The organism is Bacillus sp. NH11B, from assembly GCF_001884205.1.
Classification (GTDB): Bacteria; Bacillota; Bacilli; order Bacillales; family Bacillaceae_G; genus Bacillus_A; species Bacillus_A proteolyticus.
The window spans coordinates 1-56,638 of the sequence record NZ_MAOG01000053.1; the positions used below are offsets into that span (position 1 = coordinate 1).

Annotated in this window: 72 protein-coding genes and 2 other annotated features (1 of these 74 cut by a window edge); of the genes, 71 read left to right on the forward strand and 1 reads right to left on the reverse strand. The window is 39.1% G+C overall.

Annotated features, from left to right (window positions below; translation table 11 throughout):
• Positions 1-275: 275 nt before the first annotated feature.
• The 70 genes from ctsR to BAU27_RS08900 all read left to right on the forward strand — a co-directional run bounded on the left by ctsR (position 276) and on the right by BAU27_RS08900 (position 55,446).
• Positions 276-737 carry a transcriptional regulator CtsR gene (gene ctsR, locus BAU27_RS08550; protein WP_001244553.1) on the forward strand — a complete coding sequence of 154 codons (462 nt, stop codon included), beginning with the start codon at positions 276-278 and terminating at the stop codon, positions 735-737.
• A 168-nt stretch (positions 738-905) separates the two neighbouring features.
• Positions 906-1,454, forward strand: a complete 549-nt coding sequence (mcsA, locus tag BAU27_RS08555; RefSeq protein WP_071770660.1) for a protein-arginine kinase activator protein McsA — start codon at positions 906-908, stop codon at positions 1,452-1,454.
• A 4-nt stretch (positions 1,455-1,458) separates the two neighbouring features.
• Positions 1,459-2,523, forward strand: a complete 1,065-nt coding sequence (mcsB, locus tag BAU27_RS08560; protein WP_071770661.1) for a protein-arginine kinase McsB — start codon at positions 1,459-1,461, stop codon at positions 2,521-2,523.
• A gap of 22 nt (positions 2,524-2,545) precedes the next feature.
• Positions 2,546-4,981 carry an ATP-dependent protease ATP-binding subunit ClpC gene (clpC, locus tag BAU27_RS08565; RefSeq protein ID WP_071747352.1) on the forward strand — a complete coding sequence of 812 codons (2,436 nt, stop codon included), beginning with the start codon at positions 2,546-2,548 and terminating at the stop codon, positions 4,979-4,981.
• 95 nt (positions 4,982-5,076) lie between these two features.
• Positions 5,077-6,453 (forward strand): DNA repair protein RadA, encoded by a 1,377-nt coding sequence (radA, locus tag BAU27_RS08570; protein WP_071747351.1) that lies wholly within the window; start codon positions 5,077-5,079, stop codon positions 6,451-6,453.
• A gap of 3 nt (positions 6,454-6,456) precedes the next feature.
• The gene (gene disA / locus BAU27_RS08575; RefSeq protein WP_071747350.1) at positions 6,457-7,530 is read left to right on the forward strand and encodes a DNA integrity scanning diadenylate cyclase DisA; all 1,074 of its coding nucleotides are present in this window, start codon (positions 6,457-6,459) and stop codon (positions 7,528-7,530) included.
• A gap of 160 nt (positions 7,531-7,690) precedes the next feature.
• A complete protein-coding gene (locus BAU27_RS08580; protein ID WP_071747349.1) occupies positions 7,691-8,794 on the forward strand; it encodes a PIN/TRAM domain-containing protein in 1,104 nt (367 codons plus the stop codon).
• Between the two features lie 16 nt (positions 8,795-8,810).
• Positions 8,811-9,491 carry a 2-C-methyl-D-erythritol 4-phosphate cytidylyltransferase gene (gene ispD, locus BAU27_RS08585; RefSeq protein ID WP_071747348.1) on the forward strand — a complete coding sequence of 227 codons (681 nt, stop codon included), beginning with the start codon at positions 8,811-8,813 and terminating at the stop codon, positions 9,489-9,491.
• A 113-nt stretch (positions 9,492-9,604) separates the two neighbouring features.
• Entirely contained in the window at positions 9,605-10,081 is a 477-nt protein-coding gene (ispF, locus tag BAU27_RS08590; RefSeq protein ID WP_071747347.1) for a 2-C-methyl-D-erythritol 2,4-cyclodiphosphate synthase, read from the forward strand.
• A gap of 89 nt (positions 10,082-10,170) precedes the next feature.
• A complete protein-coding gene (gene gltX / locus BAU27_RS08595) occupies positions 10,171-11,628 on the forward strand; it encodes a glutamate--tRNA ligase (protein WP_071770662.1) in 1,458 nt (485 codons plus the stop codon).
• A 47-nt stretch (positions 11,629-11,675) separates the two neighbouring features.
• Positions 11,676-11,921: a binding site (T-box leader), on the forward strand.
• 147 nt (positions 11,922-12,068) lie between these two features.
• Positions 12,069-12,734 carry a serine O-acetyltransferase gene (gene cysE / locus BAU27_RS08600; protein WP_002113299.1) on the forward strand — a complete coding sequence of 222 codons (666 nt, stop codon included), beginning with the start codon at positions 12,069-12,071 and terminating at the stop codon, positions 12,732-12,734.
• Entirely contained in the window at positions 12,715-14,112 is a 1,398-nt protein-coding gene (cysS, locus tag BAU27_RS08605; RefSeq protein WP_071770663.1) for a cysteine--tRNA ligase, read from the forward strand. Before cysE ends, cysS begins: the two co-directional genes overlap by 20 nt.
• A 2-nt stretch (positions 14,113-14,114) precedes the next feature.
• The gene (locus BAU27_RS08610) at positions 14,115-14,522 is read left to right on the forward strand and encodes a Mini-ribonuclease 3 (protein WP_000564269.1); all 408 of its coding nucleotides are present in this window, start codon (positions 14,115-14,117) and stop codon (positions 14,520-14,522) included.
• Positions 14,519-15,262: a 23S rRNA (guanosine(2251)-2'-O)-methyltransferase RlmB gene (gene rlmB, locus BAU27_RS08615; protein WP_071747344.1), complete on the forward strand. Its 744-nt coding sequence runs from the start codon at positions 14,519-14,521 to the stop codon at positions 15,260-15,262. Before BAU27_RS08610 ends, rlmB begins: the two co-directional genes overlap by 4 nt.
• A gap of 3 nt (positions 15,263-15,265) precedes the next feature.
• Entirely contained in the window at positions 15,266-15,778 is a 513-nt protein-coding gene (locus tag BAU27_RS08620; RefSeq protein ID WP_071747343.1) for an NYN domain-containing protein, read from the forward strand.
• Between the two features lie 67 nt (positions 15,779-15,845).
• Entirely contained in the window at positions 15,846-16,505 is a 660-nt protein-coding gene (locus tag BAU27_RS08625) for an RNA polymerase factor sigma-70 (protein WP_000387197.1), read from the forward strand.
• 130 nt (positions 16,506-16,635) lie between these two features.
• Positions 16,636-16,782, forward strand: coding sequence for a 50S ribosomal protein L33 (gene rpmG, locus BAU27_RS08630; RefSeq protein ID WP_012260172.1), 147 nt, complete (start codon positions 16,636-16,638; stop codon positions 16,780-16,782).
• Between the two features lie 32 nt (positions 16,783-16,814).
• Positions 16,815-16,994 carry a preprotein translocase subunit SecE gene (secE, locus tag BAU27_RS08635; protein ID WP_001241321.1) on the forward strand — a complete coding sequence of 60 codons (180 nt, stop codon included), beginning with the start codon at positions 16,815-16,817 and terminating at the stop codon, positions 16,992-16,994.
• A gap of 131 nt (positions 16,995-17,125) precedes the next feature.
• On the forward strand, positions 17,126-17,659 hold the full coding sequence (gene nusG / locus BAU27_RS08640; RefSeq protein WP_000415796.1) for a transcription termination/antitermination protein NusG: 534 nt from the start codon (positions 17,126-17,128) through the stop codon (positions 17,657-17,659).
• A gap of 167 nt (positions 17,660-17,826) precedes the next feature.
• Positions 17,827-18,252: a 50S ribosomal protein L11 gene (gene rplK / locus BAU27_RS08645; protein ID WP_001085872.1), complete on the forward strand. Its 426-nt coding sequence runs from the start codon at positions 17,827-17,829 to the stop codon at positions 18,250-18,252.
• A gap of 179 nt (positions 18,253-18,431) precedes the next feature.
• Complete coding sequence (gene rplA, locus BAU27_RS08650; protein ID WP_002074134.1) at positions 18,432-19,124, forward strand: 50S ribosomal protein L1; 693 nt, start codon at positions 18,432-18,434, stop codon at positions 19,122-19,124.
• A gap of 49 nt (positions 19,125-19,173) precedes the next feature.
• Positions 19,174-19,318: a sequence feature (ribosomal protein L10 leader region), on the forward strand.
• Positions 19,319-19,357: 39 nt separating this feature from the next.
• Entirely contained in the window at positions 19,358-19,858 is a 501-nt protein-coding gene (gene rplJ / locus BAU27_RS08655) for a 50S ribosomal protein L10 (RefSeq protein WP_000048724.1), read from the forward strand.
• A gap of 67 nt (positions 19,859-19,925) precedes the next feature.
• Entirely contained in the window at positions 19,926-20,285 is a 360-nt protein-coding gene (rplL, locus tag BAU27_RS08660; protein ID WP_000159737.1) for a 50S ribosomal protein L7/L12, read from the forward strand.
• Between the two features lie 76 nt (positions 20,286-20,361).
• Positions 20,362-20,961, forward strand: coding sequence for a class I SAM-dependent methyltransferase (locus tag BAU27_RS08665; RefSeq protein ID WP_071747342.1), 600 nt, complete (start codon positions 20,362-20,364; stop codon positions 20,959-20,961).
• Between the two features lie 290 nt (positions 20,962-21,251).
• The gene (gene rpoB, locus BAU27_RS08670; protein WP_071747341.1) at positions 21,252-24,785 is read left to right on the forward strand and encodes a DNA-directed RNA polymerase subunit beta; all 3,534 of its coding nucleotides are present in this window, start codon (positions 21,252-21,254) and stop codon (positions 24,783-24,785) included.
• 37 nt (positions 24,786-24,822) lie between these two features.
• Positions 24,823-28,434, forward strand: coding sequence for a DNA-directed RNA polymerase subunit beta' (rpoC, locus tag BAU27_RS08675; RefSeq protein ID WP_000567946.1), 3,612 nt, complete (start codon positions 24,823-24,825; stop codon positions 28,432-28,434).
• Positions 28,435-28,547: 113 nt separating this feature from the next.
• Complete coding sequence (locus tag BAU27_RS08680; RefSeq protein WP_000121833.1) at positions 28,548-28,796, forward strand: 50S ribosomal protein L7ae-like protein; 249 nt, start codon at positions 28,548-28,550, stop codon at positions 28,794-28,796.
• Positions 28,797-28,910: 114 nt separating this feature from the next.
• Complete coding sequence (gene rpsL / locus BAU27_RS08685) at positions 28,911-29,333, forward strand: 30S ribosomal protein S12 (protein ID WP_001142341.1); 423 nt, start codon at positions 28,911-28,913, stop codon at positions 29,331-29,333.
• Between the two features lie 29 nt (positions 29,334-29,362).
• A complete protein-coding gene (gene rpsG, locus BAU27_RS08690) occupies positions 29,363-29,833 on the forward strand; it encodes a 30S ribosomal protein S7 (RefSeq protein WP_001137492.1) in 471 nt (156 codons plus the stop codon).
• Between the two features lie 206 nt (positions 29,834-30,039).
• Positions 30,040-32,118 (forward strand): elongation factor G, encoded by a 2,079-nt coding sequence (gene fusA, locus BAU27_RS08695; RefSeq protein WP_000196380.1) that lies wholly within the window; start codon positions 30,040-30,042, stop codon positions 32,116-32,118.
• A gap of 117 nt (positions 32,119-32,235) precedes the next feature.
• Positions 32,236-33,423 carry an elongation factor Tu gene (gene tuf / locus BAU27_RS08700; RefSeq protein ID WP_048374300.1) on the forward strand — a complete coding sequence of 396 codons (1,188 nt, stop codon included), beginning with the start codon at positions 32,236-32,238 and terminating at the stop codon, positions 33,421-33,423.
• 400 nt (positions 33,424-33,823) lie between these two features.
• Positions 33,824-34,132, forward strand: a complete 309-nt coding sequence (rpsJ, locus tag BAU27_RS08710) for a 30S ribosomal protein S10 (protein WP_001040595.1) — start codon at positions 33,824-33,826, stop codon at positions 34,130-34,132.
• Between the two features lie 34 nt (positions 34,133-34,166).
• Positions 34,167-34,799, forward strand: coding sequence for a 50S ribosomal protein L3 (rplC, locus tag BAU27_RS08715; RefSeq protein WP_000160209.1), 633 nt, complete (start codon positions 34,167-34,169; stop codon positions 34,797-34,799).
• A gap of 25 nt (positions 34,800-34,824) precedes the next feature.
• Positions 34,825-35,448 carry a 50S ribosomal protein L4 gene (gene rplD / locus BAU27_RS08720; RefSeq protein ID WP_001127261.1) on the forward strand — a complete coding sequence of 208 codons (624 nt, stop codon included), beginning with the start codon at positions 34,825-34,827 and terminating at the stop codon, positions 35,446-35,448.
• A complete protein-coding gene (gene rplW, locus BAU27_RS08725; protein WP_001205557.1) occupies positions 35,448-35,738 on the forward strand; it encodes a 50S ribosomal protein L23 in 291 nt (96 codons plus the stop codon). Before rplD ends, rplW begins: the two co-directional genes overlap by 1 nt.
• Positions 35,739-35,766: 28 nt before the next feature.
• On the forward strand, positions 35,767-36,597 hold the full coding sequence (gene rplB, locus BAU27_RS08730) for a 50S ribosomal protein L2 (RefSeq protein WP_000511584.1): 831 nt from the start codon (positions 35,767-35,769) through the stop codon (positions 36,595-36,597).
• Positions 36,598-36,657: 60 nt separating this feature from the next.
• Positions 36,658-36,936, forward strand: a complete 279-nt coding sequence (rpsS, locus tag BAU27_RS08735; RefSeq protein ID WP_000124454.1) for a 30S ribosomal protein S19 — start codon at positions 36,658-36,660, stop codon at positions 36,934-36,936.
• Positions 36,937-36,953: 17 nt separating this feature from the next.
• The gene (gene rplV / locus BAU27_RS08740) at positions 36,954-37,295 is read left to right on the forward strand and encodes a 50S ribosomal protein L22 (RefSeq protein WP_001148024.1); all 342 of its coding nucleotides are present in this window, start codon (positions 36,954-36,956) and stop codon (positions 37,293-37,295) included.
• 3 nt (positions 37,296-37,298) lie between these two features.
• Positions 37,299-37,958 carry a 30S ribosomal protein S3 gene (gene rpsC / locus BAU27_RS08745; protein ID WP_000529958.1) on the forward strand — a complete coding sequence of 220 codons (660 nt, stop codon included), beginning with the start codon at positions 37,299-37,301 and terminating at the stop codon, positions 37,956-37,958.
• Position 37,959: 1 nt separating this feature from the next.
• The gene (rplP, locus tag BAU27_RS08750) at positions 37,960-38,394 is read left to right on the forward strand and encodes a 50S ribosomal protein L16 (protein ID WP_000928969.1); all 435 of its coding nucleotides are present in this window, start codon (positions 37,960-37,962) and stop codon (positions 38,392-38,394) included.
• Positions 38,384-38,584, forward strand: a complete 201-nt coding sequence (gene rpmC, locus BAU27_RS08755; protein WP_000855718.1) for a 50S ribosomal protein L29 — start codon at positions 38,384-38,386, stop codon at positions 38,582-38,584. Before rplP ends, rpmC begins: the two co-directional genes overlap by 11 nt.
• A gap of 20 nt (positions 38,585-38,604) precedes the next feature.
• Positions 38,605-38,868: a 30S ribosomal protein S17 gene (rpsQ, locus tag BAU27_RS08760; protein ID WP_000004106.1), complete on the forward strand. Its 264-nt coding sequence runs from the start codon at positions 38,605-38,607 to the stop codon at positions 38,866-38,868.
• A gap of 43 nt (positions 38,869-38,911) precedes the next feature.
• Positions 38,912-39,280, forward strand: a complete 369-nt coding sequence (rplN, locus tag BAU27_RS08765) for a 50S ribosomal protein L14 (protein WP_000615912.1) — start codon at positions 38,912-38,914, stop codon at positions 39,278-39,280.
• A 38-nt stretch (positions 39,281-39,318) separates the two neighbouring features.
• On the forward strand, positions 39,319-39,630 hold the full coding sequence (gene rplX, locus BAU27_RS08770) for a 50S ribosomal protein L24 (RefSeq protein ID WP_000558200.1): 312 nt from the start codon (positions 39,319-39,321) through the stop codon (positions 39,628-39,630).
• A 26-nt stretch (positions 39,631-39,656) separates the two neighbouring features.
• Positions 39,657-40,196 (forward strand): 50S ribosomal protein L5, encoded by a 540-nt coding sequence (gene rplE / locus BAU27_RS08775; RefSeq protein WP_071747340.1) that lies wholly within the window; start codon positions 39,657-39,659, stop codon positions 40,194-40,196.
• Between the two features lie 33 nt (positions 40,197-40,229).
• Complete coding sequence (rpsN, locus tag BAU27_RS08780) at positions 40,230-40,415, forward strand: 30S ribosomal protein S14 (RefSeq protein ID WP_001085700.1); 186 nt, start codon at positions 40,230-40,232, stop codon at positions 40,413-40,415.
• 29 nt (positions 40,416-40,444) lie between these two features.
• Positions 40,445-40,843 (forward strand): 30S ribosomal protein S8, encoded by a 399-nt coding sequence (gene rpsH, locus BAU27_RS08785; RefSeq protein WP_000245511.1) that lies wholly within the window; start codon positions 40,445-40,447, stop codon positions 40,841-40,843.
• 32 nt (positions 40,844-40,875) lie between these two features.
• Entirely contained in the window at positions 40,876-41,415 is a 540-nt protein-coding gene (rplF, locus tag BAU27_RS08790; RefSeq protein WP_000086551.1) for a 50S ribosomal protein L6, read from the forward strand.
• 31 nt (positions 41,416-41,446) lie between these two features.
• Complete coding sequence (rplR, locus tag BAU27_RS08795) at positions 41,447-41,809, forward strand: 50S ribosomal protein L18 (RefSeq protein WP_000628818.1); 363 nt, start codon at positions 41,447-41,449, stop codon at positions 41,807-41,809.
• A gap of 21 nt (positions 41,810-41,830) precedes the next feature.
• Positions 41,831-42,331, forward strand: a complete 501-nt coding sequence (rpsE, locus tag BAU27_RS08800) for a 30S ribosomal protein S5 (RefSeq protein WP_000554646.1) — start codon at positions 41,831-41,833, stop codon at positions 42,329-42,331.
• A 13-nt stretch (positions 42,332-42,344) separates the two neighbouring features.
• Positions 42,345-42,527 (forward strand): 50S ribosomal protein L30, encoded by a 183-nt coding sequence (rpmD, locus tag BAU27_RS08805; protein WP_001085231.1) that lies wholly within the window; start codon positions 42,345-42,347, stop codon positions 42,525-42,527.
• Positions 42,528-42,560: 33 nt separating this feature from the next.
• Positions 42,561-43,001, forward strand: a complete 441-nt coding sequence (gene rplO, locus BAU27_RS08810) for a 50S ribosomal protein L15 (RefSeq protein WP_000766083.1) — start codon at positions 42,561-42,563, stop codon at positions 42,999-43,001.
• Positions 43,001-44,302, forward strand: coding sequence for a preprotein translocase subunit SecY (gene secY, locus BAU27_RS08815; protein WP_000490151.1), 1,302 nt, complete (start codon positions 43,001-43,003; stop codon positions 44,300-44,302). The genes rplO and secY overlap by 1 nt, the downstream gene beginning before the upstream one ends.
• A 56-nt stretch (positions 44,303-44,358) precedes the next feature.
• Positions 44,359-45,009, forward strand: a complete 651-nt coding sequence (locus tag BAU27_RS08820) for an adenylate kinase (RefSeq protein WP_001048996.1) — start codon at positions 44,359-44,361, stop codon at positions 45,007-45,009.
• A complete protein-coding gene (map, locus tag BAU27_RS08825; RefSeq protein WP_000582542.1) occupies positions 45,009-45,755 on the forward strand; it encodes a type I methionyl aminopeptidase in 747 nt (248 codons plus the stop codon). Before BAU27_RS08820 ends, map begins: the two co-directional genes overlap by 1 nt.
• Before the next feature lie 68 nt (positions 45,756-45,823).
• Positions 45,824-46,042 (forward strand): translation initiation factor IF-1, encoded by a 219-nt coding sequence (infA, locus tag BAU27_RS08830; protein WP_001029884.1) that lies wholly within the window; start codon positions 45,824-45,826, stop codon positions 46,040-46,042.
• Positions 46,043-46,077: 35 nt separating this feature from the next.
• Positions 46,078-46,191 (forward strand): 50S ribosomal protein L36, encoded by a 114-nt coding sequence (gene rpmJ, locus BAU27_RS08835; RefSeq protein ID WP_000868344.1) that lies wholly within the window; start codon positions 46,078-46,080, stop codon positions 46,189-46,191.
• 21 nt (positions 46,192-46,212) lie between these two features.
• Positions 46,213-46,578 (forward strand): 30S ribosomal protein S13, encoded by a 366-nt coding sequence (gene rpsM / locus BAU27_RS08840; RefSeq protein ID WP_000090790.1) that lies wholly within the window; start codon positions 46,213-46,215, stop codon positions 46,576-46,578.
• A gap of 24 nt (positions 46,579-46,602) precedes the next feature.
• Positions 46,603-46,992, forward strand: coding sequence for a 30S ribosomal protein S11 (rpsK, locus tag BAU27_RS08845; RefSeq protein WP_000101797.1), 390 nt, complete (start codon positions 46,603-46,605; stop codon positions 46,990-46,992).
• Between the two features lie 180 nt (positions 46,993-47,172).
• A complete protein-coding gene (locus BAU27_RS08850; protein ID WP_000569644.1) occupies positions 47,173-48,117 on the forward strand; it encodes a DNA-directed RNA polymerase subunit alpha in 945 nt (314 codons plus the stop codon).
• A 35-nt stretch (positions 48,118-48,152) separates the two neighbouring features.
• Positions 48,153-48,515, forward strand: a complete 363-nt coding sequence (rplQ, locus tag BAU27_RS08855) for a 50S ribosomal protein L17 (RefSeq protein WP_000331490.1) — start codon at positions 48,153-48,155, stop codon at positions 48,513-48,515.
• A 105-nt stretch (positions 48,516-48,620) separates the two neighbouring features.
• Positions 48,621-49,463, forward strand: coding sequence for an energy-coupling factor ABC transporter ATP-binding protein (locus BAU27_RS08860; protein WP_071747339.1), 843 nt, complete (start codon positions 48,621-48,623; stop codon positions 49,461-49,463).
• Positions 49,439-50,320, forward strand: a complete 882-nt coding sequence (locus tag BAU27_RS08865) for an energy-coupling factor ABC transporter ATP-binding protein (RefSeq protein ID WP_071747338.1) — start codon at positions 49,439-49,441, stop codon at positions 50,318-50,320. Before BAU27_RS08860 ends, BAU27_RS08865 begins: the two co-directional genes overlap by 25 nt.
• Entirely contained in the window at positions 50,308-51,102 is a 795-nt protein-coding gene (locus BAU27_RS08870) for an energy-coupling factor transporter transmembrane component T family protein (protein ID WP_071770664.1), read from the forward strand. Before BAU27_RS08865 ends, BAU27_RS08870 begins: the two co-directional genes overlap by 13 nt.
• A gap of 14 nt (positions 51,103-51,116) precedes the next feature.
• Positions 51,117-51,860, forward strand: a complete 744-nt coding sequence (truA, locus tag BAU27_RS08875; protein ID WP_071770668.1) for a tRNA pseudouridine(38-40) synthase TruA — start codon at positions 51,117-51,119, stop codon at positions 51,858-51,860.
• 152 nt (positions 51,861-52,012) lie between these two features.
• Positions 52,013-52,450, forward strand: coding sequence for a 50S ribosomal protein L13 (rplM, locus tag BAU27_RS08880; RefSeq protein WP_001260795.1), 438 nt, complete (start codon positions 52,013-52,015; stop codon positions 52,448-52,450).
• Between the two features lie 21 nt (positions 52,451-52,471).
• Positions 52,472-52,864: a 30S ribosomal protein S9 gene (gene rpsI / locus BAU27_RS08885; RefSeq protein ID WP_000079986.1), complete on the forward strand. Its 393-nt coding sequence runs from the start codon at positions 52,472-52,474 to the stop codon at positions 52,862-52,864.
• A gap of 162 nt (positions 52,865-53,026) precedes the next feature.
• Positions 53,027-53,455, forward strand: a complete 429-nt coding sequence (locus BAU27_RS08890) for a YbaK family protein (RefSeq protein WP_001101006.1) — start codon at positions 53,027-53,029, stop codon at positions 53,453-53,455.
• Between the two features lie 66 nt (positions 53,456-53,521).
• Entirely contained in the window at positions 53,522-54,235 is a 714-nt protein-coding gene (gene cwlD, locus BAU27_RS08895; RefSeq protein ID WP_071747336.1) for an N-acetylmuramoyl-L-alanine amidase CwlD, read from the forward strand.
• A gap of 143 nt (positions 54,236-54,378) precedes the next feature.
• A complete protein-coding gene (locus BAU27_RS08900) occupies positions 54,379-55,446 on the forward strand; it encodes an Mrp/NBP35 family ATP-binding protein (protein WP_071770665.1) in 1,068 nt (355 codons plus the stop codon).
• A gap of 50 nt (positions 55,447-55,496) precedes the next feature.
• Here the strand turns inward: BAU27_RS08900 and gerD are convergent, their stop codons facing one another.
• The gene (gerD, locus tag BAU27_RS08905; RefSeq protein ID WP_071770666.1) at positions 55,497-56,114 is read right to left on the reverse strand and encodes a spore germination lipoprotein GerD; all 618 of its coding nucleotides are present in this window, start codon (positions 56,112-56,114) and stop codon (positions 55,497-55,499) included.
• A 139-nt stretch (positions 56,115-56,253) separates the two neighbouring features.
• Between gerD and kbaA the strand changes: the two genes are divergently transcribed.
• Positions 56,254-56,638, forward strand: partial view of a KinB signaling pathway activation protein KbaA gene (gene kbaA, locus BAU27_RS08910; protein ID WP_071770667.1) — the 5' portion only. 227 nt of this gene lie beyond the right edge of the window; 385 of the gene's 612 nt are visible here — the first part of the coding sequence; its start codon is at positions 56,254-56,256; its stop codon lies beyond the right edge, outside the window.

A 56,638-nucleotide genomic window follows, 5' to 3' on the forward strand; every position in this document is an offset into this window, starting at 1 on the left:
TTAAGCTCTCTAGCGCCGATGGTAGTTGGGACCTTGTCCCTGTGAGAGTAGGACGTCGCCAAGCAACTAAAACACGAGTCATTTGACTCGTGTTTTTTCGTGTTTTCTTTTATAATTCATAGTAATTTAAAAAATCTTTACTTAAAGAATCGTCCTTTTGATTAAAGATTGTGAAATGTGGCTAGGATAGTGAATAAGCAAAAGAGTTGCAAATTTTTTTAATACGTATATAATTAAAGTCAAAGATAGTCAAAGTCAATAAAGGTGGCGGATAAATGAGAAATATATCTGATATCATTGAGAAATATCTAAAGCAAGTTATTGACTTAAGTAATAATAATGTGATTGAAATCAAGAGGAATGAGATCGCGGATCGATTCGATTGTGTTCCGTCTCAAATCAACTATGTAATCAATACCCGTTTTACGTTAGAAAGAGGATTCGTAGTAGAAAGTAAACGAGGTGGAGGAGGTTACATTCGCATTATAAAAGTCAAACTGCATGACGATATAGACATTATTGATCAAATGCTTCATATGATTGATCATAGCGTTGCACAAGGAAATGCAGAAAGTATGGTTATACGTTTAATAGAAGAGGGCATCATAACAAATCGTGAAGCTAAACTTATGTTAAGTGTACTAGATCGTTCTGTATTATTAATGGATGTTCCTTCTCGAGATGAACTTAGGGCTCGAATATTATGCGCAATGTTAAGAACACTGAAATATAAATAAATATAACTTTTGTAAAAAATGATAACTAAGATAATGCAGTTTAATATTGTAGAGATTTTGAAAGGCAACATGTGCTTTTATTAAATGGATTAAGGCAAGAGAACAATCTAGTAATGTATGAAAAGTATCATGAGATAGATCGTTCCTGTTGTAAAGGTGGGGATAGCGATGACTTGTCAAAATTGTAATATAAGACCAGCAACTTTACATTATACAAAAGTAATCAACGAAAAAAAGGCGGAAGTTCATCTTTGTGAGCAATGTGCAGAACAAAGTGGCTATACGTCTTTCTTTCAATCACAGCAGTCTAATTTTTCATTCAATGAACTATTAGCTGGATTATTACATGGTGAATCAGCAATGTTTGAAGAAGGACAAAATACATTTTCAAATACAAATATACTAAGATGTCCAGATTGTAAGATGACATATGAACAATTTACAAAAGTGGGACGCTTTGGTTGTGCTTCTTGCTACGATACATTTAAAGAGCATTTAAAACCATTATTAAAACGTCTACACGGTGGACATACAGATCATTGTGGAAAAATTCCAGAGCGTATAGAAGGAAATATCCACTTAAAGAAAGAATTAGATGAACTAAAACTCACTCTGAAGCAATCTGTACAAAAAGAGGAGTTTGAGAAAGCTGCTGAAATACGAGATGAAATTCGAGGTCTTGAAAATCAGCTTAGTGAGCATAGAGAGGGGGAATAGTTCTATGTCACTGGACAGAATTATGAACGAAGCAATTAGTCCGTGGATGAAGGGAGATGGCCCTGATTCTGATATTGTTTTAAGTAGTCGAATTCGTTTGGCTCGTAATTTAAAAAAATATCAATTCTCTACTATGCAAAACGAGAAAGAAGCTAAACAGATTCATGAATTATTTAAGAAGCAGTTTGTAAATAAACCGGTAGAACCTTTTGGGAAGTTTGAGCTATTAAAAATGAATGAATTAAATCCTCTTCAAAGGAGGGTTTTAGTTGAGAAGCATTTAATTAGTCCGAATCTTGCAGGAACAGAATACGGAGCATGTTTACTATCAGAAAGTGAACATATTAGTATCATGCTTAATGAAGAGGATCACGTTAGGATTCAGTGCTTATTCTCAGGGTTACAGTTATCAAAGGCGCTTCAGAGTGCCAATCAAATAGATGATTGGATCGAGGAAGAGGTTGAATACGCTTTTGATGAATCACTTGGATATATTACGAGTTGTCCTACTAACGTTGGTACAGGATTAAGGGCCTCTGTAATGATTCATTTACCGGGACTCGTTTTAACGAAAAGGATTAACCGTATTATACAGGTAATTCAAAAATTAGGGCTAGTAGTAAGAGGAATATACGGTGAAGGTAGCGAAGCGTTAGGTAATATATTTCAAGTGTCCAATCAAATGACGCTAGGTAAAGCAGAAGAAGATATTATTGCAGATTTAAAGAGTGTCATTCAACAAATTATACAACAAGAAAAAATAGCTAGAGAATTAATCGTACAAAATTCGAGCATTGAGCTTGAAGATAAAGTATATCGTTCTTACGGTATACTCTCCAATAGTCGTTTAATCCAATCAGCGGAAGCGGCTACTTGTTTATCAGATGTACGACTTGGTATTGACCTAGGATATATAAAAGGGATATCAAGAAATATTTTGACTGAGTTAATGGTCCTTACTCAGCCAGGCATTTTGCAGCAATATGCAGGAGGGCCTTTAGGGCCAGAAGAAAGAGATTACCGAAGAGCAACCTTAATCCGTGAGCGATTACGTATTGAACAAAACTAAGCGCAAGTAGGAGGCGATTTCTATGATGTTTGGAAGATTTACAGAACGAGCACAGAAAGTATTAGCTTTATCTCAAGAGGAAGCAATTCGCATTGGGCATAATAATATTGGTACAGAACATATTTTACTTGGGCTTGTACGCGAAGGCGAAGGGATTGCAGCAAAAGCGTTAATTGCTCTTGGATTAAGTCCAGAGAAAGTTCAAAAAGAGGTAGAAGCATTAATTGGGCGTGGAACAGAAGCTTCACAAACAGTACATTACACACCTCGTGCTAAAAAGGTTATTGAGTTGTCTATGGATGAAGCGCGTAAGCTGGGCCATTCCTACGTTGGAACAGAACATGTTTTACTTGGTTTAATCCGTGAAGGTGAAGGGGTAGCGGCACGTGTTTTAAACAATTTAGGTGTAAGTCTAAACAAGGCAAGGCAACAAGTACTGCAACTCCTTGGAAGTAACGAAGCTAGTTCAGGTCACCAAGGCGGTTCGTCAACAAATGCAAATACACCTACACTTGACAGTTTAGCACGCGACTTAACAGTTGTTGCACGTGAAAATCGTTTAGATCCTGTTATTGGACGTAGTAAAGAAATTCAACGTGTAATTGAAGTGTTAAGCCGTAGAACAAAAAACAATCCAGTATTAATTGGAGAACCTGGTGTAGGTAAGACAGCAATTGCAGAAGGATTAGCACAGCAAATTGTAAATAATGAAGTTCCTGAAACTTTAAGAGATAAGCGTGTTATGACATTAGATATGGGGACAGTTGTAGCTGGAACAAAATATCGTGGTGAATTTGAAGACCGTTTAAAGAAAGTGATGGATGAAATTCGTCAAGCAGGCAATATTATTCTATTTATTGATGAGCTTCATACATTAATTGGTGCAGGTGGAGCAGAGGGTGCAATTGATGCGTCAAATATTTTAAAACCATCTTTAGCTCGTGGTGAATTGCAATGTATTGGGGCGACAACTTTAGATGAATATCGTAAATATATTGAAAAAGACGCAGCTTTAGAGAGACGTTTTCAGCCAATCCATGTTGATGAGCCGAGTTTAGAGGAATCAATTCAAATTTTGAAAGGCTTACGTGATCGTTACGAGGCGCATCACCGTGTATCTATTACAGATGATGCAATCGATGCGGCTGTAAAACTTTCAGATCGTTATATTACAGATCGTTTCTTACCTGATAAAGCAATTGATTTAATTGATGAGGCTGCATCAAAAGTACGTTTACGTTCTTACACAACACCGCCGAACTTAAAAGAGCTTGAAGTGAAGCTTGAGGAAATTAGAAAAGAAAAAGATGCAGCTGTACAAAGTCAAGAATTTGAAAAAGCTGCTTCCTTACGTGATATGGAACAACGTTTACGTGAAAAGTTAGAAGATACAAAACGCCAGTGGAAAGAGCAACAAGGAAAAGAAAATTCAGAAGTAACAGTAGAAGACATTGCAAATGTCGTTTCCACATGGACACGTATCCCAGTTTCTAAACTTGCACAAACAGAGACAGATAAATTATTAAACTTAGAATCAATTTTACATGATCGTTTAATTGGTCAAGATGAAGCAGTCGTAGCTGTGGCAAAAGCTGTTCGTCGTGCAAGAGCAGGATTAAAAGATCCGAAGCGCCCAATTGGTTCATTTATTTTCTTAGGACCAACAGGTGTAGGTAAAACGGAACTTGCAAGAGCGTTAGCGGAATCTATGTTCGGTGATGAGGATGCGATGATTCGTATCGATATGTCTGAGTACATGGAGAAGCATTCTACTTCTCGTTTAGTTGGATCTCCTCCAGGATATGTTGGATATGAAGAAGGTGGACAATTAACAGAGAAAGTTCGTCGTAAGCCATATTCAGTTGTCCTATTAGATGAGGTAGAGAAAGCTCATCCTGATGTGTTTAATATTTTACTACAAGTATTAGAAGATGGTCGTTTAACGGATTCTAAAGGGCGTACAGTTGATTTCCGTAATACAATTGTTATTATGACGTCTAACGTCGGTGCAGAAGCGTTAAAACGTAATAAACATCTTGGCTTTAACGTACAAGATGAGAGCCGCGATTATTCAGATATGAAAGGTAAAGTAATGGATGAACTGAAAAAGGCATTCCGTCCAGAATTCTTAAACCGTATTGATGAAATTATCGTGTTCCATATGCTTGAGAAAAAACATATTCAAGAGATTGTAACACTTATGGTTAATCAGTTAGTGAAGCGCTTAAAAGAACAAGAGATTGAATTACACCTAACAGAAGGAGCGATTGCAGCGATTGCTGATAAAGGATTTGATCGTGAATACGGTGCTCGTCCACTTCGTAGGGCAATTCAGAAGCATGTGGAAGATAGACTGTCAGAAGAACTGTTAAAAGGCGCTATTGAGAAAGGACAAAAAGTTATCTTTGATGTAGAAGGAGAATCATTTGTCATTCATAGTGCGGAAAAGGTAAAATAAGTATAGACAAACAAAGAGGGCTACGCGATAGCCCTCTTTCTTGTACGAGAAGGATAAACGTTTATAGATGAAAGTGAAGTGAACTATAAAAAGATATGGCTAAAAAGAAAACGAAGTTTACATGTCAAGAATGTGGTTATCAGTCACCAAAATATATGGGGAAATGTCCTGGATGTGGTCAATGGAATACACTTGTTGAAGAGATGGAACCGGTTGTATCATCAAGGCGCCTTAATTATGCCAATGCAATCCAATCAGAAGTAACAAAACCAAGACGTCTAACAGAAGTAGAAACAAAGTCAGAGGCGCGTATTGAAACGAAATTCCAAGAGTTTAACCGTGTACTCGGTGGTGGGATTGTAGATGGGTCCTTAGTACTTATTGGTGGAGACCCTGGGATTGGAAAATCAACATTGTTATTACAAATTTCATCGCAATTAGCAGATTCTTCATATGATGTACTATACATATCAGGTGAGGAGTCAGCAAAGCAGATTAAACTTCGTGCAGATCGTTTGGATGTAAAGGGTAGTAATCTATTTGTTGTAGCAGAGACTGATTTACAGCGAATTGCAGCGCACATTGAAGAGATGAATCCAGCTTTTGTTGTTATTGACTCCATTCAGACGATACATTTACCTGAAGTGACGTCAGCCCCAGGGAGTGTAGCACAAGTACGTGAATGTACAGCAGAATTAATGAAACTTGCAAAGACGAAAGGGATTCCTATTTTTATCGTCGGACATGTGACAAAAGAGGGGGCAATTGCAGGACCACGTATGCTAGAACATATGGTTGATGCAGTTCTTTACTTTGAAGGAGATCGTCACCATACATATCGTATTTTGCGAGCTGTGAAGAACCGTTTTGGTTCCACAAATGAAATGGGTATCTTTGAAATGAAGGAACTAGGTCTTGCAGAAGTACTAAATCCTTCTGAAATTTTCCTTGAGGAACGACCAGTTGGAGTTGCAGGATCCACAGTGGTCGCTTCAATGGAAGGAACAAGACCGGTTTTAGTAGAAATACAAGCATTAATCTCCCCTACTAGTTTTGGGAATCCTCGAAGAATGGCGACGGGAATTGATCATAACCGCGTTTCACTTATTATGGCAGTGCTAGAAAAAAGAACAGGTTTATTGTTGCAAAATCAAGACGCATATTTAAAAGTTGCGGGTGGCTTGAAATTAGATGAACCAGCAATCGATTTAGCTGTCGCCTTAAGTATTGCTTCAAGTTTCAGAGATAAAGCTACTGCACCAACCGATGCGGTAATAGGAGAAGTAGGCCTAACTGGAGAAATAAGAAGAGTATCAAGAATTGAACAACGTGTACAAGAAGCAGCGAAATTAGGATTTCAACGTGCTATTATTCCTAGAAAAAATTTGGGAGGATGGACAATTCCAGATGGGATTGAGGTAGTAGGTGTTTCTAATTTAGGAGAAGCGCTTCGTTTGACATTAGGAGGCTAGGCTATGGAGGAAAACAAGCAACGTGTTAAAAGTATGATTAACATTCTACAGCTTGTTGCCCCGGGAACACCACTACGCGAAGGGATAGATAACGTACTTCGTGCGCAAACTGGAGGGCTAATTGTTCTTGGGTATAATGAGCAGATTAAAAGTATTGTTGATGGAGGATTTCACATTAATTGTGCATTCTCACCGGCTAGTTTATATGAATTAGCAAAAATGGATGGAGCACTTATTTTAAATGAAACTGGGAGCAAAATTTTAATTGCAAATGCACAATTAGTTCCAGATCCATCCATTGATTCTATTGAAACAGGTATGCGTCACCGAACGGCAGAGCGTGTAGCGAAGCAGACGGCTAGCCTTGTTGTTGCTATTTCACAAAGACGTAACGTAATTACACTATATCAAGGGAATTTACGTTATACACTAAAAGATATAGGTGTAATTTTAACAAAAGCAAACCAAGCTATTCAAACGTTAGAAAAATATAAAGCTGTATGGAATGATGGGATAACGAATTTGGGCATTCTAGAATTTGAAGAGGTCGTTACAATGTCCGAAGTAGTTCACGTTTTACATAGTGTTGAAATGGTACTGCGTATTAAAAATGAAATATTGAGCTACATTCATGAGTTAGGAACGGAAGGAAGGTTAATTCGTTTACAACTTACAGAATTACTGGCCGACTTAGAAGCAGAGGCAGCGTTATTAATTAAGGATTATTATCAAGAAAAAACGCAGGATCACCATCAAATTTTGAAAAAGTTACAAGATCTTGCAAATACACAGCTTTTAGAGGATAGCGATTTAGTTAAATTGCTTGGCTATCCAGGGCAAATGAGCTTAGAAGAAAGTGTGACACCGAGGGGATACCGAATCACAAGCAAAATTTCTCGTGTTCCACCACTTATCATTGAAAATTTAATTAATCGATTTAAAACATTGCAAGGTGTTTGTCGTGCAACTATTAATGAATTGGATGATGTGGAAGGAATTGGGGAAGTTAGGGCGAAGAAAATACGAGAGGGCCTAAAAAGAATTCAAGAGCATCTCTATATGAGTAGACACAATTAAGAATATTACATTGATTCCATAATATAACGACACTAGAACATTTTTGGTATATGATATGGTATATTGGTAAATAAAACTATTTACAAAAAAACACGTCCGCTTTTGCATTCGGCGTTTTGATTAGCAAAACAATGGTTAATAATGAGTAGGAGGTGGTTGGATGTTAAAACGGATCGTACAGCTCTTCTTTTTAGTGATCGGGGGAGCGTTAGGGATTTACTTAATCCCAAAAGTTATTAATGTATTAGACATCGGTGCTGTTCCTTTATTGGAGGGATCGTATGTTCGTGCAATTATTGGTGCAATTATTTTATTTTTAACAACATTTTGGCTTGTAGATTATATTGTTCAACTTATTAAGCATATTGAAGAGGCACTTGTAAAGGCGCCTGTAGCAGATGTTTTATTTGGTACATTAGGGTTGATCTCTGGTCTTATTGTTGCATATTTAATTTTAATACCAATTCGAGAATTTACAATTCCAGTTATTAGCACAGTGTTGCAAGTATTCTTTACTCTTTTACTTGGGTATTTAGGATTCCAAGTAGGATTTAAAAAGAGGAATGAATTGCTAGGGTTATTTACATTACCCCAACGCGGAGGTAAGAAGAAAAACAATAGCGAGAACGAAGAGGCAGAGGTAGAAAAATCTACAACTCATTGGAAAATTCTCGATACGAGTGTAATTATTGATGGACGTATTGCTGATATTTGCCAAACGAAATTTTTAGAAGGAACAATTGTGATTCCACAATTCGTATTAGAAGAGCTTCAGCATATTGCCGATTCTTCCGATGCTTTAAAGCGTAATCGTGGTCGCAGAGGATTAGACATTTTAAATCGTATTCAAAAAGAGATGCCAATTCCGGTAGAAATTTATGAAGGCGATTTCGAGGATATCCAAGAAGTGGATAGCAAACTTGTAAAGTTAGCGAAAGTCACTGGTGGAACTGTAGTAACGAATGATTTCAACTTAAATAAAGTTTCTGAATTACAAGGAGTAACTGTGTTAAACATTAATGATTTAGCGAATGCAATTAAACCAGTTGTACTCCCTGGTGAAGAATTAAGTGTTTATGTTGTGAAAGACGGTAAAGAACAAAATCAAGGTGTTGCATACTTAGATGATGGCACGATGATTGTAGTAGAAGACGGTAGAGAATATGTCGGCTCGCAACTTAATGTACTTGTTACGAGTGTGTTGCAAACATCGGCTGGTCGTATGATTTTCGCCAAACGTAAATTATTAGAAAAAGCATTATAAGTAGAGGATTATTAATATGTATACATTAATTATTCCAGCAGCGGGACAAGGAAAACGGATGGGTGCTGACAAAAATAAGTTATTCTTACTTATAAATGAAGTGCCGATTATTGTGCATACATTACGTGCTTTTGAAAAAGATAGAGCATGCAAAAGTATTATTATGGCAATTAACGAAGAAGAACGCCCGTATTTTGAGGAGTTAATGCAGAAGTACCCAGTTGAAAAACAGGTGCAATTTATTCAAGGCGGGGCTGAAAGGCAAGATAGCGTATATAATGCGCTTCAGCATGTGAGCGGAGTCGAGTATGTTCTCGTACACGATGGTGCGCGCCCGTTCGTAACGAATAAAATGATACAAGATGTATTAACTACAGCAGAGAAATATGGTGCTTCCATTTGTGCGGTGCCAGTGAAGGATACCATTAAGAAAGTAGAACAGGGTGTTGTTGTTGAAACGGTAGAACGTTCTCAGCTTCAAGCGGTTCAAACACCGCAAGGATTTTCTGTTCCTCTTTTATTAGAGGCCCATAGAAGTGCAAAGCAAAGTTGTTTTCTTGGTACAGATGATGCAAGTCTCGTAGAACGTGTCGGGAAGCAAGTAGGCGTAGTACAGGGGAGTTACTATAATATTAAAGTGACGACTCCAGAGGATTTACTAATTGCTGAAAGTTTCCTTCATGTTCAGAAGAAATAGAAGTGATGGTATTATAGTAAAGAAAAGCTCGGCAGTTGCCGAGCTTTTCTTTATAGGGATAGCAATATAATATAGAATTCATAAAGTAGTTTAGACTGAGGAGGATGTAAAGAATGTTTCGAATTGGACAAGGTTTTGATGTACATGAATTTGCGGAAGGTAGACCGTTAATTATCGGCGGAATTACAATTCCTTATGAAAAAGGATTAATCGGTCACTCGGATGCAGATGTATTGTTACATACGATTGCTGACGCATGTCTAGGGGCAATTGCAGCAGGAGATATTGGAAAGCATTTTCCTGATACAGATCCTGCCTTTAAAGATGCGGATTCAGCTGTATTGTTACAAAAGGTTTGGGAATTTGTGCGTGAACAAGGTTATGAGCTAGGGAACCTAGATTGTACAATTATTGCCCAAAAGCCAAAAATGGCACCGCATATTGAATGTATGCGTAAACGCATTAGTGAACTATTAGAAACGTCTATTGATAATATTAATGTAAAGGCAACAACAACAGAAAAATTAGGATTTACAGGTAGAGAAGAAGGGATTGCTTCTCAAGCGGTTGTTTTATTACAGAAAAAATAGTGGTTTTTAATTCGTAAGATGGATAATCACGTTTTTTTGGTGTACAATTATAGAATGTGTTGACATTAAGATTGGAAGGTGTACCAATTATGGAAAAGCAAGTGAGAGTGCGCTATGCGCCAAGTCCAACAGGACACTTACATATCGGAAATGCGCGTACGGCATTATTTAATTATTTATTTGCTCGTCATCAAGATGGTAAGTTTATTATTCGTATTGAAGATACTGATGTAAAACGTAATGTTGCTGGTGGAGAAGAAAGCCAATTAAAATACTTGAAATGGCTCGGTATGGACTGGGATGAAGGTGTTGATGTTGGTGGTGAATTCGGACCATATCGTCAAACAGAGCGTTTAGATCTTTATAAAAAATTATATGTAGATTTATTAGAGCGTGGTTTAGCTTACAAATGTTATATGACAGAAGAAGAGCTAGAAGCAGAGCGTGAAGGTCAAATCGCTCGTGGTGAAACACCGCGTTATGCAGGAAATCACCGTGATTTAACTGAAGAGCAAATGAAAGAGTTTGAGGCTGAAGGCCGCATTCCAAGCATTCGCTTCCGTGTACCAACTGATCGCGATTACACGTTTAAAGATATCGTAAAAGATGAAGTTGCATTCCATTCAAATGATTTTGGCGATTTCGTTATCGTGAAAAAAGATGGAATTCCAACTTATAACTTTGCGGTAGCAGTAGATGATCACTTAATGGAAATTACACACGTACTTCGTGGTGATGATCATATTTCAAACACGCCAAAACAAATGATGATTTATGAAGCTTTCGGTTGGGATATCCCGCAATTCGGTCATATGACTTTAATTGTAAATGAAAGCCGTAAAAAGCTAAGTAAGCGTGACGAATCTATTATTCAATTTATTGAGCAATATAAAGAGCTTGGGTATCTTCCAGAAGCAATCTTTAACTTTATTGCACTATTAGGTTGGTCACCAGTAGGAGAAGAAGAAATTTTCTCTCAAGATGAGTTTATCAAAATGTTTGATGCAGCTCGTTTATCAAAATCACCTGCATTATTTGATTCTCAAAAACTAAAATGGATGAACAACCAATATATGAAAAAGCAAAATTTAGATGCGGTTGTTGAACTAAGCTTACCGCATTTAGTGAAAGCGGGCCGCGTAGGTGAAAACTTAAGCGAACAAGAACAAGTTTGGGTTCGTGATGTAATTGCTTTATATCATGACCAAATGAGTTTTGGAGCTGAAATTGTAGAGCTTTCTGAAATGTTCTTTAAAGATCATGTTGATCATGAAGAAGAAGGACAAGAAGTATTGAAAGGTGAACAAGTACCTGAAGTACTTCGTACATTTGCCAATCAATTAGAAGCTCTAGAAGCAATGGAGCCAGCAGCAGTTAAGGCGGCTATTAAAGCAGTTCAAAAGGAAACAGGACATAAAGGTAAAAACTTATTTATGCCAATCCGTGTTGCTACTACTGGACAAACACATGGTCCAGAACTTCCTAATGCGATTGCTCTTCTTGGAAAAGAAAAAGTTTTAAATCGTATTCAAAAAGTAATTGGTTAACATTTTCTAGGTTTAGCAATATAATAAGTATACCTAAAATCTAATAAGGAAAAGCGACGAGAAGGAGAAGTAGAAAATCAGGCTTTTTACAGAGAGAACCACCCTTAGGCTGGAAGTGGTTTATAAGCGGATTTTTGAAATGCCCCTTCGAGTCTTCTGTTGAACAGCGAAGCATTTCGCGGAACGTCTTAGGGCGCAAAGTAAACAGAAGCGGTTTAAACCGTTATCATGGATGAGTTTGAGGCTTCTTTAGCCTAAACAGAGTGGAACCGCGCTTATAAGGCGTCTCTGTCTATATGACAGAGGCGTCTTTTTTTTATACCATGTAAATGGGTGTGAGTATAAGTTTTATCCCCTTGTATAAAGATTTAGGAGTAAGTGGGGATTTAGGGGATTTAGTTCACTCGAAAAAAGCAGCCCATAAAGGGGAGGGAACATCGATGTTTAAGAGGCTTCGGGAAGATATTGAAGTCGTTTTTGAACAGGATCCAGCGGCACGAAGTTATTTCGAAGTCATTTTAACTTACTCTGGATTACATGCAGTTTGGGCTCATCGAATTGCACATGCTTTTTATAAAAGGAATTTTTTCTTTATGGCACGTTGGATTTCGCAGGTTAGTCGTTTTTTTACTGGTATTGAGATTCATCCAGGAGCAACTATTGGTCGTCGTTTTTTCATTGATCATGGAATGGGGGTTGTGATTGGCGAAACGTGTGAAATTGGCGAAAATGTAACAATTTATCAAGGTGTCACATTAGGTGGTACAGGTAAAGAAAAAGGAAAGAGGCACCCTACAATTCAGGATAATGTATTAATTGCAACAGGTGCTAAAGTACTAGGCTCTATCACTGTTGGAGAGAATTCTAAAATTGGAGCAGGATCTGTCGTGTTAAAGGAAGTTCCTGCGCATTCTACAGTTGTAGGTATACCTGGCCGAGTCGTTATTCAAAATGGAGTAAAGATTGGTCAAGAATTAAATCATTCTGATCTTCCGGATCCGATTTTTGATAAATTAAAGGTTATGGAAGCAGAACTTGATAAATTGAGAAAGCAACTTGAAGTGAAGGTAGAAAGGAAGGATAAAAATGACTATTCACATTTATAATACGTTAACGCGTCAAAAAGAAGAGTTTATGCCATTAGAAGAAAATAAGGTAAAGATGTATGTGTGCGGACCTACAGTGTATAACTACATTCACATTGGGAATGCAAGACCACCTATGGTATTTGATACAGTACGTCGTTACTTAGAATATAAAGGATATGAAGTGCAGTATGTATCTAACTTTACTGACGTGGATGATAAATTAATTAAGGCGGCAAACGAATTAGGTGAAGATGTACCGACAATTGCTGATCGTTTTGTTGAAGCGTACTTTGAAGATGTAACAGCGCTAGGTTGCAAACATGCGACGGTTCATCCGCGTGTAACGGAAAATATGGATATCATTATTGAATTTATTCAAGAACTTGTGAATAAAGGGTATGCATATGAATCAGAAGGTGATGTGTACTTTAGAACGAAAGAATTCGAGGGTTACGGTAAATTATCGCATCAACCAATCGCAGACTTACGTCACGGTGCACGTATTGAAGTAGGAGAAAAGAAACAAGACCCTCTTGACTTTGCTTTATGGAAGGCTGCGAAAGAAGGAGAAATCTTCTGGGAAAGCCCATGGGGGAAAGGACGCCCAGGATGGCATATTGAATGCTCAGCGATGGCGCGTAAATATTTGGGGGATACAATTGATATTCATGCTGGTGGTCAAGACTTGGCATTCCCTCATCATGAAAACGAAATCGCACAGTCTGAGGCGTTGACTGGAAAAACATTTGCACGTTACTGGATGCATAATGGATATATTAATATTGATAATGAGAAAATGTCTAAGTCACTTGGAAACTTTATTTTAGTTCACGATATTATTAAGCAATATGATCCGCAGTTAATTAGATTCTTTATGTTATCAGTACATTACCGTCATCCAATTAACTTTAGCGAAGAGTTATTACAAAGTACGAATAATGGGCTAGAAAGAATTAAAACAGCTTACGGTAATTTAAAGCATCGTATGGAGAGTAGTGCAGATTTAACAGATCATAATGAGAAATGGTTAGCTGAAATGGAAAAATTCCAGGCTGCATTTGAAGAAGCAATGGATGATGATTTCAATACGGCTAATGCGATTACTGAATTATATAATGTAGCAAATCACGCAAATCAATATTTATTAGAAGAACATACTTCTAAAGTTGTAATTGGAGCATACGTGAAACAACTTGAAACATTATTTGATATTTTAGGATTAGAATTAGCGCAAGAAGAATTACTTGATGAAGAAATTGAGGCGCTTATCCAAAAGCGTATTGAAGCTCGTAAAAATCGTGATTTCGCATTATCCGATCAAATTCGTGATGATTTAAAAGAACGTAATATTATTTTAGAAGATACCGCTCAAGGTACAAGATGGAAAAGAGGATAAAAATGATTGATGCAAAGCAATTGAACAGCTTAGCGTTAGCATATATGGGTGATGCGGTATACGAACAATATATCCGCTATCACCTTCTTCAAAAAGGAACAGTTCGCCCTAATCAATTACATCGCTTAGGGACGAGCTTTGTTTCGGCAAAAGCACAGGCGAAAGTTGTTTATCATTTATTAGAGACGGCATTTTTGACAGAGGAAGAAGAGGCAGTACTAAGAAGAGGGCGCAATGCGAATTCGGGTACTGTTCCGAAGAATACGGATGTACAAACATACCGATATAGTACAGCTTTGGAAGCTCTAATCGGTTATCATCACTTATTAAATAATCGTGAAAGATTAGACGAAATTGTATATAAGGCAATTGCTGTTTTAGAAGAAAAGGAAGGGAGCACATCATCATGAGTAGTGAATATATTATCGGACGTAACCCTGTAATTGAAGCGTTACGATCAGGGAGAGATATTAATAAAATTTGGATCGCAGAAGGTGCTGCCAAAGGGCAAGTACAGATTGTACTGGCATTAGCGAAAGAAAATAAAGTTATTTTGCAACATGCACCGAAGAAGAAATTAGATCAATTAGTTGAGGGGAATCATCAAGGTGTAATTGCTCAAGTAGCTGCATATCAATATGCTGAGCTAGAAGATTTATTTAAACTAGCAGAAAAACGTAATGAAGATCCGTTCTTCTTAATTTTAGATGAAATTGAAGATCCGCATAATCTAGGCTCTATTATGCGTACAGCTGATGCGACGGGAGCTCATGGAATTATTATTCCGAAAAGAAGAGCAGTAGGACTTACAGCGTCAGTTGCGAAAGCGTCGACTGGGGCAATTGAATATATTCCTGTTGCGCGTGTAACAAATTTATCTCGTACAATTGATGAATTAAAAGAACGTGGACTTTGGATTGCTGGTACAGATGCCAAAGGGAAAACAGATTACCGTAATTTAGATGGTAAAATGCCAATCGGATTAGTAATCGGTAGTGAAGGAAAAGGTATGAGTCGTATTATTGGTGAAAAATGTGATTTCCTAATTACTTTACCAATGGTTGGTAAAGTTACATCCTTAAATGCTTCAGTAGCCGCAAGTTTGTTAATGTATGAGGTATATCGTAAACGTCACGAAATTGGTAAATAAAAAATGAACGATATTTTAATCGTTGACGGTTACAACATTATCGGGGCTTGGGGAGACTTGAAGGAACTACGGGATGTAGATTTGCAATCATCAAGAGACGCGCTTATTGATAAGATGGCGGATTATCAAGGTTATACAGGAACGAAAGTAATGATAGTCTTTGATGCCTATACAGTCCATGGAATTGAAAAAAAGATGAAACAATCGCGGGTGGAAGTAATATTCACGCGTAAGAATCAAACTGCGGACGAAAAGATAGAGAAACTTGCAATCGAGCTTAGAAATATTAATACACAAATATATGTTGCGACTTCTGATTATACGGAACAATGGGTTATATTTGCGCAAGGTGCCCTTCGGAAATCTGCGCGTGAATTAGAGTTAGAAGTACAAGCGATGGAGCAACAAGTAAGAAGACGCACGAAAGACACGAAAGAAAATCAACCAGCCATGCGAAAGATATTTAGTAAGGATATTACAGAAAAGTTAGAAAAATTAAGAAGAGGAGAGCGTTGAAGCATTGACGCTCTTTATCTTTTTACTGTATAATATTGCTAAATAAATAGCGGTCGGAGGGATCAAGGTGGAAGCAGGCTTCGTAAGTGTAGGCGACGTTACATTTCGTGATTTAGAGGATGAGGCAATCGTTGAGTTAGTTCGAAAAGGTAATACTGACGCTCTAGAATATTTAATACACAAATATAAGAACTTTGTTCGCGCGAAATCAAGATCGTATTTCTTAGTGGGTGCCGATCGAGAAGATATTGTTCAAGAAGGTATGATTGGATTGTTTAAAGCTATTCGTGATTATAAAGAGGACAAGCTATCTTCGTTCAAAGCATTTGCTGAACTGTGTATCACTCGACAAATTATTACCGCTATTAAAACAGCAACAAGGCAAAAACATATTCCATTAAATTCGTATGTGTCTTTAGATAAGCCGATTTACGATGAGGAATCTGATCGAACACTGTTAGATGTTATTTCGGAAGCGAAAGTAACTGATCCTGAAGAAATGATTATAAGTCAGGAAGAATATACCGACATAGAATCAAAAATATCTGAATTATTAAGCGATTTAGAAAGAAAAGTACTCTCTTTATACTTAGATGGCCGTTCCTATCAAGAAATTTCAGAACAGTTAAACAGACATGTGAAATCCATTGATAATGCATTGCAGCGTGTGAAAAGGAAGTTGGAACGATATATGGAAATGAGAGAGAGTACAAATTTAAATTCATAGAAAATACCGCAGGTGTAAATTAATTCACCTGTTTTCTTTTTGTAAAGAGAGTGAGAGTCATGACATTGACATTGTCTTTTGTTGTATGATACATTTTTAGGGACATAACGTTACAAGGCTGGTGTAACTAATGAGGAAAAAAGTTGTACTCTCATGTGAAGAGTGTAAAAATCGAAACTACTCTACGATGAAAGATACGAGCTCAGTAGAGCGACTTGAGATAAAGAAGTTTTGTAAAACATGCAATAAGCATACAGTTCACAAGGAAACAAAATAAATAATTGAAATAATAAACTGGAGGTCCCGTAGATGCGTTTAACGAACTTTTTCGGCGATGTAGGTCGCGAAATGAAAAAAGTAAGTTGGCCTAAAAAAGATGAATTACTCCGCTCAACAGCGACTGTTATCGCTACAGTTGTGTTCTTTGCGATTTTCTTCGCAGTAGTTGATATGGGCATTTCTTCTTTAATTCGGTTAATTCTTGGTTAATTCTTGAATAAGAAGCACTTATCCATGATATAATGTTATTTATAAGAACTGTGTAAAAGCCCGGTGAACGGGTTTTTTCATTTGCGCAAAAAAATGTACGTCAGGGAGGGAAGGACGCTCGTCCTAAATGAATGGAAAAAAGTTGGTATGTTGTCCATACTTATTCTGGATATGAAAATAAAGTAAAAGCAAACCTAGAGAAACGTGTAGAATCAATGGGTATGCAAGATAAAATTTTCCGTGTTGTTGTCCCGGAAGAAGTAGAAGTAGAAATGAGAAATGGTAAAGAAAAATTAATGAAAAGAAAAGTGTTCCCAGGTTACGTGTTAGTGGAACTAATCATGACTGATGACTCTTGGTATGTTGTTCGTAATACACCAGGTGTAACAGGTTTTGTTGGTTCTTCGGGTTCTGGATCTAAACCATCTCCTCTATTAGAAGAGGAAGTTGTTACCATTATGAAACATATGGGAATGGACAACGAAGTGGTTGATTTCGACTTTGAACTTCATGAGACAGTACGTGTAAATGAGGGTCCATTCGCAGATTATACAGGTGCTATTGAAGAAATTGATGTGGAGAAGAAGAAAGTTAGTGTGCTTGTAGACATGTTTGGTCGCGAGACTCCAGTTGAACTTGACTTCCATCAAATTGAAAAATTATAAAATGAAACTTGAAATGAATTGTAAAAAGTGATAATATCTTTTAAGTCAGTACGTCTTCGTTATCGGAGACGTTTTTTGAAAGATTTTATCGTTACAGATAAAATATGACGTGGGAGGGCAAATCACTGTCCAATTGACCACATCACGGACTTAAGGAGGTGTGTCTCGTGGCTAAAAAGGTAATTAAAATGGTAAAGCTTCAAATTCCTGCAGGTAAAGCTAACCCAGCTCCACCAGTTGGTCCAGCATTAGGACAAGCAGGTGTTAACATCATGGGCTTCTGTAAAGAGTTTAACGCTCGTACAGCGGATCAAGCTGGTCTTATCATCCCTGTTGAAATTACGGTATTTGAGGACCGTTCATTCACTTTCATTACTAAAACTCCTCCTGCTGCTGTTCTTCTTAAGAAAGTAGCTGGTATTGAGTCTGGTTCTGGTGAACCAAACCGTAATAAAGTGGCAACTGTTAAGCGTGATAAAGTACGCGAAATCGCTGAAACTAAAATGCCTGACCTAAACGCTGCTAGCGTAGAAGCTGCAATGCGTATGGTTGAAGGTACTGCACGCAGTATGGGCATCGTTATCGAAGACTAATTCGATTTGTTTTTAAAAAAAGGTTGCGGGTCTGGAATTCCAATTCGCAACCTTTATTATCGTAAATGATTATCGTTTTTTAAATAAAAGGATGGCGCGCATCCTCAGGTTAACCCTGAAAAAAAGGCGTAAACGTGGGAGGTTATTCCGCTAAAACCACATTCGAGGAGGAAATAAAAATGGCTAAAAGAGGTAAAAAGTACGTAGAAGCTGCGAAGCTTGTTGATCGTGCAGCTGCTTACTCTGCAACAGAAGCAGTAGAATTAGTAAAGAAAACAAACACAGCTAAATTTGATGCAACTGTAGAAGCTGCATTCCGTTTAGGCGTTGACCCTAAGAAAGCTGACCAACAAATTCGTGGCGCAGTTGTTCTTCCACACGGTACTGGTAAAGTACAACGTGTATTAGTATTCGCTAAAGGCGAAAAAGCAAAAGAAGCTGAAGCTGCTGGCGCTGAATTCGTAGGCGATGCTGATTACATCGGTAAAATCCAACAAGGTTGGTTCGATTTCGATGTAGTAGTAGCAACTCCTGACATGATGGGTGAAGTTGGTAAACTTGGTCGCGTATTAGGACCTAAAGGTTTAATGCCAAACCCTAAAACTGGAACAGTTACTTTCGATGTAACTAAAGCTGTTAACGAAATCAAAGCTGGTAAAGTTGAATACCGCGTTGATAAAGCTGGTAACATCCACGTTCCAATCGGTAAAGTATCTTTCGAAGATGCTAAACTAGTAGAAAACTTCAAAACAATTGCTGACACGCTACAAAAAGCTAAGCCAGCTGCTGCAAAAGGTACTTACATGAAGAATGCAACTGTTGCTTCTACAATGGGACCTGGCGTACGCGTAGACGTTTCTACACTTGCGTAAAAATTGGAAGTTGACTTCATAAAGAAGTTTTAATATAATTATTTATGTTGTGAATTTAAATAGTGTACCGTAGACAGTAGGTGTCATTCGACTTAATTTCCTACCTAGGTGTTAATATACGAAGCGGAATCTTTTTTCTGTGACTATATGCCTCCATGTCTACAAGTTGGGCATGGAGGTTTTTAGTGCACTTTCGGTACATCTTCTATATAATCTACAGGAGGTGTAATAACATGAGCAAAGTAATCGAAACTAAACAACAAGTTGTAACTGAAATCGCTGAAAAACTTCGTGAGAGTAAATCTACAATCGTTGTTGACTACCGTGGTTTAACAGTTTCTGAAGTAACAGAATTACGTAAAAACTTACGTGAGGCTGGCGTTGAGTTCAAAGTTTACAAAAACTCTTTAACTCGTCGTGCTGCAGAGTCTGCTGAAATGGCTGAGTTAAACGAATTCTTAACAGGACCAAACGCAATCGCGTTCAGTAACGAGGATGTAGTTGCTCCTGCGAAAGTATTAAACGACTTCGCTACAAAACATGAAGCTTTAGAAATTAAAGCGGGCGTAATCGAAGGTAAACTTGTAACACTTGATGAGGTTAAAGCTATCGCTACTCTTCCATCACGTGAAGGCTTACTTTCTATGCTTCTTAGCGTTCTTCAAGCTCCAATCCGTAACCTTGCACTTGCTACTAAAGCAGTTGCAGAGCAAAAGGAAGAGCAAGGCGCTTAATTTTTTAAAAGATAATTACTTGTTATCTATAAAACAATACAAACCTATTTAAGGGAGGATATTTACAATGACTAAAGAACAAATCATTGAAGCAGTTAAATCTATGACTGTATTAGAACTTAACGACTTAGTAAAAGCTATCGAGGAAGAATTCGGCGTAACTGCTGCTGCTCCTGTAGCTGTAGCTGGTGGCGCTGGTGAAGCTGCTGCTGAGAAAACTGAATTTGACGTAGTACTTGCAAGTGCTGGCGCTCAAAAAATCAAAGTTATCAAAGCTGTACGTGAAATCACTGGTCTTGGCTTAAAAGAAGCTAAAGAATTAGTTGACAACACTCCAAAAGCAATCAAAGAAGGCGTTTCTAAAGAGGAAGCTGAAGAAATGAAAGCTAAACTTGAAGAAGTTGGCGCTGCTGTAGAAGTTAAGTAATTAACTTTTGATGCTTTAAAAAAAGCTCGCTCTCATGCGAGCTTTTTTTTTAACTGTAAAGAAAAGAGGTGGCCATATGGCAGACCATTATTTTTCTAACGACCCTTCTAGTAAAAGTGATCGTAAACGATGGGAATTTACACTTCGTGAATCTCGATTTACTTTTTTATCTGACCACGGGGTGTTCTCGAAAAACGAAGTGGACTTTGGTTCTCGTCTTTTAATTGAAGCGTTTCAAATGCCGGATATTAAAGGTGATATATTAGACGTAGGTTGCGGATACGGTCCTATTGGTTTGTCGTTAGCGAAAGAGTTTCAAGGTCGCGACGTTCACATGGTGGATGTGAACGAAAGGGCGCTTGGGCTTGCGAAAGAAAACGCCGCTAATAACAGAATCGAGAATATACGTATTTTTCAAAGTAGCGTCTATGAAAATGTAGATGGCAAGTATGCTGCTATTCTATCTAACCCTCCAATTCGTGCTGGTAAAGATGTCGTGCACGAGATTTTAGAAAAGGCTGTGGAGTATTTGGTTTCAGGTGGAGAATTGTGGATTGTTATTCAAAAGAAACAAGGTGCACCATCTGCGCTGAAGAAACTAGAAGAAGTATTTTCTGAAGTTGAAGTTGTAGAAAAGAAAAAAGGATATTATATCATAAAATCAAAAAAGCGTTGACGGTTATTTTTGGCTATGTTAACATTATACAATGCCAATATATGATTTTCTGCGTTGAGAAAGATGTATATTTTTGTTTCTCTTGGAAAAGATAGTAAAATCAGCAGATTATGAAACAGAATGATGGTTTTCTTAAAGAAGCCATTTTTCTTTTTTGAGCAGGTAGAAAGACTCAACGTATCTATCTTTAAGAGAAAAAACTACGCTAATAGCAGTAGTTGTATTTATTTGTGATTTTGCACAAATTTTTTTGTGCATTTATAATACTCATGATTTGAGGGGTGAAGCAGTTGACAGGTCAACTAGTTCAATACGGACGCCACCGCCAACGAAGAAGTTATGCCCGTATTAGTGAAGTATTAGAGTTACCAAATCTTATCGAAATTCAAACCTCTTCTTATCAGTGGTTTCTTGATGAGGGTTTGCGAGAAATGTTCCAAGACATTTCTCCGATCGAAGACTTTACGGGAAATCTATCGCTTGAATTTATCGACTACAGCTTAGGTGAACCTAAATACTCTGTAGACGAATGCAAAGAGCGTGATGTGACGTATGCAGCACCACTTCGTGTAAAAGTGCGTCTAATCAACAAGGAAACTGGTGAAGTAAAAGAACAAGATGTGTTCATGGGAGATTTCCCACTCATGACAGAGACTGGAACATTCGTAATTAACGGTGCAGAACGTGTTATCGTTTCCCAGTTAGTTCGCTCTCCAAGCGTATACTATAGTGGCAAAGTGGATAAAAACGGAAAACGTGGTTTTACTGCTACTGTAATTCCAAACCGCGGAGCTTGGTTAGAGTATGAAACAGATGCTAAGGATGTTGTATATGTGCGTATTGACCGTACGCGTAAACTTCCTGTAACTGTTTTGTTACGCGCATTAGGGTTTGGCTCTGATCAAGAAATCACCGAGCTTTTAGGTGATAACGAATACTTAAGCAATACGTTAGAAAAAGACAACACAGATAGCACAGAAAAAGCATTGCTTGAAATTTATGAGCGTCTACGTCCTGGTGAACCACCAACAGTAGAAAATGCAAAGAGCTTACTTGTGTCTCGTTTCTTTGATCCAAAGCGCTACGATTTAGCAAATGTAGGTCGCTATAAGATCAACAAAAAGCTACACATTAAAAACAGATTGTTTAACCAACGTTTAGCTGAAACATTAGTGGATCCAGAAACTGGTGAAATTTTAGCGGCAGAAGGAACAATCTTAGATCGTCGTACACTGGATCGCATTTTACCTTACTTAGAGAAGAACATTGGATTCAAAACAGCGAAACCAATGGGTGGAGTGGTAGAAGGCGATGTTGAGCTGCAATCTATTAAGATTTATGCTCCAGAATCAGAAGGCGAACGTTCTATCAACGTAATTGGGAATGCAAATATTACTCGCGATGTAAAACACATCACACCAGGTGATATTCTGGCTTCTATTAGTTACTTCTTCAACTTACTATACAAAGTAGGGGATACAGATGATATTGACCACTTAGGAAACCGTCGTCTGCGTTCAGTAGGAGAACTATTACAAAACCAATTCCGTATCGGTCTTTCTCGTATGGAACGTGTTGTTCGTGAGAGAATGTCGATTCAAGATACAAATGCAATTACACCACAGGCATTAATCAATATTCGTCCTGTTATTGCATCTATTAAAGAGTTCTTCGGAAGTTCTCAGTTATCTCAGTTCATGGACCAAACAAACCCATTAGCAGAGTTAACTCACAAACGAAGACTATCTGCATTAGGACCCGGTGGTTTAACGCGTGAGCGCGCAGGCTTTGAAGTACGTGACGTTCACTACTCTCACTATGGTCGTATGTGTCCAATTGAAACACCAGAGGGACCAAACATCGGTTTGATTAACTCATTATCTTCGTTCGCGAAAGTAAATGAGTTTGGTTTCATCGAAACACCATACCGTCGTGTTGACCCAGAAACTGGTCTTGTAACAGGGCATGTTGATTATTTAACAGCAGATGAAGAAGATAATTATGTTGTAGCCCAAGCGAATATGAAATTATCTGAAGAAGGGGAATTCCTTGATGAAGATATCGTAGCTCGTTTCCGTGGTGAAAACATTGTCACAAATAAAGAGCGCATCGACTACATGGATGTATCTCCAAAACAAGTAGTGTCGGCAGCGACAGCTTGTATTCCGTTCTTAGAAAACGATGACTCTAACCGCGCACTTATGGGAGCGAACATGCAACGTCAGGCGGTTCCGTTAATGAATCCGGAATCTCCGATTGTAGGTACAGGTATGGAGTACGTATCAGCAAAAGACTCAGGTGCTGCAGTAATCTGTAAACACCCTGGTGTTGTTGAGCGCGTAGAAGCACGTGAAATTTGGGTACGTCGTTATGTAGAAGTTGACGGTCAAACAGTAAAAGGCGATTTAGATCGCTACAAAATGCAGAAATTCATTCGTTCTAACCAAGGAACTTGTTACAACCAACGTCCAATCGTAAGTGTTGGAAATGAAGTTGTAAAAGGTGAAATCCTTGCGGATGGTCCTTCTATGGAACTAGGCGAATTAGCACTTGGACGTAACGTGCTTGTTGGCTTCATGACATGGGACGGTTATAACTACGAGGATGCGATCATCATGAGTGAGCGCCTTGTAAAAGATGATGTGTACACTTCTATTCATATTGAAGAATATGAGTCAGAAGCTCGTGATACGAAGCTTGGACCAGAAGAAATTACACGTGATATCCCGAATGTTGGAGAAGATGCACTTCGTAACCTTGACGAGCGCGGTATTATTCGCGTCGGTGCTGAAGTAAAAGATGGAGACCTACTTGTTGGTAAAGTAACACCAAAAGGTGTAACAGAATTAACGGCAGAAGAACGTCTATTACATGCAATCTTCGGTGAAAAAGCACGTGAAGTACGTGATACATCACTACGTGTACCACACGGTGGTGGCGGTATTATCTTAGACGTAAAAGTATTCAACCGTGAAGATGGCGATGAATTGCCACCAGGCGTGAATCAACTTGTACGTGCATATATCGTTCAAAAACGTAAAATTTCTGAAGGTGACAAGATGGCCGGACGTCACGGTAACAAAGGTGTTATCTCTCGTATTTTACCAGAAGAAGATATGCCTTACTTACCAGACGGTACGCCAATCGATATCATGTTAAACCCATTAGGGGTACCATCTCGTATGAATATCGGTCAGGTATTAGAGCTTCATCTTGGTATGGCAGCAAGATATCTTGGTATTCACATTGCAACACCAGTATTCGATGGTGCTCGTGAGGAAGATGTATGGGGCACAATTGAAGAAGCTGGTATGGCAAATGACGCGAAAACAATCCTGTATGACGGACGTACTGGTGAACCATTCGATAACCGTGTATCTGTTGGTGTCATGTATATGATCAAACTTGCGCACATGGTTGACGATAAACTTCATGCTCGTTCTACTGGACCATACTCACTTGTAACGCAGCAACCTCTTGGAGGTAAAGCTCAGTTCGGTGGACAGCGTTTCGGTGAGATGGAGGTTTGGGCACTTGAAGCTTACGGTGCTGCTTATACTCTTCAAGAAATCTTAACAGTGAAGTCTGATGATGTTATTGGACGTGTTAAGACGTATGAAGCAATTGTTAAAGGCGAAAATGTTCCAGAACCAGGCGTTCCAGAATCATTCAAAGTATTGATTAAAGAACTGCAAAGTTTAGGTATGGACGTTAAAATGATGTCTAGCGACGACACAGAAATTGAAATGCGTGATACGGAAGATGACGATGATCATCAATCAGCAGATAAATTGAATGTCGAAGTTGAGACAACTAAGGAATAATTGGGATAACCTGTAGACTAAAAGGGAGGTAGGCCCCTTGATAGATGTAAATAACTTTGAATATATGAAGATTGGACTTGCTTCACCTGACAAGATTCGTTCTTGGTCATACGGTGAAGTTAAGAAACCAGAAACGATTAACTATCGTACGTTAAAGCCTGAGAAAGACGGCTTGTTCTGTGAGCGTATTTTCGGACCACAAAAGGACTGGGAATGTCATTGCGGAAAATATAAACGTGTACGTTATAAAGGTGTAGTTTGTGATCGATGTGGCGTTGAAGTAACGCGTGCAAAAGTTCGTCGTGAACGTATGGGTCATATCGAATTAGCTGCTCCTGTATCTCATATTTGGTATTTCAAAGGTATCCCGAGCCGCATGGGACTTGTCTTAGACATGTCCCCTCGCGCGCTTGAAGAAGTAATTTATTTCGCTTCTTATGTTGTAACAGAAAGTGGAGATACACCACTTGATAAGAAGCAATTACTTTCTGAAAAAGAATACCGTGCATATCGTGATCGATATGGCAGCACATTCCAAGCTGCTATGGGTGCAGAAGCAATTAAAAAGCTATTACAAGACATCGATTTAGATAAAGAAGTAGACTTCTTAAAAGAAGAATTAAAAACAGCACAAGGACAACGACGTACTCGTGCTATTAAACGTCTAGAAGTATTAGAAGCATTCCGTAACTCTGGAAATCACCCATCTTGGATGATCCTAGATGTTCTTCCAGTTATCCCACCAGAACTACGCCCAATGGTACAGTTGGATGGTGGACGTTTTGCTACTTCTGATTTAAACGACTTATACCGTCGTGTAATTAACCGTAACAACCGTTTAAAACGTCTATTGGACTTAGGTGCACCAAGCATCATCGTTCAAAACGAAAAACGTATGTTACAAGAAGCTGTAGACGCATTAATCGATAATGGTCGCCGTGGCCGTCCAGTTACTGGACCAGGTAACCGTCCATTAAAATCACTATCTCACATGCTTAAAGGTAAACAAGGACGTTTCCGTCAAAACTTATTAGGTAAACGTGTTGACTACTCTGGTCGTTCTGTAATCGTTGTAGGACCGAACTTAAAGATGTACCAATGTGGATTACCGAAAGAAATGGCACTTGAACTGTTCAAACCTTTTGTTATGAAAGAGTTAGTGGAAAAAGGATTAGCACACAACATTAAGAGTGCGAAACGTAAAATCGAGCGTGTACAACCTGAAGTTTGGGACGTTTTAGAATCTGTGATCAAAGAACATCCAGTACTTCTAAACCGCGCACCAACACTTCACCGTCTTGGTATCCAGGCGTTTGAACCTACACTAGTAGAAGGTCGTGCAATCCGTCTTCACCCACTTGTATGTACTGCATACAACGCGGACTTTGACGGTGACCAAATGGCGGTTCACGTTCCGTTATCATCAGAAGCACAAGCAGAAGCTCGTATTCTTATGTTAGCAGCACAAAACATCTTGAATCCAAAAGACGGAAAACCAGTTGTTACTCCATCTCAGGATATGGTATTAGGTAACTACTACTTAACACTTGAGCGTGAAGGAGCAATCGGTGAAGGTATGGTCTTCAAAGATGCAAACGAAGCAATACTTGCATACCAAAACGGATATGTACATCTGCACACACGTGTTGCAGTTGCTGCAAGTTCAGTAAATAATGTAACGTTTACTGAAGAGCAAAAGAGTATGCTTCTATTAACAACAGTTGGTAAATTAATATTTAACGAAATCTTACCAGAGTCGTTCCCTTATATTAATGAACCAACAAATTCAAACCTTGAAAAAGAAACACCAGCGGAATATTTCGTTGAAAAAGGTGCGAACATTAAAGAAATTATTGCTAGTCGCGAAGAAGTGGCGCCATTTAGCAAGAAGATCCTTGGTAACATCATTGCGGAAGTATTCAAGCGTTTCAAGATTACAGAGACGTCTCGCATGCTTGACCGTATGAAGAACTTAGGATTTAAATACTCTACAAAAGCTGGTATTACAGTTGGGGTATCTGACATTCTTGTATTAGGTGAAAAAGATGAAATTCTCCACGAAGCACAAGCAAAAGTAGATAATGTAATTAAACAATTCCGTCGCGGTTTAATCACGGAAGAAGAACGTTACGATCGCGTTATCTCTATTTGGAGTAATGCAAAAGATGTTATCCAAGGAAAACTGATGAAGTCCTTGAATAAACGCAACCCAATCTTCATGATGAGTGATTCCGGTGCCCGTGGTAACGCATCTAACTTTACTCAGCTTGCTGGTATGCGTGGTCTGATGGCCAATCCATCTGGTCGTATCATTGAACTTCCGATCAAATCAAGTTTCCGTGAAGGTTTAACAGTACTTGAGTACTTTATCTCTACGCATGGTGCTCGTAAAGGTCTTGCCGATACAGCACTTAAGACTGCCGATTCTGGTTACTTAACACGTCGTCTTGTAGACGTTGCACAAGATGTAATTGTTCGTGAAGATGATTGTGGAACAGATCGCGGTTTACTAATCGGTGCGATTAAAGAGGGTAATGAAGTAATTGAGTCATTATATGATCGTCTTGTTGGACGTTTTGCAAGAAAAACTGTAAAACATCCTGAAACAGGTGAAGTATTAGTTGCTGAAAATCAATTGATTACTGAAGATATCGCTCATATTGTTGAAAATTCGGGTGTTGAAACTGTAAACATTCGTTCAGCGTTTACGTGTAATACTCGCCATGGTGTATGTAAGAAGTGTTACGGTCGTAACTTAGCAACTGGTACAGACGTAGAAGTAGGAGAAGCGGTAGGTATTATCGCAGCTCAATCTATCGGTGAGCCAGGTACACAGTTAACGATGCGTACGTTCCATACAGGTGGGGTTGCCGGAGATGATATCACACAAGGTTTACCTCGTATCCAAGAGATCTTTGAAGCTCGTAATCCGAAAGGTCAGGCAGTTATCAGTGAAATCGACGGTGTTATCGCAGCGATCAACGATGTTAAAGATCGTCAAGAAGTAGTTGTACAGGGTGAGGTTGAAGCTCGTACGTATGCTATTCCTTACGGTGCTCGTCTGAAAGTAATTCTAGGACAGCCAATTAGCCACGGTAAAGAGTTAACAGAAGGTTCTATTGATCCGAAAGAATTACTAAAAGTAACGGACATTACGGCAGTTCAAGAATACCTATTACGTGAAGTTCAAAAAGTATACCGTATGCAAGGGGTAGAAATTGGTGACAAACACGTAGAAGTAATGGTACGTCAAATGCTACGTAAAGTTCGTGTAAGTGATGCGGGTGAAACAGATGTATTACCAGGAACATTATTAGATATCCATCAGTTTACTGATGCGAATGCGAAGGTGTTACTAAAAGGTAAACAGCCAGCGACAGCTAGACCTGTTTTACTTGGTATTACAAAAGCTTCACTTGAAACTGATTCATTCTTATCTGCAGCATCATTCCAAGAAACAACTCGTGTCTTAACTGATGCAGCAATTAAAGGTAAACGTGATGAGCTTCTAGGATTGAAAGAGAACGTTATTATCGGTAAACTTGTTCCTGCTGGAACAGGTATGAATCGTTATCGCAAAGTGGATCTTGTAAAAACAACACAAGATGACATGAATGTAGAAAACGATGAGATTTATGTGGAACAGTAAAATTTTCCGTCGTAAATTTTGTATAAAAACATCTAATCCTAGTTGACATTGTATGAGTCAAAATGTTACTATAATCAAGGTTGCTCCTGAACGATGCTTTGGAGGATATTTATATGTCTTATCAAAAAGTGTCAAATGCTGAAAATGTAGTCGTTGGTCATAAACGAACATTGGAAGCAATCAAAAATGGTATAGTTAAAGAAGTTGTTATTGCGGAAGATGCTGACGTGCGGTTAACCCATGTTATCATTCGTACCGCCTTGCAACATAACATACCCATAACCAAAGTTGAATCAGTTCGTAAGCTTGGAAAAGTTTCGGGGATTCAAGTGGGAGCTTCAGCAATAGGAATAATAAGTTAAAACTGTTTTTGTGAGGAGAGAGCATTTGCTCTTCCTTGCAAAAACTTTGTTTTCAACTAATAATGAACCACCTGGATATGTGGTCATACAAACATGCGAAGGGAGGATAATCAAATGCCTACTATTAACCAATTAGTGAGAAATGGTCGTACTGATAAAGTATGGAAATCTAAATCACCTGCGTTAAACAAAGGTTTTAACTCTTTAAAGAAAAAATCAACTGATATCTCTGCACCTCAAAAACGTGGTGTATGTACTCGTGTTGGTACAATGACTCCAAAGAAACCTAACTCAGCGTTACGTAAATACGCTCGTGTACGTTTAACAAACGGTATTGAAGTTACAGCTTACATCCCAGGTATCGGTCATAACCTACAAGAGCATAGCGTAGTATTAATTCGCGGTGGTCGAGTAAAGGATTTACCAGGGGTACGTTACCACATCGTTCGTGGAGCGCTTGATACAGCTGGTGTTGACAAACGTATGCAAGGACGTTCTAAATATGGTACTAAGCGACCAAAACCTGCTAAAAAATAATAAACTTATAATGAAAGGAGGAACTCAATATGCCTCGTAAAGGACCTGTTGCGAAACGTGACGTGTTACCAGATCCAATGTACAATTCGAAACTAGTAACACGCCTAATCAACAAAATGATGGTTGACGGTAAAAAAGGTAAATCTCAAACAATTCTTTATAACGCTTTCGATATCGTTCGTGAACGTTCAGATAAAGAACCAATGGAAGTATTCGAGCAAGCTCTTAAGAACATCATGCCTGTTCTTGAAGTACGCGCTCGTCGTGTTGGTGGTGCTAACTACCAAGTTCCAGTTGAGGTTCGTCCAGAACGCCGTACAACTTTAGGTCTTCGCTGGTTAGTAAACTATGCTCGTCTTCGTGGTGAAAAAACTATGGAAGAGCGTCTAGCTTACGAAATCTTAGATGCAGCTAACAATGCTGGTGCATCTGTTAAGAAACGTGAAGACACTCATAAAATGGCAGAAGCTAACAAAGCATTTGCTCATTACCGTTGGTAGGATTCAACGTAAAATAAATGTAAGCATAAACCGCTTTATTTGTCGCTTATGGAAGTGTGGAGAGGGAGAATGCCTCTCCCTTTCGTTGGGCGCTCGTTTTACATAATGAGGGTACAAGACACTGGCATATGTAACAATATAAAGTGGCTTTTTTGCTACTTAAAATAAAATAATCCAATCCATATATGGAAGGAGCAAGACACCAAATGACTAGAGAGTTCTCTTTAGAAAACACTCGTAATATTGGTATCATGGCTCACATCGATGCTGGTAAAACAACAGCAACTGAGCGTATTCTGTATTACACAGGACGTATTCATAAAATCGGTGAAACTCATGAAGGTGCATCTCAGATGGACTGGATGGAGCAAGAGCAAGAGCGTGGTATCACAATTACTTCTGCTGCAACTACAGCTCAATGGAAAGGTCACCGTGTAAACATCATTGACACTCCAGGACACGTAGATTTCACAGTAGAAGTAGAACGTTCTTTACGCGTACTTGATGGTGCGGTAGCAGTACTTGATGCACAATCTGGTGTAGAACCACAAACAGAAACTGTTTGGCGTCAGGCTACTACTTACGGTGTACCTCGTATCGTATTCGTTAACAAAATGGATAAGATCGGTGCAGATTTCTTATACTCTGTAGGAACAATCCACGATCGTTTACAAGCAAACGCACATCCAATTCAGTTACCAATCGGTGCTGAAGACGAGTTCAATGGTATCATTGACCTTGTTGAAGAGTGTGCTTACATGTACGGTAACGATTTAGGAACAGACATCGAGCGTGTCGAAATTCCTGAAGAGCACAAAGAATTAGCTGCAGAATACCGTGGAAAACTTATTGAAGCGGTAGCTGAGCTTGATGAAGAAATGATGATGAAGTACCTAGAAGGCGAAGAAATCACTATAGAAGAGCTTAAAGCTGGTATCCGTAAGGCTACAACTTCTGTAGAATTCTTCCCAGTAATCTGTGGTTCTGCATTCAAAAACAAAGGTGTTCAAATTCTGTTAGACGCAGTTATCGACTACCTACCGTCTCCATTAGATGTACCAGCTATCAAAGGTACTCTTCCGGATACAGAGGAAGAAATCGAACGTAAGTCTAGCGATGAAGAACCATTCGCAGCTTTAGCATTCAAAATCATGACTGACCCTTATGTTGGTAAGTTAACGTTCTTCCGTGTGTACTCTGGTGTGTTAAACTCTGGATCATACGTGAAAAACTCAACTAAAGGTAAGCGTGAGCGTGTAGGTCGTATCCTACAAATGCACGCTAACAGCCGTGAAGAGATTTCAACAGTTTACGCTGGTGATATCGCTGCTGCTGTAGGTTTAAAAGATACTACTACTGGTGATACTCTTTGTGATGAGAAGAGTCTTGTTATCCTTGAGTCTATGGAATTCCCAGAGCCAGTTATCTCTGTAGCTATCGAACCAAAATCTAAAGCTGACCAAGATAAAATGGGTACAGCATTATCTAAGCTTTCTGAAGAAGATCCAACATTCCGTGCTCACACTGACCAAGAAACTGGCCAAACAATCATCGCTGGTATGGGTGAACTTCACCTTGATATCATCGTTGACCGTATGCGTCGTGAATTCAAAGTGGAAGCAAACGTTGGTGCTCCTCAGGTAGCATACCGTGAGACTTTCCGCGCTGCTGCGAAAGTTGAAGGTAAGTTCGCTCGTCAATCTGGTGGTCGTGGACAATTCGGTCACGTTTGGATTGAGTTTGAACCTAATGAAGAAGGTAAAGGTTTTGAATTCCAAAACAAAATCGTCGGTGGTGTAGTTCCACGTGAATACATCCCAGCTGTTGGAGCGGGTCTTGAAGACTCACTTAAAAATGGTGTACTAGCTGGTTATCCACTAGTTGACATTAAAGCTGCGTTAGTTGACGGTTCTTACCATGATGTCGATTCATCTGAGATGGCGTTCAAAATCGCTGCATCTATGGCACTTAAAGCTGCGGTTTCTAAATGTAGCCCAGTAATTCTTGAGCCAATGATGAAAGTTGAAGTTGTAATTCCTGAAGAGTACATGGGTGACATTATGGGCGACGTAACATCTCGTCGTGGACGTGTAGAAGGTATGGAAGCTCGCGGTAACGCTCAAGTTGTTCGCGCTATGGTTCCACTTTCTGAAATGTTCGGTTATGCAACGGCATTACGTTCTAACACTCAAGGACGCGGAACATTCTCAATGACATTTGATCATTATGAAGAAGTACCGAAGTCTGTTTCTGAAGAAATTATTAAAAAAAATAAAGGTGAATAATTGATTTTTATCGATTGTTCAAGTATAACTACTTATGTAAGCTTAGAAAGTGGGACGTAAGTTTCACTTTCTAGTCTAAATATAAAATAACCCATATAAACTAAGGAGGAATTTAGAATGGCTAAAGCTAAATTCGAACGTTCTAAACCCCATGTTAACATCGGTACAATCGGCCACGTTGACCATGGTAAAACTACATTAACTGCTGCGATCACTACAGTTCTTGCAAAAGCTGGTGGTGCTGAAGCACGCGGATACGATCAAATCGACGCTGCTCCAGAAGAAAGAGAGCGCGGAATCACAATCTCAACTGCACACGTTGAGTACGAAACTGAAACTCGTCACTATGCACACGTTGACTGCCCAGGTCACGCTGACTATGTTAAAAACATGATCACTGGTGCTGCTCAAATGGACGGCGGTATCTTAGTAGTATCTGCTGCTGATGGCCCAATGCCTCAAACACGTGAGCACATCCTTCTTTCTCGTCAAGTAGGTGTTCCTTACATCGTTGTATTCTTAAACAAATGCGACATGGTAGACGACGAAGAATTATTAGAATTAGTAGAAATGGAAGTTCGCGACCTATTATCTGAATACGGATTCCCAGGCGACGATATTCCTGTAATCAAAGGTTCTGCTCTTAAAGCTCTTCAAGGAGAAGCTGAGTGGGAAGAAAAAATCATCGAATTAATGACTGAAGTTGATGCTTACATCCCAACTCCAGAACGTGAAACTGACAAACCATTCTTAATGCCTATCGAGGATGTATTCTCTATCACAGGTCGTGGTACAGTTGCAACTGGTCGTGTAGAGCGCGGAATCGTTAAAGTTGGTGACGTAGTAGAAATTATCGGTCTTGCTGAAGAGAATGCTTCTACAACTGTAACTGGTGTAGAAATGTTCCGTAAGCTTCTTGACCAAGCTCAAGCTGGAGACAACATCGGTGCTCTTCTTCGTGGGGTTGCTCGTGAAGACATCCAACGTGGACAAGTTCTTGCTAAAACTGGCTCTGTAAAAGCACACGCTAAATTCAAAGCTGAAGTTTTCGTATTATCTAAAGAAGAAGGTGGACGTCATACTCCATTCTTCGCTAACTACCGTCCTCAGTTCTACTTCCGTACAACTGACGTAACTGGTATCATCCAATTACCAGAAGGTACTGAAATGGTAATGCCTGGTGACAACATCGAAATGACTATCGAACTTATCGCTCCAATCGCTATCGAAGAGGGAACTAAATTCTCTATTCGTGAAGGTGGACGTACAGTAGGTTACGGTGTAGTTGCTACTATCGTTGAGTAATCTTAACTGATATAAAAAAACCCAAGGGATTTTCCCTTGGGTTTTTTGTTTGTATTTATATAATGAATGAAATGATTTTTTTATATTTTGACGAGTTTCTTCTATAGTAATACAAAATCAATAAAACCAAAATCCAGAAACTGTAAAATGAATTCTGTGAGATGAAAACTTGAAATTCTTTAAAGTGCCATGTATAATAGCAAAAGTAGAGAAAAGCAGATGCAAACAAAAAGATGCTTGCATCTAGACGAATAACATTGTATAATAGACAATGTTGGTCTTTGACTGCGATGAAGTGGAAGGTTGCTGACACACCCGGCCGCTTTGCCATGGCATGGTGTGGGGAAATTTCCATGGAGAAGGTCTATTTTAGAAATAGGCGAACGAAGGAGGGAAAATAATGGCAAAAGAAAAAATTCGTATCCGTTTAAAAGCTTATGATCACCGTATTCTTGATCAATCAGCTGAGAAAATTGTAGAAACAGCTAAGCGTTCTGGGGCAACAGTTTCTGGTCCGATCCCATTACCAACTGAGAAGACTATTTACACAATTCTTCGTGCTGTTCATAAGTACAAAGATTCTCGTGAGCAATTCGAAATGCGCACACACAAACGTTTAATCGATATCGTGAGTCCTACTCCACAAACAGTAGATTCATTAATGCGTTTAGACTTACCGTCTGGTGTAGATATCGAAATCAAACTATAAATTATATAACTTAAAAATGTAGGAGGTGTAACTCATGACCAAAGGAATCTTAGGAAGAAAGATCGGTATGACTCAAGTATTTGCTGAGAACGGTGAGTTAATCCCAGTAACGGTAATCGCTGCTAATCCAAACGTTGTTCTTCAAAAGAAAACAACTGAAACTGATGGCTACAACGCAATTCAGTTAGGATTTGAAGACAAACGTGAAAAGTTAACTAACAAACCTGAACAAGGCCACACTGCTAAAGCATCTACAACTCCTAAGCGCTTCATTCGCGAAATCCGCGATGCAGACGTGGACGGATTAGAGGTTGGTCAAGAGGTAAAAGTTGAAGTTTTCGCTGCAGGTGAAATCGTTGACGTAACAGGAATTTCTAAAGGTAAAGGTTTCCAAGGTGTTATCAAACGCCACGGACAATCTCGCGGACCTATGTCTCATGGTTCTCGCTATCACCGTCGTCCAGGTTCAATGGGGCCAGTTGCTCCGAACCGTGTATTCAAAGGTAAAAAACTTGCTGGACGTATGGGTGGAGACCAAGTTACTATCCAAAACTTAGAAATCGTTCAAGTTGACACTGAGCGCAACTTATTACTAGTAAAAGGTAACGTTCCAGGTGCTAAGAAATCTCTTGTAGTTGTTCAAGGCGCTGTGAAGGTTAGCAAATAATTCACAATAGGAAGGAGGAATTCCAATGCCAAAAGTTACTGTATATAACCAAACTGGTTCACAGGTTGGTGAAATCGAATTAGCTGAAGCTATTTTCGGTATCGAACCAAATGAAGCTGTACTTTTTGAAGCTGTAATGATGCAACGTGCATCTTTACGTCAAGGTACACACAAAGTAAAAACTCGCTCTGAAGTTCGCGGTGGTGGTCGTAAACCATGGCGTCAAAAAGGAACTGGACGTGCTCGTCAAGGTTCTATCCGCTCTCCTCAATGGCGTGGTGGTGGTACGGTATTCGGACCTACACCAAGAAGCTATGCGTACAAACTTCCTAAGAAAGTTCGTCGTTTAGCGATCAAATCTGCATTAGCTACTAAAGTAGTTGAGAACAACATTGTAGTTCTTGAAGACCTAGTGTTAAATGCACCAAAAACAAAAGACATGGTAGCAGTACTTAAAGGATTAACTGTTGAGAAGAAAGCTCTTATCGTAACTGCTGATGCAAACGAATCTGTAGAGTTATCTGCTCGCAATATCCCTGGAGTAACAGTAATCACTGCTGATGGCGTAAATGTGCTAGATGTGCTTCATCATGATAAGCTAATCATGACAAAAGCGGCAGTGGAAAAAGTAGAGGAGGTGCTTGCATAATGAGAGATCCTCGTGATATCATTAAGCGCCCAGTTATCACTGAACGTTCTATGGAAATGATGGCTGAAAAAAAATACACGTTCGACGTGGACGTTAAATCTAATAAAACAGAGGTTAAAGACGCTATCGAAGCGATCTTTGGTGTTAATGTAGACAAAGTAAACATCATGAACTACAAGCCGAAAGCAAAACGTGTTGGTCGTCACGCTGGTTTTACTAGCCGTCGTCGTAAAGCAATCGTTAAGCTAACTGCTGACAGCAAAGAAATCGAAATCTTCCAAGGCGTTTAATTCTTACTAAAGAAGGAGGGAAATTGAGATGGGAATTAAAAAGTATAATCCAACTACTAACGGTCGTCGTAACATGACTACGAATGATTTCGCTGAAATCACGACTGACAGACCGGAAAAGTCTTTACTTGCTCCTTTAAGCAAAAAGGCTGGTCGTAATAACCAAGGTAAAATTACTGTACGTCATCAAGGTGGCGGACATAAGCGTCAATACCGTATCATCGACTTTAAGCGTAACAAAGATGGAATTCCAGGACGCGTTGCTACGATCGAATACGATCCAAACCGCTCTGCGAATATCGCATTAATTAACTACGTTGACGGTGAAAAACGTTACATTCTTGCTCCTAAAACTTTAGAAGTAGGTATGGAAGTTATGTCTGGCCCTGAAGCTGACATTAAAATCGGTAACGCATTACCATTAATCAACATTCCAGTAGGTACTGTTGTTCATAACATCGAGCTTAAGCCTGGTCGTGGCGGACAATTAGTTCGTTCTGCTGGTACATCTGCTCAAGTACTTGGTAAAGAAGGAAAATACGTACTTGTACGTTTAACTTCTGGTGAAGTACGTCTTGTATTATCTGCTTGTCGCGCTTCAATCGGTCAAGTTGGTAACGAACAACACGAACTTATCAAAATCGGTAAAGCAGGTCGCTCTCGCTGGTTAGGTAAGCGCCCAACAGTTCGTGGTTCTGTAATGAACCCGGTTGATCACCCACACGGTGGTGGTGAAGGACGCTCTCCAATCGGACGTAAGTCTCCAATGTCTCCATGGGGTAAACCAACTCTTGGATTCAAGACTCGTAAGAAAAACAAAGCGTCTGATAAATTTATCGTTCGTCGTCGTAAAAAATAATGGGATTGTAGTACGGTTCGCTTCAAGAACCGTACGCCAATCACGAAGGGAGGCACCAAAATGGCTCGTAGCTTAAAAAAAGGACCATTTGTCGATGATCACTTAATGAGCAAAATGGAAAAATTAGTTGCATCTGAGCAAAAACAAGTTGTTAAAACTTGGTCTCGCCGTTCAACTATCTTCCCTCAGTTCATCGGACACACAATCGCTGTATATGATGGTCGTAAACACGTACCTGTGTACATCACTGAGGATATGGTTGGCCATAAGTTAGGTGAATTCGCACCAACTCGTACGTATAAAGGTCACCTTGCTGACGATAAGAAAACTAGAAGATAATGAGAGGAGGCACTTCAATGCAAGCTAAAGCAGTAGCGAGAACAGTTCGTATTGCTCCTCGTAAAGTTCGTTTAGTAGTAGACTTAATCCGAGGTAAGCAAGTGGGTGAAGCGATTGCTATCCTTAACCACACACCAAAAACTGCTTCTCCAGTTGTAGAAAAAGTTTTAAAATCTGCAATCGCAAATGCAGAGCACAATTATGAGATGGATATTAACAACTTAGTTGTTGAAAAAGTTTTCGTTGACGAAGGTCCAACGTTGAAACGTTTCCGTCCACGTGCAATGGGTCGTGCAAGCCAAATTAACAAACGCACAAGCCACATCACAGTTGTGGTATCAGAAAAGAAGGAGGGATAATCGATGGGTCAGAAGGTTAATCCAATTGGTCTTCGTGTCGGTGTTATCCGTGACTGGGAATCTCGTTGGTTCGCTGAGAAAGATTACGCTACATTATTACATGAAGACATCAAAATCCGTGAGTACATTACTGTACGCTTAAAAGATTCTGCTGTTGCTAAAGTAGAAATCGAACGTGCAGCAAATCGTGTAAATGTTACAATTCACACTGCAAAACCTGGTATGGTAATTGGTAAAGGTGGTACAGAAGTTGAAGCACTTCGTAAAGCTCTTAACCAATTAACAGGCAAGCGTGTACACATCAATATTTTAGAAGTTAAGAGAGCTGATCTTAACGCTAAATTAGTAGGCGAAAACATCGCTCGTCAATTAGAAAACCGTGTATCATTCCGTCGTGCACAAAAGCAAGTTATTCAACGTGCTATGCGTGCAGGTGCTAAAGGTATTAAAACACAGGTTTCTGGTCGTCTTGGCGGAGCTGATATCGCTCGTGCAGAATCTTACAGTGAAGGAACTGTTCCACTTCATACACTTCGCGCTGATATTGACTATGCAGCAGTTGAAGCTGATACAACATACGGTAAATTAGGCGTAAAAGTATGGATCTACCGTGGAGAAGTCCTTCCTACAAAAAAGAAAGCTTCTGAGGAAGGAGGAAAATAATATGTTAATGCCAAAACGCGTAAAATATCGTAGAGAGCATCGTGGTAAAATGCGTGGTCGTGCAAAAGGTGGAACTGAAATTGCTTTCGGTGAATTCGGTTTACAAGCACAAGCTGCTTCATGGATTACAAACCGTCAAATCGAAGCTGCTCGTCGTGCAATGACTCGTTACATGAAACGTGGCGGTAAAGTATGGATTAAAATTTTCCCTTCTAAACCTTACACTGCAAAACCTCTAGAAGTACGTATGGGTTCCGGTAAAGGGGCACCAGAAGGCTGGGTAGCAGTAGTAAAACCTGGGAAAATTATGTTTGAAATCGCGGGTGTATCTGAAGAGGTAGCACGCGAAGCATTACGTCTTGCAGCTCACAAGTTACCTGTGAAATGTAAATTCGTAAAACGTGAAGAAAATGGTGGTGAATCTAATGAAAACTAATGATATTCGTGAACTAACCACTGCCGAAATCGAAACAAAAGTTAAAGCTTTAAAGGAAGAATTATTCAATCTTCGCTTCCAACTTGCTACAGGACAATTAGAGAATCCAACTCGCATCCGTGAAGTGCGTAAAGCGATTGCTCGTATGAAAACTGTAGTTCGTGAAAGAGAGATCGGAATTAATCGATAAATTGAGGGGAGGTTTGCATAGTGAGCGAACGTAACCAACGCAAAGTTTATACTGGTCGTGTTGTGTCTGATAAAATGGACAAAACGATTACAGTTTTAGTTGAAACTTACAAAACTCATTCCTTGTACGGAAAACGTGTTAAGTATTCTAAAAAGTACAAAGCCCATGATGAGCAAAACCAAGCGAAACTTGGCGATATCGTTAAAATCATGGAAACTCGCCCGCTTTCTGCTACTAAGCGTTTCCGTTTAGTTGAAATCGTTGAAGAAGCGGTTATTATCTAAATAGACGAATCGGAATTTTTAGTCCGAAGGGAGGTTTCATAACATGATCCAACAAGAATCTCGTTTGAAAGTTGCTGACAACTCTGGTGCACGTGAACTTTTAACAATTAAAGTATTAGGCGGCTCTGGTCGTAAATATGCTAACATTGGTGATATTATCGTTGCTACGGTAAAACAAGCAACACCAGGTGGCGTTGTTAAAAAAGGTGACGTTGTTAAAGCAGTAGTAGTACGTACGAAGAGCGGAGCTCGTCGTCCGGACGGTTCTTATATCAAATTTGATGAAAACGCAGCGGTTATCATTAAAGACGATAAGAGCCCACGTGGTACTCGTATCTTCGGACCAGTAGCTCGTGAATTACGTGATAGCAACTTCATGAAGATCGTTTCTTTAGCTCCAGAAGTTCTATAATTTAAGGTATTGCCTTGCTAAGGAGGTGCAGAATTAAGATGCATGTAAAAAAAGGTGATAAAGTACAGGTAATCACTGGAAAAGACAAAGGAAAACAAGGCGTTATCCTTGTGGCTTTCCCAAAGCAAAACCGTGTTATCGTTGAGGGTGTTAACATCGTTAAAAAACACTCTAAGCCATCTCAATTAAATCCACAAGGTGGAATTATTACTAAAGAAGCACCTATTCACGTTTCTAACGTTATGATTTTAGATCCGAAAACAGGTGAACCTACTCGCGTAGGCTTCAAAGTAGAAGATGGTAAAAAAGTTCGTATTGCAAAAAAATCTGGTGAATTATTAGATAAATAATTTTCTTAAGAAAGGAGGTCACTTCATTGAATCGCCTTAAAGAGAAGTTCCAAAAGGAAATTACTCCTGCTCTAGTGAGCAAGTTTAACTATAAATCTGTGATGGAAGTACCGAAAATCGAAAAGATCGTAATCAACACTGGTGTTGGTGACGCGGTATCTAACTCAAAAGCTTTAGACAATGCAGTAGAAGAATTAACACAAATCGCAGGTCAAAAGCCTGTTGTAACTCGTGCTAAAAAATCAATCGCTGGTTTCCGTCTTCGTGAAGGTATGCCAATCGGTGCGAAAGTAACTTTACGCGGCGAGCACATGTATGAGTTCTTCGACAAATTAGTATCAGTTTCTTTACCACGTGTACGTGATTTCCGTGGTGTTTCTAAGAAATCATTTGATGGTCGTGGGAACTACACATTAGGTGTTAAAGAGCAACTTATCTTCCCTGAGATCGATTATGATAAAGTAAGCAAAGTCCGCGGTATGGACATCGTAATCGTTACTACAGCGAAAACTGATGAAGAAGCTCGTGAACTTTTAACACAATTCGGTATGCCATTCCAAAAATAATGGAAGCCAACGCTAAGTAGAGGAGGCGAAAACGTGGCTAAAAAATCTATGATAGCGAAACAAAAGCGTACTCCTAAGTTTAAAGTACAAGAGTATACACGTTGCGAACGCTGCGGTCGTCCGCATTCTGTATACCGCAAATTTAAGCTTTGCCGTATTTGTTTCCGTGAACTTGCATATAAAGGTCAAATTCCTGGTGTTAAAAAAGCTAGTTGGTAAAACCCACAAATGGGAAGGAGGTAAAACACATGGTGATGACAGATCCAATTGCAGACATGCTTACTCGCATCCGTAATGCGAACATGGTACGTCATGAGAAATTAGAGGTTCCTGCTTCTAAAATCAAAAAAGAGATCGCTGAACTTTTAAAACGTGAAGGTTTCATTCGTGATGTAGAATACATCGAGGATAACAAACAAGGTATCCTTCGTATTTTCCTGAAATATGGTGCAAACAATGAACGTGTAATCACTGGATTAAAACGTATCAGTAAACCTGGCTTACGCGTTTACGCTAAAGCTGATGAAGTACCACGTGTACTTAACGGATTAGGTATCGCTCTTGTTTCTACATCTAAGGGAGTAATGACAGACAAAGACGCTCGTCAATTACAAACTGGTGGAGAAGTAGTAGCATACGTTTGGTAATATATATTTAAAACGAACGGAGGTGTGACCACATGTCTCGTATTGGTAAAAAGATTCTTGAAATCCCTGCAGGTGTTACTATTACAATTGCAGAAGACAATACTGTAACAGTAAAAGGCCCTAAAGGTGAATTAACTCGTAAATTCAATGCTGATATGTCTATCAAAATTGAAGAAAATACACTAACAGTTGAGCGTCCATCTGAACAGAAGGAACACCGTGCATTACACGGTACAACTCGTGCTTTAATCGGAAACATGGTTGAAGGTGTAACTGCAGGTTTCGCACGCGGACTTGAATTAGTCGGTGTTGGTTACCGTGCTCAAAAACAAGGAGATAAACTTGTTTTAAGCGTAGGTTATTCTCATCCAGTAGAAATGACTCCGGAAGCAGGTCTTGAAGTTGAAGTACCTGCACCAACTAAAATCGTAATCAAAGGTATCGACAAGCAACGTGTTGGCGAATTTGCTGCTAACATCCGTGCTGTACGTGCTCCTGAGCCATATAAAGGTAAAGGTATTCGTTACGAAGGCGAAGTTGTTCGTCGTAAAGAAGGTAAAACTGCTAAGTAAACCCGTTAGGTGAGAGAAAGGAGTGACAAGAATGATCACTAAAGCTGATAAAAATGCGACTCGTAAGAAAAGACATGCACGTGTACGTGCTAAGCTTACTGGTACTGCAGAACGTCCACGTTTAAACGTGTTCCGTTCTAACCAACATATTTACGCTCAAGTTATTGATGATGTAAATGGTGTAACGTTAGTAAGTGCATCTACTCTTGATAAAGACCTTGCTCTTAACGGTACTAGCAATACTGAAGCTGCTACGAAAGTTGGAGAATCAGTTGCTAAGCGTGCTGTAGAGAAAGGCGTTAAAGAAGTAGTATTCGATCGCGGTGGTTACTTATACCATGGCCGTGTTAAAGCTCTAGCTGAAGCTGCTCGTGAGGCTGGATTACAATTTTAATGGTCAAAGGAGGGAAAATTGATGCATCGCATTGACCCAAGTAAATTAGAACTTGAAGAACGTGTAGTTACGATAAATCGTGTCGCGAAAGTTGTTAAGGGTGGTCGTCGTTTCCGCTTTGCTGCACTAGTTGTAGTTGGCGATAAAAACGGTCATGTTGGATTCGGTACTGGTAAAGCACAAGAGGTACCAGACGCAATTCGCAAAGCTATCGAAGACGCTAAGAAAAACTTAATCGCTGTACCATTAGTTGGTACAACAATTCCACACACAATCAACGGTCATTTTGGAGCTGGTGAAGTATTCTTAAAACCTGCTGCTGAAGGTACTGGTGTTATTGCTGGTGGACCTGTTCGTGCGGTACTTGAATTAGCTGGTGTACAAGATATTCTTTCGAAATCTCTTGGTTCTAACACACCAATCAACATGATTCGCGCTACTGTGAACGGATTAAGCGAACTTAAGCGCGCTGAAGATGTTGCAAAATTACGCGGTAAATCTGTAGAAGAGCTACTAGGTTAAGGAGGGAAAACAAATGGCGAAAAAGTTAGAAATTACCCTCACTCGTAGTGTAATTGGTCGTCCACAAGATCAACGTGCGACGGTAGAAGCTTTAGGTCTTAAAAAGTTGAATTCAACTGTAGTTAAGGAAGAAACTCCTGCTATTCTTGGTATGATCAACAAAGTTTCTCACCTTATAACTGTAAAAGAAGCTTAAGGATAACTCATTAATATAAGGAGGTGCCTGGGAATGAAACTTCATGAATTAAAACCTGCAGAAGGTTCTCGTAAAGTACGTAACCGTGTCGGTCGTGGTATCGGTTCTGGTAACGGTAAAACTGCTGGTAAAGGTCATAAAGGACAAAACGCACGTTCTGGCGGCGGTGTTCGTCTTGGCTTCGAAGGTGGTCAAACTCCATTATTCCGTCGTTTACCAAAACGCGGCTTCACAAACATTAACCGTAAAGAGTTTACTATTGTAAACTTATCAACGTTAAATCGTTTTGAAGATGGTACAGAAGTAACACCTGAATTATTGCTGGAAACTGGCGTTATCAGCAAGTTAAACGACGGTGTTAAAATTCTTGCAAGCGGAGCAGTAGAGAAAAAATTAACTGTTAAAGCGCACAAGTTCTCTTCAAGTGCTAAAGAAGCAATTGAAGCAGCTGGCGGATCAGTTGAGGTGATCTAATGTTTCGTACAATCTCCAACTTTATGCGCGTTGCTGAGATAAGACGTAAAATATTATTCACTTTAGCGATGTTAGTCGTATTCAGGATTGGCACGTTTATCCCAGTGCCATTTACAAATGGAGACGTACTGAAAGCACAAGATCAATTAAATGCCTTAGGTATCCTAAATACATTTGGCGGTGGCGCCTTGAAAAACTTCTCCATCTTCGCGATGGGAATCATGCCGTATATTACAGCATCCATCATCGTGCAATTATTGCAGATGGATGTTGTTCCTAAATTTTCGGAATGGTCGAAGCAAGGTGAAATGGGCCGTCGTAAACTAACGCAATTCACGCGTTACTTTACAATTGTTCTTGCGTTTATTCAGGGGTTTGGTATGTCAATCGGTTTTAACGGTATGGTAGGTGGGCAATTAATTTTGAATCCTGGTTGGAGCACTTATTTATACATTGCTACGGTACTGACTGCTGGTACTGCATTTTTAATGTGGTTAGGTGAACAGATTACAGCTAAAGGTGTAGGTAATGGTATTTCCATCCTTATCTTTGGCGGTATTGCCGCAGCGATCCCAAGTGTTATATCTCAAGTGTATCAACAACAGTTTCAAAATATCGGAGATCAATTGTTCATGAGTATCGTTAAAGTTGCATTGATCTTACTAGCTGTGCTAGCAGTTATTGTTGGTGTTATTTTCATTCAACAGGCTGTTAGAAAGATCCCAATTCAATATGCGAAGCGTGTAACAGGAGGAAATGGGAATCATGCTGGAGCACAAAACACACATTTACCGCTTAAGGTAAATAGTGCGGGTGTTATTCCAGTCATTTTTGCTGTTTCATTCTTAATTACGCCTCCAACTATTGCACAGTTCTTCCCGAATCATGATGTATCGCAGTGGATCATTGCAAACTTTAACTATTCTCACCCAGTGGGAATGATCATATATGTTGCGCTCATTGTAGCCTTCACATATTTCTATGCGTTTGTTCAGGTTAATCCAGAGCAAATGTCAGAGAATCTAAACAAACAAGGTGGATATGTTCCAGGTATTCGTCCGGGTAAGAATACGGAACAATATCTAACAAAAATCTTGTATCGTTTGACCTTTGTAGGATCAATTTTCCTAGCAGCGATTGCAATCTTACCAGTTATCTTTACGAAACTGGGAAATCTTCCCCCATCTGCACAGATTGGTGGAACGAGTATGTTAATCGTTGTCGGCGTTGCTTTAGAAACAATGAAGCAGCTAGAAAGCCAACTGGTAAAACGCCATTACAAAGGGTTTATCAAGCAGTGAGTAAGTGGGAAGAATTGTCTTCCCTACATGCTCATGTACTCTGAGGGGGAACAAGGATGAACTTAATTTTAATGGGGCTTCCTGGTGCTGGTAAAGGTACACAAGCCGAACAGATTGTTGCCAAGTATAACATCCCTCACATTTCAACAGGAGATATGTTCCGTGCAGCTATGAAGGCTGAAACTGAAATGGGTCTACAAGCAAAATCTTTTATTGATAAAGGTGCGCTTGTTCCAGATGAAGTTACAATCGGAATCGTTCGTGAACGTTTAAGTCAAGAAGACTGCGTAAGAGGTTTCTTACTAGACGGTTTCCCACGAACTGTTGCACAAGCATCAGCTCTTGAAGAGATTATGAAAGATCTTGGCAAAAAAATCGACTATGTTTTAAACATTAATGTGGATTCAGGGTTGTTATTAAAACGCCTTACAGGCCGTCGCATTTGTAAAGAGTGCGGTGCGACTTACCACTTAGAATTCAATCCACCAGCAAAAGCTGATGTGTGCGATAAATGTGGTGGCGAATTATATCAACGCTCTGATGACAATGAAGAAACTGTGGCAAATCGCTTAGATGTAAATATTAAGCAAACAAAACCTTTGCTTGATTTCTACGAGGAGCTTGGTTACTTACAAAGCATTAATGGTGAGCAAGATATCAATAAAGTATTTGCTGATATCGATGTTCTCATCGGAGGCTTAGCGTAATGATCATCTGCAAAACTCCTCGCGAGATAGAAATCATGCGAGAAGCCGGCAGGATCGTTGCTTTAACTCATCAAGAGTTGAAACAGCACATTACTCCAGGAATTACAACGAAAGAGCTCGATCAAATAGCGGAAAAGACGATTCGAAAATATGGTGCTACGCCATCTTTTAAAGGATACAACGGATTTCCGGGGAGCATATGTGCTTCTGTAAATGAAGAGCTTGTACACGGAATTCCAGGGAAGCGCAAGCTCGAAGAGGGCGATATCATCAGTATCGATATTGGTGCGAAATACAATGGGTACCATGGAGATTCTGCATGGACGTATCCAGTTGGAAACATTTCTGAATCTGTTCAAAAGCTACTTGATGTCACAGAAAAATCGTTGTATCTTGGTCTAGAACAAGTAAAACCAGGCGAAAGATTATCAAATATCTCACATGCGGTTCAAACCCATGCTGAAGAGAATGGGTTCTCGATCGTTAGGGAGTATGTTGGTCACGGAATCGGGCAAGACTTACATGAGGACCCTCAAATCCCGCACTATGGTCCACCAAATAGAGGTCCTAGATTAAAGCCGGGAATGGTCATCTGTGTTGAGCCGATGGTGAATCAAGGAAGACGATATGTAAAAACACTATCTGATGACTGGACAGTGGTAACGGTAGATGGTAAATGGTGTGCCCACTTTGAGCACACGATTGCTCTTACAGAAGCAGGATACGAAATCCTTACCACTTTATAAGTAGCTGGCTCTCCGGGATTTCAGAGCAGTGTAAAATGTTACTGATTTGAAGAAGGGAGAACTATTGAATGGCTAAAGATGATGTAATTGAAGTCGAAGGTACCGTTCTTGAAACGTTGCCAAATGCTATGTTCAAAGTAGAATTAGAGAATGGGCATGTCGTATTGGCTCACGTTTCTGGTAAAATCCGTATGAACTTCATTCGTATTTTACCAGGAGACAAAGTTACGGTAGAATTATCTCCGTACGATTTAAATCGTGGTCGTATTACGTACCGTTTTAAATAATATAGCACTCCGTAATCTTTAAGGAGGTTCGAGACATGAAAGTAAGACCGTCAGTTAAACCAATCTGCGAAAAATGTAAAGTTATTCGTAGACGTGGAAAAGTAATGGTTATTTGTGAAAACCCTAAACATAAACAAAAACAAGGTTAATCAGAAGGAGGTGCATTCAGAATGGCACGTATCGCAGGTGTAGATATTCCTCGAGACAAACGCGTTGTTATTTCTTTAACTTACGTATTCGGCATTGGTCGCACAACTGCTGAAAAAATTCTTACTGAAGCTGGTATTTCTTCAGAAACACGAGTTCGTGATTTAACGGAAGACGAACTAGGACGTATCCGTGATATCATCGATCGTATTAAAGTTGAGGGAGACCTTCGTCGTGAAGTATCTCTTAACATTAAACGTCTAATGGAGATCGGTTCTTACCGTGGTCTTCGTCACCGTCGTGGTTTACCAGTTCGTGGTCAAAACTCTAAAAACAATGCTCGTACACGTAAAGGTCCACGTCGTACAGTAGCAAATAAAAAGAAATAATAAGTAAAGGAGGTTGAACTAACAATGGCACGTAAAACAAACACTCGTAAAAAACGTGTGAAAAAGAATATTGAAGCTGGTATAGCTCATATTCGTTCTACTTTCAACAACACAATCGTAACACTTACAGATACTCATGGTAACGCACTTTCTTGGTCTAGTGCTGGTGCACTTGGTTTCCGTGGATCTCGTAAGTCTACTCCATTCGCTGCGCAAATGGCTGCTGAAGCTGCTGCTAAAGTTGCAATGGAGCACGGTTTAAAAACATTAGAGGTTACTGTTAAAGGTCCTGGTGCTGGTCGTGAAGCTGCAATTCGTGCTCTTCAAGCTGCAGGTCTAGAAGTAACAGCAATTAGAGATGTTACTCCAGTTCCTCATAATGGATGTCGTCCACCAAAACGTCGTCGTGTGTAATTTTTCTGTATAGAATTTTCCCTTTTGTCTATAATGGATATGATGCATTATCGAGAAATTTCGTACAGAAACATCGCTTGTTGTGCACAATCGGGAACTGCCTAAGGGGGACTTTCGGTTAGACAGGGGGTATCCCTTTGTTTAACCGGGGTTTCGACGTTTTGAAGGAGGGTTTAGTTAATGATTGAAATCGAAAAGCCGAAAATCGAAACGGTTGAACTTAACGAAGATGCTAAATATGGTAAATTCGTAATTGAACCGCTTGAGCGTGGATATGGTACTACTTTGGGTAACTCCTTACGTCGTATTCTTTTATCCTCACTCCCTGGTGCCGCTGTTACTGCTATCCAAATCGATGGCGTATTACATGAATTTTCAACAGTTGAGGGCGTAGTAGAAGACGTTACGACGATCATCTTAAACTTGAAAAAGTTAGCTCTTAAAATCTACTCTGAAGAAGAGAAGACGTTGGAAATTGATGTGCAGGGCGAAGGTATTGTCACAGCTGCTGATATTACTCACGATAGTGATGTAGAAATCTTAAATCCAGATTTACACATTGCAACGTTAGCAAAAAATGCGCATTTCCGCATGCGTTTAACTGCAAAGCGTGGCCGTGGGTATACGCCAGCTGATGCAAATAAAAGCGAAGATCAACCAATAGGAGTAATTCCTATTGATTCTATTTATACTCCAGTATCACGTGTAACTTACCAAGTGGAAAAGACACGTGTCGGACAAGTGGCTAATTATGATAAGCTTACGCTTGATGTATGGACGGATGGAAGCATCGGGCCAAAAGAAGCTATCTCTTTAGGTGCCAAAATCTTAACTGAGCATTTAAATATCTTTGTTGGTTTAACTGATGAAGCACAAAATGCTGAGATTATGGTCGAGAAGGAAGAAGATCAAAAAGAGAAAGTTCTTGAGATGACTATCGAAGAACTAGATCTTTCTGTTCGTTCTTATAATTGCCTAAAACGTGCAGGAATTAATACTGTACAAGAGCTTGCGAACAAAACAGAAGAAGATATGATGAAAGTTCGTAACTTAGGACGTAAATCCTTAGAAGAAGTTAAACATAAACTTGAGGAATTAGGTTTAGGTTTACGTAAAGACGACTGAGGATTTAAACCCATCAACAAAGGAGGGAACTACGAATGGCATACAGAAAATTAGGCCGTACAAGTGCGCAACGTAAAGCTATGTTACGTGATTTAGCTACTGATTTAATTATCAACGAGCGCATCCAAACGACAGAAACTCGTGCAAAAGAACTTCGTTCTGTAGTGGAAAAAATGATCACTTTAGGTAAACGCGGAGATCTTCATGCTCGTCGTCAAGCAGCAGCTTTCATTCGCAATGAAGTTGCTAACGCTGAGACTGGTCAAGATGCACTTCAAAAATTATTCGCTGATGTAGCTCCACGCTATGCTGAGCGCCAAGGCGGATACACTCGTATTGCAAAAATTGGTCCACGTCGCGGAGACGCAGCACCAATGGTAATTATCGAGTTAGTATAATGATGATTAAAAGGGCAGGACAGTTCTTTTCAAGTAACTGGTCATGGCCCTTTTTTTTTAAATATAAAAAATAGGCTAACTTGGCGAAGGAAAGGGTGCCTTGTATTGAAAAAAGAGAAACTTCGGACAGAAAATATATCATTTCAATATCCTGGGGCAGCCTCTTATGCATTAAAAGGTGTTTCATTTTCCTTATATGAAGGAGAATGGGTATCTGTTATTGGACAAAATGGTTCAGGTAAATCTACACTTGCAAAATTATTGAATGGTTTGTTTTTACCGGAATCAGGGACCATTACTGTAAATGATACAGTGGTTTTATCAGAGGAAACGGTATGGGATGTTCGAAAACAAATTGGGATGGTATTTCAAAATCCTGATAATCAATTTGTTGGAACGACAGTACAAGATGACGTTGTATTTGGTCTAGAAAATATCGGAATGCCAAGGGAGCAGATGATAGAGAGACTAGAACAAGCCCTGCAACTGGTCCGTATGGAAGATTTTCTTAATGATGAACCCCATTCGTTATCTGGCGGACAAAAACAGCGAGTCGCAATAGCAGGTGTTTTAGCACTTCAGCCATCTATTTTAATACTAGATGAAGCAACTTCAATGTTAGACCCTCAGGGGAGACTTGAAGTAGTAGAAACGGTTAGACAACTTGTTAATCAAAAGGGTATTACGGTGTTATCGATTACGCACGATTTAGAAGAAGCGGCACAGTCAGACCGTATTATTATTTTGAACAAGGGAGAAATATTAGAGGAAGGTACTCCAGAGCAAATTTTCAAATCCTCTCATATGCTCCAAGAGATTGGATTAGATGTACCTTTTTCGGTGAAAATAGCAGAATTATTAAAAAGAAATGAAATTCACTTGCAAAATACGCATCTTACAATGGAAAGCTTGGTGAACGAACTTTGGAGATTACATTCCAAAAAGTAGAACATCGTTATCAATATAAAACTCCATTTGAAAGACGCGCACTTTATGATGTAGACGTGTCGTTTCCAAGTGGGGGCTATTATGCCATTATTGGTCATACTGGTTCAGGAAAGTCGACGATGATTCAACATTTAAATGGTTTATTACAGCCGACAAATGGTACGGTTCAAATTGGCGAACATTTAATTTCAGCAGGGAAGAAAGAAAAGAAACTTAAACCACTACGAAAAAAAGTAGGGGTTGTCTTTCAGTTCCCAGAACATCAGCTATTTGAAGAGACAGTTGAGAAGGATATTTGTTTTGGACCTACTAATTTTGGTGTATCTGAAGAAGAGGCAAAACAAAAGGCGAAAGATGCAATCCAGCTTGTTGGATTGGACATAGAGTTATTAGCACGTTCTCCGTTTGAGTTAAGCGGTGGGCAAATGAGGCGCGTTGCAATAGCAGGCGTACTTGCGATGGAACCCGAAGTGCTTGTATTAGATGAACCTACAGCAGGGCTTGATCCTAAAGGACAGCACGAGCTCATGGAGATGTTTTACAAGCTTCATAAGGAACAGGGGCTTACAGTCATTCTTGTCACCCACAATATGGAGGATGCTGCTAAGTATGCAGATCAAATTGTGGTCATGCATAAAGGAACGGTCTTTTTGCAAGGAAGAGCAGAGGAAGTATTTTCACATGGAGATGAATTAGAGAAAATTGGTGTGGATCTTCCGATGTCTTTAAAGTATAAACGTGCAATTGAAGAAAAGTTTGGTATTTCAATTTCGAAGGCTACCTTATCTTTAGAGGATCTTACTCATGAAGTTGTACAGGTGTTACGAAAAGGTGGTCATGAATCATGCAGCAGTTGATCATTGGGAGATACATTCCAGGTCAGTCAGTCATTCATAAACTTGATTCTCGTACGAAGCTGTTGATTGTCTTTTTATATGTATTTGTTGTTTTTTTAGCAAATAATGCGATTTCATATGGATTTTTATTTTTGTATGCACTCATTGCTTTATTTTTTGCAAAAGTGCCGATTCGTTATGTACTTTCGGGCTTAAAACCAATTCTATGGATTTTTCTTTTTACATTTTTCCTGCATATTTTTACAAATAAAGAAGGGGAAGTACTATTCCAGCTTGGTTGGTTTTCGATACATGAAAAAGGATTAGAGCAAGGGGTATACATTTCTATACGATTCTTCGTTATTATTTTAATGACGACATTATTAACGTTAACGACGACACCTATTGAAATTACAGATGGGTTGGAGACGTTATTAAAGCCGTTGAAGCGTATAAAAGTTCCTGTTCATGAAATCGCATTAATGATGTCAATTTCACTACGTTTTATCCCGACATTAATGGATGAAACGAGTAAAATTATGAAAGCACAAGCGTCACGTGGCATTGATTTCGCCGGGGGACCGATAAAAGATAGGATGAAAGCTATTATTTCACTACTCGTTCCGTTATTTATTAGTGCTTTTAAGCGTGCAGAGGACTTAGCGATTGCGATGGAAGCGCGTGGATATCAAAGTGGCGAAGGACGTACTAAATTTAGGCAACTACGCTGGAAAACAAGTGATACAGTAACGATTATAAGCTTACTTTGTTTAGCTTGTATTTTGGCATGGGTGCGATCGTAATGGAGAATAAAGAAATGGATAGAATAAAATGTACGGTTGCATATGATGGCATGCATTTTTGTGGTTATCAAATTCAGCCGCAGCATCGTACTGTTCAACAAGAGATAGAGAAAGCATTGCAGAAATTGCATAAAGGAGAACTTGTTCGTGTTCAAGCATCGGGCAGAACAGATTCTACGGTTCATGCAAAAGGACAAGTGATACACTTTGATACCACTTTGTCTCTTGCAGAGTGGCAATGGAGTAATGCTTTAAACACAATGTTGCCAGATGATATTGTTATCAGACAGGTAGAGAAAAAAACAGAAGAATTTCATGCGCGTTACGGTGTCGAGAAAAAAGAATATCGTTATCGTGTATTATTATCAAAGACTGCGGATGTATTCCGTAGAAATTACGTATATCAATATCCATATCCACTTGAAATAAACTCTATAAGAAAAGCGATTCCTTATTTTATTGGAACGCATGATTTCACTTCTTTTTGTTCGGCAAAAACTGACAAAAAAGATAAAGTGCGAACAATTTATGAAATTGAGTTAATTGAGCAAGACGATGAATTAATTTTTCGTTTTGTAGGTAATGGATTTTTATATAATATGGTCAGAATTATTGTTGGTACGTTACTTAACATAGGGCAAGGAAAGCTTGATCCTGATAGCATTCCAGAGATTTTAGCGAAACAAAATCGCCAGTTTGCTGGAAAGATGGCTCCAGGTCATGGACTTTACTTATGGCAGGTAAACTATAACAACTAATCCTGGTGTAACATTTGCTTGACATTAGAAACTCAAAAGTATATCATAACATATGGTATTGTTTCTAAAACCACGATTAGCCCCGGAAGGAAATCGTGTTTAAGATAAACAATAGATTTTTTCTATGGAAAAGATAACGAGGAGGGAAACACATGCGTACGACTTTTATGGCAAAAGCTAACGAAGTTGAGCGTAAATGGTATGTGGTTGATGCTGAAGGTCAAACTTTAGGTCGCCTATCTACTGAAGTAGCATCCATTTTACGTGGTAAAAACAAACCTACATTTACACCACACGTTGACACGGGTGATCATGTAATTATTATTAACGCTGAGAAAATTCATTTAACAGGTAATAAATTAAACGATAAAATTTACTACCGTCACACTAACCACCCAGGTGGACTTAAGCAAAGAACAGCTCTAGAAATGCGTACAAACTACCCTGTACAAATGTTAGAGCTTGCAATTAAAGGGATGCTTCCAAAAGGACGTTTAGGACGTCAAGTATCTAAGAAATTAAACGTGTATGCTGGAGCAGAGCATCCACACCAAGCACAAAAACCAGAAGTTTACGAACTTCGCGGATAATCAATTAAAGGAGGGCTTACTTTGGCACAGGTTCAATACTATGGCACTGGACGTCGTAAGAGTTCAGTAGCGCGCGTGCGCCTAGTTCCAGGCGAAGGACGCGTTATCATTAACGGTCGTGATTTTGAAAACTATATCCCATTTGCTGCATTACGTGAAGTAGTGAAACAACCTCTAGTTGCAACAGAAACTTTAGGTAACTACGATGTACTTGTAAACGTAAATGGTGGTGGATACACTGGTCAAGCTGGTGCTATTCGTCACGGTATTTCTCGCGCTTTATTAAAAGCTGATCCAGAATACCGTCTAACATTAAAACGTGCAGGTCTATTAACTCGTGACGCACGTATGAAAGAGCGTAAAAAATACGGTCTTAAAGGCGCACGTCGTGCACCTCAGTTCTCAAAACGTTAATTTTTGCGAACTACAAACCCCAACCATTTTGGTTGGGGTTTTTTTATGTTTAATTCCTCTTTTGTAATTTTTGTAGTTTGGAATATTTTAGTGCCACCGCCTTGCGTATGCTTCTTCTTTAGAAGTTTAGACTAATACGTATTAGGGAGGTTTATAAGTACTATGAATGTCATTGTCAGCTTACAAGAAAAACAAAAAGAAAAGCAGTTGAAATACGAGCGGAAGATGCTGCGAGAATTATCATTAAAAACATTGCGCTCAAATATTCGTGATGCCTTTCAGATGCAAGAACTTCATCGTCAGTATGAAGATTATTGTATTGAACTAGGGATAGAATCTTATTTATTAGGAGCGAGATACAGTAAATTTGGTTATTATGGTGAATCATTCTTTGATGTGAAATATAGAGCCTTGGAAGAAGAGCAACAATTAACTGAAACATTATTTCAATTTTTAACAAGTATGACTATGCGTGAAATTAAACTGCAAGATGAGGAATTACTTTTTGAATCTTGCCAGCAGTTTATCGGTCTGTGGTGGCAGGAAGGGTATGAAAAAGGTGAACGAAGATATCGATTAAAGCTACACTAAGACAAGCATAAACTTTCCTCTTGTCCCATATAAGTAATTAGAGGGACTAGCTGGAGGAGGAAAGGTATGAAGAGAATTCGAATTATCTCTTTTGCGCTCGCTGCGGTTGTTTTGTTTTTTTTAGTCAAACAAGAATTTCAAATTACAAAATCGTGGCGAGCATGGAATTTACCCTTATCAGGGAAAGTGATCGTACTAGACGCTGGGCATGGTGGTCCAGACGGAGGGGCTGTTGGTGGAAAGGATATTGTAGAAAAAGATATTACGCTTGAAATTACAAAAAAAGTACAAGATTATTTACAAGAACAAGGTGCGTTAGTTATTTTAACTCGTGAAGGAGATTATGATTTAGCTAACAAAGATACAAAGTCATATAGTAGGCGTAAAGCAGAGGACTTAAAAAGGCGTGTAGAGATTATTAATAAGCCTGATGTAGACTTTTTTGCAAGCATTCATTTAAACGCCCTAACTAGCGGTGGATCTAAAGGCGCACAAACGTTCTATTACCGTTCTTTAATTGAAAATGAACGGGCTGCGAAATTTATACAGGCTGAATTGAGAACGAGCTTAGAAAATACGAATCGTTCTGCTAAAACAATTCCTCACGTGTACTTATTGAAGTATGCCAAAAAACCAGGTGCTTTAATTGAGGCTGGCTTTTTGTCGAATGTGAATGAAAGGTATATGCTAAATTCGGAGAAGTATCAGCAAAAAGTAGCAGCTGCAATATATCGTGGTATATTACGTTATTTCACAGAAAAAGGAAATCCTCCGGAATAAGGAGGATTTTTCGAGTTTCTCTCGTTAACGAAGTTTTCCGAAAATATGTTATACTGGAAATGTAAACGCATTTATTTCAAAAATAAAGAGAGATAAATTTAATTAACATTACGTTATTTTTCATACAGGGGGCTGGGCTAATTATGGTAACAAAAGAGCAGGTAGTGGAAGCGTTGGAAGGGATTGTAGATCCGTTTTTACATAAAACGTTAAAAGAAACAAATGCAATTAAAGAGGTAACAGTCAAGCCTGAGAAGGAACATGTAAGTGTTAAAATTGCAATTGTAAAAACAGGTACAGCGGAACAAATGCAGTTGCAGTCTGGAATTGTAAAGTTAGTAAAAGAACTTGGGGCAACAACAGTTGGACTTCGTTTTGCAGAATTTACAGAAGAGGAATTAGCTCAGTTTGCACCACCGCAAGAGGAAGAGAAAAGTGAATCTTTATTATCACCGAACTCACATACAACATTTTTAGCAGTGGCAAGTGGAAAAGGTGGAGTAGGGAAATCGACTGTTTCCGTTAACCTTGCAATTGCTTTAGCTCGTTTAGGGAAAAAGGTCGGTATCATTGATGCGGATATTTACGGTTTTAGTGTACCGGATATGATGGGTATAGAGAAACGTCCAATCGTAAGAGGGGATAAGATAATACCAGTGGAGCGTCTAGGTGTGAAGGTGATCTCAATGGGATTCTTTGTAGAAGATAATGCACCAGTTATTTGGAGAGGACCGATGCTTGGGAAAATGTTAAATCACTTTTTCACTGAAGTAGAATGGGGTGATTTAGATTACTTAGTATTGGATTTACCACCAGGTACGGGTGATGTTGCTTTAGATCTGCATTCGATGTTGCCGGCTTGCAAAGAGATTATTGTAACAACGCCGCATCCAACAGCCGCATTTGTAGCAGCGCGTGCTGGAGCTATGGCTTTACGTACAGAACATAGTATTCTTGGTGTTGTTGAAAATATGGCGTATTTTGAAAGTAAAGCAACTGGTGAAAAAGAGTATGTGTTTGGAAGAGGTGGAGGAGATAAATTAGCTACGGAACTCCAAACAGATGTGCTTGGTCGAATTCCACTTCAACAACCGGATTGGAATAAAGAGGACTTTGCGCCGTCAGTATATGAAGATACGCATACAACTGGTCTTATTTATCGTTCGATAGCTGAGACAGTTATTGATAAAACAGCTGTCGCGCAAAAATAAAGTAGTAATGAGTGGACAATATATACATTGTCCACTCATTACTATAATTTTTATTGTTGTTCTTTGTTCCCATCTTGAGAACCACCTGCACCGCCTGCACCTTTTTTATCAGACCCGCCTTTTTCGGCTTTTTGTACACCTTTACTAATGATGTCAATCATCTTAGTCTGGAAGAGTGGACTTTCGGCAGTTTCGGTTAGTACTTGTTGTAAATATAGACGATACTCTTTACTCTTCATTGTTTGTAACATCATTTTTTCTACTTCAGGATTTTTCATAATCTCTATAACACCTGATTGGTATTCAGGGTCTTTTAGTAAAGTTTTCATTAAGTTTGTTTGTTCTTTTCCCATACTTTTAGCAAATTTCGATGAGAACTCAGGGTCTTTAAAGAGCTTTTCCCAGAATTGTTGCCCTTTTTCGGATACCATTGCATCTTCAATCGTTTTCTTTACTACTGTTTCATCTAGTATGAGTGCTTGTTTCATTTTTTCATCAGTTAATACATCTTGGATCGCTTTTTTTCCTTGGTCTGTTTTTAAAATATCAACAATCATTTTTTTTGTTTGATCATAATCAAGTTCGGATTTTGCTTCTTTTTCTTGTGCACATGCCACTAGTGCGATAAATAGAAAAGAAGAAATCAAAACGAGCAGCAGCCGTTTCATAAATTGGAGCTCCTTTCAGCACAGTTCTCTTTTTTTAATATAAATCTCTTTAAGGAATTTATACATTAACATGGCTAGCTTTTTGAAATTGTCATTGATACAATTTAATTAGAAATATAAGAATAATGGGGGATGTGTTGTGAATAGCCGCAAGTGGGTACGACTATTTTTTACGACGTTGTTTCTGGGTGGGATTAGCACAGTCTTTATTGGATTTGTTTTAGAATGGGACAAGTACGCTAAATTTTTTCAAAATTTCGACGGAAAAGAGATTTTAGCAATTTCTTTTTGGTTGATGGGCGTAGGATTTATTTTTAGTGTTATAAGTCAAATGGGATTCTTTGCGTATTTAACGATCCATCGTTTTGGATTAGGGATGTTTCGGTCATCGTCTTTATGGAATGCGGTGCAACTCTTCTTTATTGCGTTCGTATTGTTTGATTTCGTTTATTTAAGGTCAGTACTTATTGCGAATGGGGAAGCTTCATTAGGGAATAACATACTTGTTGCGGGGATATTATTTG

Coding starts and splice junctions, on each gene's coding strand:
- rpmD (WP_001085231.1), top strand. CDS start 42,345: ATGGCGAAAAAGTTAGAAATTACCCTCACTCGTAGTGTAATTGGTCGT.
- radA (WP_071747351.1), top strand. CDS start 5,077: ATGGCTAAAAAGAAAACGAAGTTTACATGTCAAGAATGTGGTTATCAG.
- BAU27_RS08900 (WP_071770665.1), top strand. CDS start 54,379: ATGGTAACAAAAGAGCAGGTAGTGGAAGCGTTGGAAGGGATTGTAGAT.
- rplR (WP_000628818.1), top strand. CDS start 41,447: ATGATCACTAAAGCTGATAAAAATGCGACTCGTAAGAAAAGACATGCA.
- rplM (WP_001260795.1), top strand. CDS start 52,013: ATGCGTACGACTTTTATGGCAAAAGCTAACGAAGTTGAGCGTAAATGG.
- rplF (WP_000086551.1), top strand. CDS start 40,876: ATGTCTCGTATTGGTAAAAAGATTCTTGAAATCCCTGCAGGTGTTACT.
- rplJ (WP_000048724.1), top strand. CDS start 19,358: ATGAGCAAAGTAATCGAAACTAAACAACAAGTTGTAACTGAAATCGCT.
- rplB (WP_000511584.1), top strand. CDS start 35,767: ATGGGAATTAAAAAGTATAATCCAACTACTAACGGTCGTCGTAACATG.
- clpC (WP_071747352.1), top strand. CDS start 2,546: ATGATGTTTGGAAGATTTACAGAACGAGCACAGAAAGTATTAGCTTTA.
- BAU27_RS08580 (WP_071747349.1), top strand. CDS start 7,691: ATGTTAAAACGGATCGTACAGCTCTTCTTTTTAGTGATCGGGGGAGCG.
- rpsJ (WP_001040595.1), top strand. CDS start 33,824: ATGGCAAAAGAAAAAATTCGTATCCGTTTAAAAGCTTATGATCACCGT.
- rplQ (WP_000331490.1), top strand. CDS start 48,153: ATGGCATACAGAAAATTAGGCCGTACAAGTGCGCAACGTAAAGCTATG.
- rpsC (WP_000529958.1), top strand. CDS start 37,299: ATGGGTCAGAAGGTTAATCCAATTGGTCTTCGTGTCGGTGTTATCCGT.
- BAU27_RS08680 (WP_000121833.1), top strand. CDS start 28,548: ATGTCTTATCAAAAAGTGTCAAATGCTGAAAATGTAGTCGTTGGTCAT.
- secE (WP_001241321.1), top strand. CDS start 16,815: ATGCGTTTAACGAACTTTTTCGGCGATGTAGGTCGCGAAATGAAAAAA.
- rplX (WP_000558200.1), top strand. CDS start 39,319: ATGCATGTAAAAAAAGGTGATAAAGTACAGGTAATCACTGGAAAAGAC.
- rplD (WP_001127261.1), top strand. CDS start 34,825: ATGCCAAAAGTTACTGTATATAACCAAACTGGTTCACAGGTTGGTGAA.
- tuf (WP_048374300.1), top strand. CDS start 32,236: ATGGCTAAAGCTAAATTCGAACGTTCTAAACCCCATGTTAACATCGGT.
- rplL (WP_000159737.1), top strand. CDS start 19,926: ATGACTAAAGAACAAATCATTGAAGCAGTTAAATCTATGACTGTATTA.
- rplW (WP_001205557.1), top strand. CDS start 35,448: ATGAGAGATCCTCGTGATATCATTAAGCGCCCAGTTATCACTGAACGT.
- BAU27_RS08890 (WP_001101006.1), top strand. CDS start 53,027: ATGAATGTCATTGTCAGCTTACAAGAAAAACAAAAAGAAAAGCAGTTG.
- rlmB (WP_071747344.1), top strand. CDS start 14,519: ATGAGTAGTGAATATATTATCGGACGTAACCCTGTAATTGAAGCGTTA.
- mcsA (WP_071770660.1), top strand. CDS start 906: ATGACTTGTCAAAATTGTAATATAAGACCAGCAACTTTACATTATACA.
- BAU27_RS08620 (WP_071747343.1), top strand. CDS start 15,266: ATGAACGATATTTTAATCGTTGACGGTTACAACATTATCGGGGCTTGG.
- truA (WP_071770668.1), top strand. CDS start 51,117: ATGGATAGAATAAAATGTACGGTTGCATATGATGGCATGCATTTTTGT.
- ispF (WP_071747347.1), top strand. CDS start 9,605: ATGTTTCGAATTGGACAAGGTTTTGATGTACATGAATTTGCGGAAGGT.
- rpsM (WP_000090790.1), top strand. CDS start 46,213: ATGGCACGTATCGCAGGTGTAGATATTCCTCGAGACAAACGCGTTGTT.
- BAU27_RS08820 (WP_001048996.1), top strand. CDS start 44,359: ATGAACTTAATTTTAATGGGGCTTCCTGGTGCTGGTAAAGGTACACAA.
- ctsR (WP_001244553.1), top strand. CDS start 276: ATGAGAAATATATCTGATATCATTGAGAAATATCTAAAGCAAGTTATT.
- ispD (WP_071747348.1), top strand. CDS start 8,811: ATGTATACATTAATTATTCCAGCAGCGGGACAAGGAAAACGGATGGGT.
- rplN (WP_000615912.1), top strand. CDS start 38,912: ATGATCCAACAAGAATCTCGTTTGAAAGTTGCTGACAACTCTGGTGCA.
- rplA (WP_002074134.1), top strand. CDS start 18,432: ATGGCTAAAAGAGGTAAAAAGTACGTAGAAGCTGCGAAGCTTGTTGAT.
- rpsG (WP_001137492.1), top strand. CDS start 29,363: ATGCCTCGTAAAGGACCTGTTGCGAAACGTGACGTGTTACCAGATCCA.
- rplC (WP_000160209.1), top strand. CDS start 34,167: ATGACCAAAGGAATCTTAGGAAGAAAGATCGGTATGACTCAAGTATTT.
- secY (WP_000490151.1), top strand. CDS start 43,001: ATGTTTCGTACAATCTCCAACTTTATGCGCGTTGCTGAGATAAGACGT.
- gerD (WP_071770666.1), bottom strand. CDS start 56,114: ATGAAACGGCTGCTGCTCGTTTTGATTTCTTCTTTTCTATTTATCGCA.
- map (WP_000582542.1), top strand. CDS start 45,009: ATGATCATCTGCAAAACTCCTCGCGAGATAGAAATCATGCGAGAAGCC.
- cysS (WP_071770663.1), top strand. CDS start 12,715: ATGACTATTCACATTTATAATACGTTAACGCGTCAAAAAGAAGAGTTT.
- rpsK (WP_000101797.1), top strand. CDS start 46,603: ATGGCACGTAAAACAAACACTCGTAAAAAACGTGTGAAAAAGAATATT.
- BAU27_RS08850 (WP_000569644.1), top strand. CDS start 47,173: ATGATTGAAATCGAAAAGCCGAAAATCGAAACGGTTGAACTTAACGAA.
- fusA (WP_000196380.1), top strand. CDS start 30,040: ATGACTAGAGAGTTCTCTTTAGAAAACACTCGTAATATTGGTATCATG.
- rplP (WP_000928969.1), top strand. CDS start 37,960: ATGTTAATGCCAAAACGCGTAAAATATCGTAGAGAGCATCGTGGTAAA.
- cysE (WP_002113299.1), top strand. CDS start 12,069: ATGTTTAAGAGGCTTCGGGAAGATATTGAAGTCGTTTTTGAACAGGAT.
- infA (WP_001029884.1), top strand. CDS start 45,824: ATGGCTAAAGATGATGTAATTGAAGTCGAAGGTACCGTTCTTGAAACG.
- BAU27_RS08610 (WP_000564269.1), top strand. CDS start 14,115: ATGATTGATGCAAAGCAATTGAACAGCTTAGCGTTAGCATATATGGGT.
- rplV (WP_001148024.1), top strand. CDS start 36,954: ATGCAAGCTAAAGCAGTAGCGAGAACAGTTCGTATTGCTCCTCGTAAA.
- mcsB (WP_071770661.1), top strand. CDS start 1,459: ATGTCACTGGACAGAATTATGAACGAAGCAATTAGTCCGTGGATGAAG.
- BAU27_RS08665 (WP_071747342.1), top strand. CDS start 20,362: ATGGCAGACCATTATTTTTCTAACGACCCTTCTAGTAAAAGTGATCGT.
- gltX (WP_071770662.1), top strand. CDS start 10,171: ATGGAAAAGCAAGTGAGAGTGCGCTATGCGCCAAGTCCAACAGGACAC.
- rpmG (WP_012260172.1), top strand. CDS start 16,636: ATGAGGAAAAAAGTTGTACTCTCATGTGAAGAGTGTAAAAATCGAAAC.
- rpmC (WP_000855718.1), top strand. CDS start 38,384: ATGAAAACTAATGATATTCGTGAACTAACCACTGCCGAAATCGAAACA.
- rpsE (WP_000554646.1), top strand. CDS start 41,831: ATGCATCGCATTGACCCAAGTAAATTAGAACTTGAAGAACGTGTAGTT.
- BAU27_RS08870 (WP_071770664.1), top strand. CDS start 50,308: ATGCAGCAGTTGATCATTGGGAGATACATTCCAGGTCAGTCAGTCATT.
- cwlD (WP_071747336.1), top strand. CDS start 53,522: ATGAAGAGAATTCGAATTATCTCTTTTGCGCTCGCTGCGGTTGTTTTG.
- rpmJ (WP_000868344.1), top strand. CDS start 46,078: ATGAAAGTAAGACCGTCAGTTAAACCAATCTGCGAAAAATGTAAAGTT.
- rpsS (WP_000124454.1), top strand. CDS start 36,658: ATGGCTCGTAGCTTAAAAAAAGGACCATTTGTCGATGATCACTTAATG.
- rplO (WP_000766083.1), top strand. CDS start 42,561: ATGAAACTTCATGAATTAAAACCTGCAGAAGGTTCTCGTAAAGTACGT.
- disA (WP_071747350.1), top strand. CDS start 6,457: ATGGAGGAAAACAAGCAACGTGTTAAAAGTATGATTAACATTCTACAG.
- rpsL (WP_001142341.1), top strand. CDS start 28,911: ATGCCTACTATTAACCAATTAGTGAGAAATGGTCGTACTGATAAAGTA.
- nusG (WP_000415796.1), top strand. CDS start 17,126: ATGGAAAAAAGTTGGTATGTTGTCCATACTTATTCTGGATATGAAAAT.
- rpsH (WP_000245511.1), top strand. CDS start 40,445: ATGGTGATGACAGATCCAATTGCAGACATGCTTACTCGCATCCGTAAT.